Origin of the sequence: Streptomyces rhizosphaerihabitans (assembly GCF_025399795.1) — a bacterium.
Taxonomy (GTDB): domain Bacteria; phylum Actinomycetota; class Actinomycetes; order Streptomycetales; family Streptomycetaceae; genus Streptomyces; species Streptomyces rhizosphaerihabitans.
This window is the reverse complement of sequence record NZ_JAODTZ010000010.1, coordinates 167,738-223,797: the sequence shown is the minus strand read 5'-3', so window position 1 is coordinate 223,797 and position 56,060 is coordinate 167,738. Positions and strand designations below refer to the sequence as shown.

General features: G+C 71.6%; 54 protein-coding genes and 1 pseudogene (2 of these 55 running past the window's edge). 32 read left to right on the top strand and 23 right to left on the bottom strand.

Features of this window, described 5'->3' with window-relative positions; all coding sequences use genetic code 11:
* The 3 genes in view from N4G66_RS13425 to N4G66_RS13415 are tightly spaced (at most 10 nt apart) and all read right to left on the bottom strand, a layout consistent with a single transcriptional unit that may run on beyond the window.
* Window positions 1-1,862 carry the 5' portion of a LodA/GoxA family CTQ-dependent oxidase gene (locus N4G66_RS13425; RefSeq protein ID WP_261704286.1) on the bottom strand. Its footprint begins 4 nt before the window's first position, so 1,862 of the gene's 1,866 nt are visible here — the first part of the coding sequence; it begins with the start codon at window positions 1,860-1,862; the stop codon falls past the left edge of the window.
* Window positions 1,863-1,872: 10 nt separating this feature from the next.
* A complete protein-coding gene (locus tag N4G66_RS13420) occupies window positions 1,873-3,309 on the bottom strand; it encodes a radical SAM/SPASM domain-containing protein (protein ID WP_261704285.1) in 1,437 nt (478 codons plus the stop codon).
* Window positions 3,306-4,649 carry a hypothetical protein gene (locus N4G66_RS13415; RefSeq protein WP_261704284.1) on the bottom strand — a complete coding sequence of 448 codons (1,344 nt, stop codon included), beginning with the start codon at window positions 4,647-4,649 and terminating at the stop codon, window positions 3,306-3,308. Before N4G66_RS13415 ends, N4G66_RS13420 begins: the two co-directional genes overlap by 4 nt.
* A gap of 352 nt (window positions 4,650-5,001) precedes the next feature.
* Here N4G66_RS13415 and N4G66_RS13410 point away from each other — a divergent pair, with 352 nt between their 5' ends.
* From N4G66_RS13410 to N4G66_RS45875, 8 genes and pseudogenes are all read left to right on the top strand, one after another.
* Complete coding sequence (locus N4G66_RS13410) at window positions 5,002-6,084, top strand: NADH-quinone oxidoreductase subunit B family protein (RefSeq protein WP_261704283.1); 1,083 nt, start codon at window positions 5,002-5,004, stop codon at window positions 6,082-6,084.
* Window positions 6,085-6,134: 50 nt separating this feature from the next.
* Window positions 6,135-7,916 (top strand): nickel-dependent hydrogenase large subunit, encoded by a 1,782-nt coding sequence (locus tag N4G66_RS13405; protein WP_261704282.1) that lies wholly within the window; start codon window positions 6,135-6,137, stop codon window positions 7,914-7,916.
* Between the two features lie 93 nt (window positions 7,917-8,009).
* Window positions 8,010-8,921, top strand: a complete 912-nt coding sequence (locus N4G66_RS13400) for a NifU family protein (RefSeq protein WP_261704281.1) — start codon at window positions 8,010-8,012, stop codon at window positions 8,919-8,921.
* Window positions 8,918-9,538 (top strand): annotated as a pseudogene (locus N4G66_RS13395) (DUF5947 family protein); the annotation flags it as partial. The gene N4G66_RS13400 and the pseudogene N4G66_RS13395, both read left to right, overlap by 4 nt.
* 218 nt (window positions 9,539-9,756) lie before the next feature.
* Window positions 9,757-10,401: a DUF6084 family protein gene (locus N4G66_RS13390; RefSeq protein WP_261704280.1), complete on the top strand. Its 645-nt coding sequence runs from the start codon at window positions 9,757-9,759 to the stop codon at window positions 10,399-10,401.
* 1 nt (window position 10,402) lies between these two features.
* The gene (locus tag N4G66_RS13385; RefSeq protein WP_261704279.1) at window positions 10,403-11,833 is read left to right on the top strand and encodes a hypothetical protein; all 1,431 of its coding nucleotides are present in this window, start codon (window positions 10,403-10,405) and stop codon (window positions 11,831-11,833) included.
* Entirely contained in the window at window positions 11,830-12,390 is a 561-nt protein-coding gene (locus N4G66_RS13380; protein ID WP_261704278.1) for a hydrogenase maturation protease, read from the top strand. Before N4G66_RS13385 ends, N4G66_RS13380 begins: the two co-directional genes overlap by 4 nt.
* A 17-nt stretch (window positions 12,391-12,407) precedes the next feature.
* Window positions 12,408-12,512, top strand: a complete 105-nt coding sequence (locus N4G66_RS45875) for a DUF6893 family small protein (RefSeq protein ID WP_376453418.1) — start codon at window positions 12,408-12,410, stop codon at window positions 12,510-12,512.
* Here the strand turns inward: N4G66_RS45875 and N4G66_RS13375 are convergent.
* Entirely contained in the window at window positions 12,488-12,925 is a 438-nt protein-coding gene (locus tag N4G66_RS13375; RefSeq protein WP_261704277.1) for a helix-turn-helix transcriptional regulator, read from the bottom strand. The genes N4G66_RS45875 and N4G66_RS13375 overlap by 25 nt on opposite strands.
* 88 nt (window positions 12,926-13,013) lie before the next feature.
* On the opposite strand from N4G66_RS13375, the gene N4G66_RS13370 reads away from it, so the two are divergent.
* From N4G66_RS13370 to N4G66_RS13335, 8 genes are all read left to right on the top strand, one after another.
* Window positions 13,014-13,451, top strand: a complete 438-nt coding sequence (locus N4G66_RS13370) for a hydrogenase maturation nickel metallochaperone HypA/HybF (protein WP_261704276.1) — start codon at window positions 13,014-13,016, stop codon at window positions 13,449-13,451.
* Window positions 13,435-14,322, top strand: coding sequence for a hydrogenase nickel incorporation protein HypB (gene hypB, locus N4G66_RS13365; protein ID WP_261704275.1), 888 nt, complete (start codon window positions 13,435-13,437; stop codon window positions 14,320-14,322). The genes N4G66_RS13370 and hypB overlap by 17 nt, the downstream gene beginning before the upstream one ends.
* Entirely contained in the window at window positions 14,319-16,679 is a 2,361-nt protein-coding gene (gene hypF / locus N4G66_RS13360; protein ID WP_261704274.1) for a carbamoyltransferase HypF, read from the top strand. The genes hypB and hypF overlap by 4 nt, the downstream gene beginning before the upstream one ends.
* Window positions 16,680-16,715: 36 nt before the next feature.
* A complete protein-coding gene (locus N4G66_RS13355; RefSeq protein WP_261704273.1) occupies window positions 16,716-17,054 on the top strand; it encodes a HypC/HybG/HupF family hydrogenase formation chaperone in 339 nt (112 codons plus the stop codon).
* The gene (gene hypD / locus N4G66_RS13350; protein WP_261704272.1) at window positions 17,051-18,169 is read left to right on the top strand and encodes a hydrogenase formation protein HypD; all 1,119 of its coding nucleotides are present in this window, start codon (window positions 17,051-17,053) and stop codon (window positions 18,167-18,169) included. The genes N4G66_RS13355 and hypD overlap by 4 nt, the downstream gene beginning before the upstream one ends.
* Before the next feature lie 73 nt (window positions 18,170-18,242).
* On the top strand, window positions 18,243-19,232 hold the full coding sequence (gene hypE, locus N4G66_RS13345) for a hydrogenase expression/formation protein HypE (protein WP_261704301.1): 990 nt from the start codon (window positions 18,243-18,245) through the stop codon (window positions 19,230-19,232).
* A gap of 256 nt (window positions 19,233-19,488) precedes the next feature.
* On the top strand, window positions 19,489-19,845 hold the full coding sequence (locus tag N4G66_RS13340; RefSeq protein WP_261704271.1) for a DUF779 domain-containing protein: 357 nt from the start codon (window positions 19,489-19,491) through the stop codon (window positions 19,843-19,845).
* Window positions 19,846-19,920: 75 nt separating this feature from the next.
* A complete protein-coding gene (locus N4G66_RS13335) occupies window positions 19,921-21,150 on the top strand; it encodes a phosphodiester glycosidase family protein (RefSeq protein ID WP_261704270.1) in 1,230 nt (409 codons plus the stop codon).
* A gap of 12 nt (window positions 21,151-21,162) precedes the next feature.
* On the opposite strand, the gene N4G66_RS13330 is transcribed toward N4G66_RS13335, so the two are convergent.
* The 6 genes from N4G66_RS13330 to N4G66_RS13305 form a co-directional block, all read right to left on the bottom strand.
* Window positions 21,163-21,357: a hypothetical protein gene (locus N4G66_RS13330; protein WP_261704269.1), complete on the bottom strand. Its 195-nt coding sequence runs from the start codon at window positions 21,355-21,357 to the stop codon at window positions 21,163-21,165.
* 105 nt (window positions 21,358-21,462) lie between these two features.
* Window positions 21,463-22,326 (bottom strand): phosphatidylinositol-specific phospholipase C/glycerophosphodiester phosphodiesterase family protein, encoded by an 864-nt coding sequence (locus tag N4G66_RS13325; protein WP_261704268.1) that lies wholly within the window; start codon window positions 22,324-22,326, stop codon window positions 21,463-21,465.
* Between the two features lie 219 nt (window positions 22,327-22,545).
* Window positions 22,546-23,652 carry an acyl-CoA dehydrogenase family protein gene (locus N4G66_RS13320; RefSeq protein WP_261704267.1) on the bottom strand — a complete coding sequence of 369 codons (1,107 nt, stop codon included), beginning with the start codon at window positions 23,650-23,652 and terminating at the stop codon, window positions 22,546-22,548.
* Window positions 23,649-24,851: an acyl-CoA dehydrogenase family protein gene (locus N4G66_RS13315; protein ID WP_261704266.1), complete on the bottom strand. Its 1,203-nt coding sequence runs from the start codon at window positions 24,849-24,851 to the stop codon at window positions 23,649-23,651. Before N4G66_RS13315 ends, N4G66_RS13320 begins: the two co-directional genes overlap by 4 nt.
* Window positions 24,848-25,825, bottom strand: coding sequence for an NADPH:quinone oxidoreductase family protein (locus N4G66_RS13310; protein WP_261704265.1), 978 nt, complete (start codon window positions 25,823-25,825; stop codon window positions 24,848-24,850). Before N4G66_RS13310 ends, N4G66_RS13315 begins: the two co-directional genes overlap by 4 nt.
* Before the next feature lie 130 nt (window positions 25,826-25,955).
* Window positions 25,956-26,600: a helix-turn-helix domain-containing protein gene (locus N4G66_RS13305; protein ID WP_261704300.1), complete on the bottom strand. Its 645-nt coding sequence runs from the start codon at window positions 26,598-26,600 to the stop codon at window positions 25,956-25,958.
* Window positions 26,601-26,713: 113 nt separating this feature from the next.
* Here N4G66_RS13305 and N4G66_RS13300 point away from each other — a divergent pair, with 113 nt between their 5' ends.
* From N4G66_RS13300 to N4G66_RS13280, 5 genes are all read left to right on the top strand, one after another.
* The gene (locus N4G66_RS13300; protein WP_261704264.1) at window positions 26,714-27,658 is read left to right on the top strand and encodes an NAD(P)/FAD-dependent oxidoreductase; all 945 of its coding nucleotides are present in this window, start codon (window positions 26,714-26,716) and stop codon (window positions 27,656-27,658) included.
* A gap of 95 nt (window positions 27,659-27,753) precedes the next feature.
* Window positions 27,754-29,289: an ATP-dependent DNA ligase gene (locus tag N4G66_RS13295; protein ID WP_261704263.1), complete on the top strand. Its 1,536-nt coding sequence runs from the start codon at window positions 27,754-27,756 to the stop codon at window positions 29,287-29,289.
* A complete protein-coding gene (locus N4G66_RS13290) occupies window positions 29,286-29,762 on the top strand; it encodes an NUDIX domain-containing protein (protein ID WP_261704262.1) in 477 nt (158 codons plus the stop codon). Before N4G66_RS13295 ends, N4G66_RS13290 begins: the two co-directional genes overlap by 4 nt.
* Window positions 29,763-29,871: 109 nt before the next feature.
* Window positions 29,872-31,263: an NADP-dependent succinic semialdehyde dehydrogenase gene (locus N4G66_RS13285; RefSeq protein ID WP_261704261.1), complete on the top strand. Its 1,392-nt coding sequence runs from the start codon at window positions 29,872-29,874 to the stop codon at window positions 31,261-31,263.
* A gap of 25 nt (window positions 31,264-31,288) precedes the next feature.
* Window positions 31,289-31,528 (top strand): DUF6213 family protein, encoded by a 240-nt coding sequence (locus N4G66_RS13280; RefSeq protein WP_261704260.1) that lies wholly within the window; start codon window positions 31,289-31,291, stop codon window positions 31,526-31,528.
* A gap of 88 nt (window positions 31,529-31,616) precedes the next feature.
* Here the strand turns inward: N4G66_RS13280 and N4G66_RS13275 are convergent, their stop codons facing one another.
* Both N4G66_RS13275 and N4G66_RS13270 read right to left on the bottom strand, forming a co-directional pair.
* Window positions 31,617-32,312, bottom strand: a complete 696-nt coding sequence (locus tag N4G66_RS13275; protein ID WP_261704259.1) for a transcriptional regulator — start codon at window positions 32,310-32,312, stop codon at window positions 31,617-31,619.
* A gap of 285 nt (window positions 32,313-32,597) precedes the next feature.
* Complete coding sequence (locus N4G66_RS13270; protein WP_261704258.1) at window positions 32,598-33,827, bottom strand: acyl-CoA dehydrogenase family protein; 1,230 nt, start codon at window positions 33,825-33,827, stop codon at window positions 32,598-32,600.
* Between the two features lie 169 nt (window positions 33,828-33,996).
* On the opposite strand from N4G66_RS13270, the gene N4G66_RS13265 reads away from it, so the two are divergent.
* Complete coding sequence (locus N4G66_RS13265; RefSeq protein WP_261704257.1) at window positions 33,997-34,641, top strand: TetR/AcrR family transcriptional regulator; 645 nt, start codon at window positions 33,997-33,999, stop codon at window positions 34,639-34,641.
* Between the two features lie 83 nt (window positions 34,642-34,724).
* Here the strand turns inward: N4G66_RS13265 and def are convergent, their stop codons facing one another.
* Window positions 34,725-35,264 carry a peptide deformylase gene (gene def, locus N4G66_RS13260; protein ID WP_261704256.1) on the bottom strand — a complete coding sequence of 180 codons (540 nt, stop codon included), beginning with the start codon at window positions 35,262-35,264 and terminating at the stop codon, window positions 34,725-34,727.
* A gap of 154 nt (window positions 35,265-35,418) precedes the next feature.
* On the opposite strand from def, the gene N4G66_RS13255 reads away from it, so the two are divergent.
* The 5 genes from N4G66_RS13255 to N4G66_RS13235 all read left to right on the top strand — a co-directional run bounded on the left by N4G66_RS13255 (window position 35,419) and on the right by N4G66_RS13235 (window position 40,288).
* Window positions 35,419-36,657: a MurT ligase domain-containing protein gene (locus N4G66_RS13255; RefSeq protein WP_261704255.1), complete on the top strand. Its 1,239-nt coding sequence runs from the start codon at window positions 35,419-35,421 to the stop codon at window positions 36,655-36,657.
* A 19-nt stretch (window positions 36,658-36,676) separates the two neighbouring features.
* Entirely contained in the window at window positions 36,677-37,405 is a 729-nt protein-coding gene (locus N4G66_RS13250; RefSeq protein WP_261704254.1) for a type 1 glutamine amidotransferase, read from the top strand.
* A gap of 270 nt (window positions 37,406-37,675) precedes the next feature.
* Window positions 37,676-38,701 carry a 6-phosphofructokinase gene (locus N4G66_RS13245; RefSeq protein ID WP_261704253.1) on the top strand — a complete coding sequence of 342 codons (1,026 nt, stop codon included), beginning with the start codon at window positions 37,676-37,678 and terminating at the stop codon, window positions 38,699-38,701.
* Between the two features lie 136 nt (window positions 38,702-38,837).
* Window positions 38,838-39,791 carry a cytochrome c oxidase assembly protein gene (locus N4G66_RS13240; RefSeq protein WP_261704252.1) on the top strand — a complete coding sequence of 318 codons (954 nt, stop codon included), beginning with the start codon at window positions 38,838-38,840 and terminating at the stop codon, window positions 39,789-39,791.
* 338 nt (window positions 39,792-40,129) lie between these two features.
* Complete coding sequence (locus tag N4G66_RS13235) at window positions 40,130-40,288, top strand: hypothetical protein (RefSeq protein WP_261704251.1); 159 nt, start codon at window positions 40,130-40,132, stop codon at window positions 40,286-40,288.
* 162 nt (window positions 40,289-40,450) lie between these two features.
* Here N4G66_RS13235 and N4G66_RS13230 read toward each other — a convergent pair whose 3' ends face one another.
* The 4 genes from N4G66_RS13230 to N4G66_RS13215 form a co-directional block, all read right to left on the bottom strand.
* Complete coding sequence (locus tag N4G66_RS13230) at window positions 40,451-41,656, bottom strand: sensor histidine kinase (RefSeq protein ID WP_261704250.1); 1,206 nt, start codon at window positions 41,654-41,656, stop codon at window positions 40,451-40,453.
* A gap of 199 nt (window positions 41,657-41,855) precedes the next feature.
* Complete coding sequence (locus N4G66_RS13225; protein ID WP_261704249.1) at window positions 41,856-43,625, bottom strand: sodium/solute symporter; 1,770 nt, start codon at window positions 43,623-43,625, stop codon at window positions 41,856-41,858.
* A gap of 3 nt (window positions 43,626-43,628) precedes the next feature.
* Complete coding sequence (locus N4G66_RS13220; protein WP_261704248.1) at window positions 43,629-44,024, bottom strand: hypothetical protein; 396 nt, start codon at window positions 44,022-44,024, stop codon at window positions 43,629-43,631.
* 10 nt (window positions 44,025-44,034) lie between these two features.
* Window positions 44,035-44,790, bottom strand: a complete 756-nt coding sequence (locus N4G66_RS13215; RefSeq protein ID WP_261704247.1) for a LytR/AlgR family response regulator transcription factor — start codon at window positions 44,788-44,790, stop codon at window positions 44,035-44,037.
* A 98-nt stretch (window positions 44,791-44,888) separates the two neighbouring features.
* On the opposite strand from N4G66_RS13215, the gene N4G66_RS13210 reads away from it, so the two are divergent.
* The 5 genes from N4G66_RS13210 to N4G66_RS13190 all read left to right on the top strand — a co-directional run bounded on the left by N4G66_RS13210 (window position 44,889) and on the right by N4G66_RS13190 (window position 49,633).
* Window positions 44,889-45,392: an Lrp/AsnC family transcriptional regulator gene (locus tag N4G66_RS13210; protein ID WP_261704246.1), complete on the top strand. Its 504-nt coding sequence runs from the start codon at window positions 44,889-44,891 to the stop codon at window positions 45,390-45,392.
* A 125-nt stretch (window positions 45,393-45,517) separates the two neighbouring features.
* Window positions 45,518-46,330 (top strand): dimethylargininase, encoded by an 813-nt coding sequence (gene ddaH / locus N4G66_RS13205; protein WP_261704245.1) that lies wholly within the window; start codon window positions 45,518-45,520, stop codon window positions 46,328-46,330.
* Entirely contained in the window at window positions 46,327-47,577 is a 1,251-nt protein-coding gene (rocD, locus tag N4G66_RS13200) for an ornithine--oxo-acid transaminase (RefSeq protein WP_261704244.1), read from the top strand. Before ddaH ends, rocD begins: the two co-directional genes overlap by 4 nt.
* Before the next feature lie 261 nt (window positions 47,578-47,838).
* On the top strand, window positions 47,839-48,564 hold the full coding sequence (locus tag N4G66_RS13195; RefSeq protein ID WP_261704243.1) for a lysophospholipid acyltransferase family protein: 726 nt from the start codon (window positions 47,839-47,841) through the stop codon (window positions 48,562-48,564).
* A gap of 55 nt (window positions 48,565-48,619) precedes the next feature.
* Complete coding sequence (locus N4G66_RS13190) at window positions 48,620-49,633, top strand: NAD-dependent epimerase/dehydratase family protein (protein ID WP_261704299.1); 1,014 nt, start codon at window positions 48,620-48,622, stop codon at window positions 49,631-49,633.
* Between the two features lie 69 nt (window positions 49,634-49,702).
* Here N4G66_RS13190 and N4G66_RS13185 read toward each other — a convergent pair whose 3' ends face one another.
* The 6 genes from N4G66_RS13185 to N4G66_RS13160 form a co-directional block, all read right to left on the bottom strand.
* Window positions 49,703-51,313, bottom strand: coding sequence for an alpha/beta hydrolase (locus N4G66_RS13185; protein WP_261704242.1), 1,611 nt, complete (start codon window positions 51,311-51,313; stop codon window positions 49,703-49,705).
* Window positions 51,314-51,481: 168 nt separating this feature from the next.
* Complete coding sequence (locus tag N4G66_RS13180) at window positions 51,482-52,240, bottom strand: urease accessory protein UreD (protein WP_261704298.1); 759 nt, start codon at window positions 52,238-52,240, stop codon at window positions 51,482-51,484.
* Entirely contained in the window at window positions 52,237-52,914 is a 678-nt protein-coding gene (gene ureG / locus N4G66_RS13175; protein WP_261704241.1) for an urease accessory protein UreG, read from the bottom strand. The genes N4G66_RS13180 and ureG overlap by 4 nt, the downstream gene beginning before the upstream one ends.
* A gap of 693 nt (window positions 52,915-53,607) precedes the next feature.
* The gene (locus N4G66_RS13170; RefSeq protein ID WP_261704240.1) at window positions 53,608-54,282 is read right to left on the bottom strand and encodes an urease accessory protein UreF; all 675 of its coding nucleotides are present in this window, start codon (window positions 54,280-54,282) and stop codon (window positions 53,608-53,610) included.
* Window positions 54,282-56,003, bottom strand: coding sequence for an urease subunit alpha (locus N4G66_RS13165; protein ID WP_261704239.1), 1,722 nt, complete (start codon window positions 56,001-56,003; stop codon window positions 54,282-54,284). The genes N4G66_RS13170 and N4G66_RS13165 overlap by 1 nt, the downstream gene beginning before the upstream one ends.
* Window positions 55,996-56,060, bottom strand: the end of a protein-coding gene (locus tag N4G66_RS13160; protein WP_261704238.1) for an urease subunit beta. 247 nt of this gene lie beyond the right edge of the window; 65 of the gene's 312 nt are visible here — the last part of the coding sequence; its start codon lies off the right edge, out of view; its stop codon occupies window positions 55,996-55,998. Before N4G66_RS13160 ends, N4G66_RS13165 begins: the two co-directional genes overlap by 8 nt.

Sequence of the window (56,060 nt, the reverse complement as noted above, 5' to 3'; positions counted from 1 at the left end):
GCGTCGAGCAGGGCGAGCAGGGCCTCGGTCTGCGGCTGTTGTGCGTTCACCAGGGCTCGCGCCGCCGGGTCGCCGAGGGGCCGGATGGCCTCGTGGGCGCGGATCGCGGCGAGCGCTGCCTGCCGGGTGAGCTGGCCGTCGGCCAGTGGACCGGCCGCGGCCCCGAGCTCGGCGGGCAGCGTGAAGCGGGGGCCCACGCCGCGGGAGGCGAGCAGGTGGTTCGTCTGGTGCAGGAACTCCATCACGGTGCGGGACTGGCCGATCAGCACCCCGCCCGCCCGGTCGCCGAGCGCGAACGAGCTGCGCAGCAGCCCGAGCAGGATCGCGTAGTACTGGTCGCTCAGATCGAGGAGCTGCGTCTGGAGCGGGGACCCGTCGCCCGCCCCGAGATCGCGCAGGTACTGGGACTCGGTGAAGGGCGACAGGTGGAACTTGACGGCGGTGAAGCGCTTGAAGTGGTCCGCGCCCTCGTCGATGATCAGCTTGACCAGGTGGGCCAGCCGGTCGGCCTCCGGGAACGGCGGCGGCTCCTTGATGAGGGTCTGGTGCAGCTGGACGTACATGCCGTCCACGCCGGTGCCCGAGACCTGGCTTGGCGCCTCGACGTTGATGAACCAGTCCAGCTGCGCGGCGGTCATCAGCCGCCGCTCGACGGTGTGCGGCCCGTCCCGCTCGATCGTCGCCGCCCGATCGACCACGGGCGCCTCGCCGAGGGTGCCGAGCGCCTCGTTGACCCAGCGCAGGTGCCGCATCTCGTCGACGGCGACCTGGAAGACCTCGTTGGCGGCCGCGTGGGTCTTCGCGAGGAGCGATTCGGGGGCAGTGCCCGAGGGCAGCACCCGGGGCGCCTTGAGCGAGTAGTGGGCGAAGAGGTACTCCATGCACAGCGCGTGCTCGACGGCGGCCAGCTTCTTCAGCTGCTCGATCACCTGCGCCCGGCTGAGCTCCGCGCCGGCCGGCGGCACCGGGTTGCCGATGCTGTCGTCCTCTCGGTCGTTGAGGACCACGGGGAGCACGTTCCAGTCGGCGATCACGTCCGGGTAGTCCATCTCCAGGGACCGCCGGGCGTCGTCGACGTCGTCGTCGCGGTCGGCCGCCGGGGTGCGGTCGGCGCGCAGGAAGTTCATCTGCGGGACGGCGCCGTCCGAGCTGCTGGAGACGTCCGGCTTGGACGCGGCCCAGTAGAAGCACATGCAGTCCCGGAAGTCGTACTGCCAGGGGGCGCACATGCTGCGGGTGAGGTCCCCGGGCTCGTAGACCTCCGGATCGATCACCCCTTCCTCGTCCAGGAAGCGGGCCCGGTCGGTGACCAGGACGGCGAGCCTGACCCGCCCGTTCGGGCCCCGGTCGACGAAGCTGCCGTCGGCCGTCCGGATCTGGTTGAGGTCGCCGACGGAGCCGAGCCCGGGCGAGTCGCTGCCGCGGCCCGGTCCCAGCACGATGGCGATCCGCCCGGGCAGCAGATCGTGCACGTGCCGCCAGACGTCCAGGCCGTCCTTGCCCCGGGCGTCGACGGCCGGAGCGGCCGTCTCGGGCTGGTCCACGGTCGTACGCCCGCACAGGCCCCGCAGGTAGAGAGGCTGTCCGGGGACCGTGAGGTCCGCGTCGGTGAGGCCCTGAGCCGCGGCCACGCCGCCGGTGACGGCGATGACCCGGGCACCCTCCTGGCGGTGGAAGTCCACCATCAGGCCCGGGAAGAACCTCTTGTCCATGTTGCGCTGGTCGAACTCCAGCCCCGGGAAGCAGTTGTCGACGCCGCTCTCGGGGCGGGTGTTCGCCGGGTTGCCGTGGACGACGTGGTCGGCGCGGGCGGTCAGGTTGCGCGGGAAGATCTTCCCGGCGGGGGTCGGCAGATCGGGCACGGCGGCTCCTTCAGACGGTGCTGGCACTGGCGGCGGCGGCAGCCCCGGGTGAGGCGCGGAAGAACTCGGGCGCGGCCTGGGAGAGTTCGACGTAGGCGCGCAGGCAGAAGGCCAGCCAGCCGCGGATGTAGTCGCAGCCGGGCCGCCCCCGGCGGCTCACCTCGTGGTAGCAGCCGCCGCCGCACAGGTAGCGGGCCCAGCAGGACCGGCAGGGCTCGGCGCGGTCCACGTGACGGTCGTTCAGATGTGCCTGCCGGGCTGCCCGGTCGCTGCCGCCGGCGACCGATCCCATGGCGAACGCGGGGTCGTCCACCAGCCGGTGGCAGGCGTACAGCCCGCCCTCGGCGGAGGCGCTCAGGTATCCGGCACCGGCGCCGCAGGGATACGGCCGGTGGGAGCCCCGGTGCAGCTGGCGCATGGCGGTCTGGAAGTTGCCGAAGGGGTAGTGCCGCCCCGCGGACAGCTCGCGCAGCGCGCTCTCGCCGCACTCCAACATCCGCTCCAGGAAGCCGCCGAAGGTCTCGGCGGTGATCTCGTACGCGGGGTCGGGCGCGCTCACCACGGCGGCGAAGCCCACCTCGTCGAAGCCCAGTTCGATGCCGTGCTCGAGTACGTCGCGCAGCCGCCCCGTGTACGGGGTGACGCTGACCCGCGCGCTGAGCTGCCGCGGCCGTCCGTGCCGGGCGAGGACCGCGAGGCCGGTGCGCAGTCGGTCGTAGGCGCTCGCCCCGCCCGGCGCCCGGCGCAGCGCGTCGTGCCCGGCCCGGTCGCCGTCCAGGCTCACGGTCACGGTGAAGGGGTGCTCGGCGAACAGCCGGGCGTCCTCGGGGCGGACGGTGGTCAGGTTGGTGGTGAGGGCGAAGCGGACGGGGTGCCCGGCGGCGGCCCCCGCACGCTCGGCGTACCGGACCGTTTCGTGGACCAGGTCCCTGGCCAGCAGCGGCTCCCCGCCCATGAACCCGACGACCACGTCCGCGCCCGGCGCCGCCTCCGCGAGCAGCCGGTCCACGGCGGCGAAGGCCGTGGACCGGGGCATCGCCCGGGCGGAGCCGCCGAAGCGGCCCTCGTCCGCGTAGCAGTGGCCGCAGCTGAGGTTGCAGGCCTGCATCACGTTGAGGGAGATCGAGGAGAGGGGCGGGGGCGCGGCAGGCGTCCCGTCGATACGGCGCTCCGGCCACAGGGGCAGTGCCAGCTCCTCCGCCAGGCCGGCGAGGCTGCCCTCGGGGGCCGCCGTCCACCGCTCCAGGCGGGCCGCCGTCTCCTCCGGCAGGTCGTAGACGCGGCTGCCGTCGGCGACGAACAGGTGGGCGCCGTGCGCGCTGCGGAACACACGCAGTTCGGTGGCGGGGCCGGGCGGCCCGCCACCGGGGCCGGGGGGCACACCGCCGGGGCCGCGGGGCCGGGCGGGCTCGGGGGGTCGTCGGCCGATCTGGAGCAGCACGCTCATGTGCCCGCCTCCGTGTTCTCGCGCAGCGCAGCGGCCCACCGTACGAGCAGGTCGTACTGGCGGCGCGTCAGGTGCAGGGCGTTGCCGTCCGCGCCGCGCATGTCGGGGGGCATCCGGCCGTTGTACGCCCCGGCCGTCCGCGGGTCGGCGACGGGCTCCCGGACGATCTCCCGGATCAGCCCGGGGCGTTCACGGAACAGGTCCTCCAGCATCTCCAGCGCCACGAACCGGCGGTGCCGGCGGCGCGCCTGTTCAGTGAGGCCGAGCAGCACGCCGGTCAGGGTCTCCGCCGGGGGCAGGGCCCCGAAGAAGCCGTTCTGCACGTCCAGGTTGATGTTGCCCACCGTCTCCAGGATCCGCTCGAACAGGTCTCTGATCTCCTGAGTGGTCTGCCCCTTGTCCGCGAGGTAGGCGGGCGTGCGCACATCGCCCCGCCGGACCCGGTCGGCGAGCCCGTCCGCCACGGAGACGAAGGGCCTGCGGTCGGGGGAGAACACCGGCGGGCAGGCCACCACCCGGGCGGAGGCGGTGAGCCCGCCCGGCAGCCCGACCGTGACCAGCCCGTCGCACACGTCGTCGACCAGGCCCAAGGACAGCTGGCCCTCGGCGCCCGCGAAGAGGCCCCGCGGCGCGGTCCGGACGTCGTCGCTGGGGAGCCGGAAACCGACCCACTCCGCGCCGGGGTTGAGGATCCGCCGCTCCGCCGGGATGCGGTACCGGCCGGCGTCCGTGAGGGTGGTCGGCCCGTAGACGGCGCCGGTCGCGGGGGTGAACCGCAGCCGCAGCTCGGGCAGTGCGGCGTTGGGCACGGGCACCTGCACCGCACCGAGCGGGAGGTCCCGGCCCGCCGGGACCAGCGGCTGGGCGGCGCCCTGCGGAGAGGTGCCCGCCAGCCGGTGCTGCTGGTGGTCGTCGCCCCGGACCCCGACGGTCGCCTCGATCCGGTCGTCGTCGCTCCGGGTGAGGTGGTGCGCCTTGAGGTTGGCCACGCTGACCTGCCAGCGCACGTCCCCGAGTCCGAGCCCGAACCGGGCGAGGACCTCCTCGGTCAGCGGCCCGGTGTGGCGTTCGCCGTCCACCGTCCAGCTGCCGTGCACCTCGAAGTACGGGCAGACGGGCCGCCAGCCGGCCTCGTCCTTGAAGCGGACCTCCTGCGGCATCCGCTCGCTCAGGGTGCCGTCCGCGGCCAGGTCGAGGGTGGGCTGCGGCTCCACCGTGGTCTTGCCGGTACCGCGCGGAGTGAGGTCGCTCCTCCCCCACCGGTAGTTGTCGCAGGGTTTCGGGGAGGGGCCCAGCCGGGCGAAGGCGAGCGGGGGCTGGATCCAGAGCTGGTCGATCACCGGCATCTCCTAGCGGTTGGCGACAAGATGACGGGGCGTGATCAAAAAATACAGCAATCGTCACGTTGCGTCATGATCGACACGACGGGGCCCGCGCCCGCCCGGTGAGGCTCCCCGCCCGGTTCACCTCACGGCGCCCCGCCCCGTCACCCCTGCGGAAGCGGCTGGGCCAGGGGGCGGAACACCTTGCGCAGGCCCTCCGGGGTCCGGGCGCCGCCGCGGGACACGGCGGCGATAGTGCGCGGGGGCGATAGGGCCGGTTCGCACTTACCGTCACCCCTCCTGGGCGGTAACCATGGGAAAGGCTGTTTGGCCAGTTATGACCTGAATGAGCTGATTCCCAGGAGGGCTCATGAACGCCCCGACCGCGACGACGGCCGATCCCGCCGCGCAGGACGACGCGCAGGAGGACCCGACCGTCCACATTCTCTGGATCAACGCGGGGCTGAGCTGCGACGGGGATTCGGTCTCGTTGACCGCCGCGACCCAGCCGAGCATCGAGGAGCTGGCGCTCGGTGCCCTGCCAGGACTGCCCAAGGTGGCGGTCCACTGGCCCCTGATCGACTTCGAGTGCGGGCCCGTGCAGGGCGCGGACAATTTCGTCGAGTGGTTCTTCAAGGCCGACCGGGGCGAGCTGGAGCCCTTCGTGCTGGTCGTCGAGGGATCCATACCGAACGAGCGGGTCAAGCCGGAGGGCTACTGGTGCGGCTTCGGGGACGATCCGGAGACGGGTCAGCCGATCACGACCAGTGAGTGGCTGGACCGGCTCACCCCCAAGGCGCTCGCCGTCGTCGCCATCGGCACCTGTGCGACGTACGGCGGCATCCACGCGATGGCCGGCAACCCGACCGGCGCGATGGGGGTGCCGGACTATCTGGGCTGGGAGTGGAAGTCCAAGGCGGGCATTCCGATCGTCTGCATCCCGGGCTGCCCCGTACACCCGGACAACGCCTCCGAGACCCTGCTCTACCTGCTGTACCAGGCGGCGGGCGCTGCTCCCATGATCCCGCTGGACGAGGAACTGCGGCCTACCTGGCTGTTCGGCGCCACGGTGCACGAGGGCTGCGATCGCGCCGGCTACTACGAGCAGGGGCAGTTCGCGAGCGAGTACGGATCGCCGGAGTGCCTGGTCAAGCTCGGCTGCTGGGGCCCGGTGGTCAAGTGCAATGTGCCCAAGCGCGGCTGGATCAACGGCGTGGGCGGCTGCCCGAACGTCGGCGGGATCTGCATCGCCTGCACCATGCCGGGCTTCCCCGACAAGTTCATGCCGTTCATGGACGAGCCGCCGGGCGGCCATGTGTCCGCGACGGCGAGCGGTATCTACGGATCCGTCATACGACGCCTGCGGAACATCACCGCGAAGACCGTCGACAAGGAACCGAAGTGGCGCGGCAAGGGCGAGGAGCTCACGACCGGCTACAAGGCCCCGTGGTGACCACGGTTACCCGCTGAGCAGGACACTCGACAGGAAGGTGGCGCGGCACCATGGCGACGGCGACGAACAAGCCGGCCGGTGACGGCCTCACGGAGATGTCGTGGGACCCGATCACCCGCATCGTGGGCAGTCTCGGCATCCACACCAAGATCGACTTCAAGGCGAAGCGGGTCGCGGAGTGCTACAGCACCTCGTCCGTCTTCCGCGGGTACAGCGTGTTCATGCGCGGCAAGGACCCGCGCGACGCGCACTTCATTACCAGCCGCATCTGCGGCATCTGCGGGGACAACCACGCCACCTGCTCGGTCTACGCCCAGAACATGGCGTACGGCGTGGCACCCCCGCACCTCGGCGAGTGGATCATCAACCTCGGCGAGGCCGCGGAGTACATGTTCGACCACAACATCTTCCAGGAGAACCTGGTCGGCGTGGACTACTGCGAGCGGATGGTCCGCGAGACCAACCCCGGCGTGCTCGAACTCGCCGAGCGCACCGAGGCCCCGCACGCGGCCGACCACGGCTATCGCACGATCGCCGACATCATGCGCTCGCTCAACCCGCTGGAGGGCGAGTTCTACCGTGAGGCGCTCCAAGTGAGCCGCTACACACGGGAGATGTTCTGTCTGATGGAGGGCCGCCATGTGCACCCCTCCACGCTCTACCCGGGCGGGGTCGGCACGGTCGCGACCATCCAGCTCTTCACCGACTACCTGACCCGGCTCACCCGCTACGTGGAGTTCATGAAGCGGGTCGTCCCGCTCCACGACGACCTCTTCGACTTCTTCTACGAGGCACTGCCCGGGTACGAGGAAGTGGGCAGGCGCCGGGTGCTGCTGGGCTGCTGGGGCGCGCTGAACGACCCGGAGTACTGCGACTTCCAGTACGCCAACATGGAGAACTGGGGCCGGCGGATGTTCGTCACCCCCGGTGTCATCGTGGACGGCAAGCTGGTCACCAACAGCCTCGTCGACATCAACCTCGGCATCCGCATCCTGCTCGGCAGTTCGTACTACGAGGACTGGTCGGGCATGGAGAAGTTCGTCGAACGGGACCCGCTCGGGAACCCCATCGACGAACGGCACCCCTGGAACCAGCACACCATCCCGGCCCCGCAGAAGCGGGACTTCGACGACAAGTACAGCTGGGTGATGTCGCCGCGCTGGTTCGACGGCACCGACCATCTGGCGCTGGACACCGGCGGCGGTCCGATCGCCCGGCTGTGGTCCACGGCGCTGTCCGGGCTCGTCGACATCGGCTACATCAAGGCCACCGGGCACAGCGTGCAGATCAACCTGCCGCGCACGATGACCAAGCCGGAGATGGCGCTGGAGTGGAAGATCCCGCAGTGGAGCAACGCCCTCGAACGCAACCGGGCCCGCACCTACTTCCAGGCCTACGCCGCCGCGGCCGCCCTCCACTTCGCCGAGCAGGCGATGGAGGAGGTTCGCGCCGGACGCACCCAGACCTGGGAGAAGTTCGACGTGCCGGACGAGTCGATCGGCTGCGGCTTCACCGAGGCGGTCCGGGGCGTGCTCTCCCACCACATGGTGATCAGGGACGGCAAGATCGCCAACTACCACCCGTACCCGCCGACCCCGTGGAACGGCAGCGTGCGCGACAGCTACGGCACACCGGGCCCGTACGAGGACGCGGTGCAGAACACCCCCATCTTCGAGGAGAACCCGCCCGAGAACTTCAAGGGCATCGACATCATGCGGGCCGTCCGAAGCTTCGACCCGTGTCTGCCGTGCGGCGTGCACATGTACGTCGGCGGCGGGAAGACCGTCCAGCAGACGCACATGCCGACGGGGCTGAGCGGACTTGCGGTCTGACCTTCCCCAGGATCCGACCTTCCCCAGGATCCGACCTCCCGCAGGATCCGGTCTTTCCCAGGATCCGACCTTCCTCAGAAGAGGGGCTTGCCGATGGCCGGACAGGAGACGGGCGAGCGGATAGGCGCACTGCTCGACGAGCTGGCGCAGCAGGCGGGACCGGAGGCGCGCGACACCGCGGACGAACTGGTGCGCTGCCTCATGGAGTTCTACGGCGAGGGCCTGGCCCGGACCGTACGCCTGCTGCGCTCCGCCCCGGACGGCGCGGATCCCCTCGCCGTCCTCACCGCCGACGAACTCGTCAGTGATCTGCTGATCCTGCACGATCTGCATCCGGAGGACACCGCGACCCGGGTGGGCCGCGCCCTCGACAAGGTCCGTCCCTACCTCGGCTCGCACGCGGGCGACGTCGAGGTGGCCGGGCTCGACCTGGAGGCGGCCGACGGCCCGACGCTGCACCTCAGACTGCGCGGCAGCTGCGACGGCTGTCTCTCCTCCACCCAGACCGTGCGCTGGACCATCGAGGAGGCGGTCGCCCGGATCGCTCCCGAGGTCGAGCACATCGAGGTCGAGGGAATGGCCGCGGAGAGCCCGCAGCCGGCGCTGCTCCAGATCCTGCCGCACCGCCCGGACGACGCTCCGGGCGACCCCGTGGCGTCCGAAGAAGCGGGCGACCCGGCGCGCTGGTACACCCTCGGCCCCCGTGCACTGCCCATGGGCGACCGGGCCACCGGCGTCACCGAGGTCGCCGGCCGCACCCTGCTGCTCGTGCGCCTGCCCGGACAGTTGTACGCCTACCGCGACCGCTGCCCGGTCTGTGCCGCGAGCCTCGCTCCGGCCTCCCTGGACGGCGAGTTGCTGCGGTGCGCGGGCTGCGCCGCCGAGTTCGACGTGCACCGGGCGGGCCGGGGCGAGAAGGGCCACCTGGAGCCCGTACCACTGCTGGAGGAGGACGGGTCGGTGCGGGTGGCGCTGCCCGGCGAGCTGCTGGGGGCGGGGCCATGACCACCGACGTGCTCAAGCAGTTCACCCGGCGGCCGCCGCCCAGGGGCGAGCGCTGCGATCTGTGCGGGGAGCCGCTGCCCGACGCGCACCGGCATCTCGTCGACACCACCCGACGGTCCCTCAAATGCGCCTGCCCGCCCTGCCACTTGCTCTTCACCCGGCCGGGCGCGGGGCAGGGCCGCTTCCGGGCCGTCCCGGACCGGTATCTCACCGATCCCGGGTTCGCCCTGGACGAGTCGGACTGGAACCGGCTGCAGATCCCGGTCGCGCTGGCCTTCTTCTTCCGCAACTCCGAACTCGACCGGCTCGCGGCCTTCTATCCGAGCCCGGCGGGCGCCACCGAGAGCGAGCTCGATCCGGGGACCTGGAACGCGGTCCTCGGGCGCAGTCGGCTCGCGGAGCTGCTGGAACCCGATGTGGAGGCGCTGCTGCTGCACCGCGGACGCGGCGGCTCGGTGACGTGCACGCTCGTCCCGGTCGACGTCTGCTACGAGCTGGTCGGCCGGATGCGGCTGCACTGGAAGGGCTTCGACGGCGGTGCGGAGGCCCGCGCGGACATCGCGGAGTTCTTCGAGCGGATCACGGCGGCCGCCCGTCCGCTGGCCCCGGAACCCGCGCCCACAGGCGCGTCGGCGCACCCCGGAACTCCCACCCAAACGGCGGAACCCGAGAACTCCACCGCGTCGGCGGAAGCCGGGCCCTCCCCCGCATGGGCGGAACCCGAGGCCCCCGCCGCAGCTGCGGAACCCGAGAACTCCGCCGCGTCGGCGGAAGCCGGTGCCTCCGTGACTCCGCGGGGATCCGCCGGACCGGCCAGGCACCCCGGGGGCGCCCCGTGACCGATCTCCAGTTCACCTGCACCGGTGTGCGTCCCGAGCCGTACGGAGCCGGGCCCACGCTGTTGTTCGGGCTGCGCATCGAGGAGACCGATCACCAGCCGGTGCACGCCGTCGCGCTGCGCTGCCAGATCCGTATCGAGCCCGCCGGACGGTCCTACGATCCGGAGGAGGTCGGCATGCTGGGCGACCTGTTCGGCGAGCCGAGCCGTTGGAGCAGCACGCTCAAGCCGCTGCAGTTCGCCCACGCCTCCATCACGGTCCCGGGGTTCACCGGTTCGACGGAGGTCGATCTCCCGGTGCCCTGCACCTACGACACGGAGGTCGCGTCCGCGTCGTACTTCCGGGCGCTGTCCCGCGGCGAGGTCCCGCTGCTCCTGCTCTTCTCCGGCACGGTGTTCACCGGCCGGGACGGCTTCCGGGCCGAGCCGGTGCCCTGGCACAAGGAGACGGCGTACCGGATGCCGGTGGACGTGTGGCGGAACATGATCGAGCAGTACTTCCCCAACTCGGGCTGGCTGCGCGTCCGGCTGGACGTGCTGGACGCCCTGCGCCGCTACCGCTCCTCGCGCGCCCTGCCGTCCTGGGAGCGGGTCTTCGACGAACTCCTCGCCACCGCCGACGCGAAGAAGGGGGCCGACTGAGATGAGCAATCCCCTGGAGAACCGCTTCGAGCAGGCCCGCACCATTGCGGACGCCGTCCTGTTCGAGGGATACGTCCTCTACCCCTACCGCGCCTCGGCCGCGAAGAACCAACTGCGCTGGCAGTTCGGCGTCCTGGTGCCGCCCGCCTGGACCGCCACGACCGGAGAACACTCCGTCCAGCGCACCGAGTGTCTGCTGGAGCCCCGCGACGGCGACCGGCTCCACGCCGAACTGCGCTTCCTGCACGTGCGCCGACGCACGGTCGAACGGCTCGACGCCGACGGCGGCTACACGGAGGTACCCGAACTCGACCTTCCCGACCGGGTGTTGGTGCCGTGGGACGAGGGACACGAGGAACGCGTCCTGATCCATGAGACCTTCGCCGAGCTGATGGGTGATCAGGCCGCCTCCCACGCCGTACGGTTCGACCTTCCGGACGCCGTCGAGTACGAGCCGGTGACCGACGCCGAGGGCCGGACACTGGGCCGTCTGGTGCGGCGCAGGCGGCGGCTGACGGGCGAACTGCGCCCGCGTGTCGAGGAGTTGCCTGGTCCCTACCGGGTGCTGCGGCTCACGGTGAGTGTGCACAACACCACCGCCGCCCCGGAGCAGGCCGGCACCGACCGCGAGACCGCCCTGGCCCACAGCCTGATCGGCACGCATCTGCTGCTCGGTGTGCCCGGGGGACGGTTCCTGTCGCTGACCGACCCGCCCGAATGGGCCCGGCCGGCCGCCGCGAGCTGCCAGAACGAGCACACCTGGCCGGTACTCGCGGGAGCGCCCGGCGCGGACGACGTCATGCTGTCCTCGCCGATCATCCTGGAGGATCACCCCGCCGTCGCCGAGGAGAGCCCGGGGCCCCTCTACGACGCCACCGAGATCGACGAGATCCTCTCGCTGCGCACGGCAGCGCTCACCGAACGGGAGAAGCGCGAGGCGCGCGGCACGGACGCCCGCGCCGCCGGGGTCATCGACCTGGTCGACGACATGCCGGAGGCGGTCCGCGAACGGCTGCACGGGGCGATCCGGGGGCTGCGCGAGATCACCGGCGACGACCCCGCGGGCGAGCCGCTCCCCCCTGCTCCCGACACCGGGCTGAGCCTGCCCGAGGGCCCCGGCCACCCCTGGTGGGATCCGGCGCAGGACGCCGGGGCCACCGAGGTGCCGGGCGTCGTCGTCATCGACGGCGAGACCGTACGGGCCGGCAGCCGGGTCCGACTCACGCCCGGCGCCCGCCGCTCCGACGCCCAGGACGCCTTCCTCTACGGCCGGCACGCCACCGTCGAGGCCGTGGTCGGCGACCTCGACGGCGAGACGCATCTCGCCGTCGTCGTGGACGACGATCCCGGCACCGACGTACGCCGCGCGCAGGGCCGTTTCCTGTACTTCAAGCCCGACGAGGTGGCCCCGCTGAAGGAGGAGGCGACATGAGCGGACCTGATCGCACCGAGCCGTCCGGTACGGCCGAACGGGACGGGACCCGCCGAGTTCTGGTCGCCGGAGTCGGCAACGTGTTCCTCCAGGACGACGGGTTCGGGGTGGAGGCCGTACGGCGGCTCTCCGTCCGCACGCCCGAACTGCCGCCCACCGTGGAGCTGATGGACGCCGGCATCCGCGGGGTGCATCTGGCCTACCGATTGCTGGAGGGCTACCAGACCCTCGTGCTGGTGGACACCGTCAGCCGCGGGGGCCCGCCGGGCACGCTCTACACGATCGACGTCGGCCCCGAACCCCCCGGGGCACAGCCCCGGCCGGGACCACTGGACACGCATGCCATGGACCCCGCCACCGTGCTGGCCCTGCTGCACGATCTGCACGCCGGCGCGGGCGGCACCCTCCCCGAGGAGGTGTACGTCATCGGCTGCGAACCCCGCGACACCGACGAGGGGATGGGGCTGTCACCCCCGGTGGCCGATGCCGTGGGGGCCGCCGTCGACCTGGTGCTCGACCTGGTACGCCGCGCTACCTCTGTACCCCAGAGGAGCTGACAACGTTGGAGGCAAGGATGGAATGGCAATGGGTGGGCCTGGCCGCGGGCCTCGTAGTGGCCTACGGAGTCGCGAGGAACCTGTCGGACATCCGCCGCTACTTGCGCATGCGGCGCATGTGATCCGGCCTGTGCGCGTGATCCGGCGGACGCGCGCCGCCGCGCGGACCCCCGCCGTCGCGCCCCGCGCGGCCACCGACGTCCTCGAGCTGCACGTACCGCTCGAGGAAGAGGTGCAGCGTGCTGTGGAGTTCGCCCAGGCGGACGAACCACAGGGCGAGGTTCATGGCGCCCTGCTGGGTGATCGCGTAGACGCGGCGCGCGGGACCGCTCTCCGAGGCGTGCCAGTGCGAGGTGACCTCACCGCTGCTCTCCATGCCCCGCAGCAGCCGGTACACATGCGCCTGATCCGCGTCGCCGCAGCCGAAGGCGCCCAGGCGCTGCACCAGTTCATAGCCATGACCTTGGCGTTCGGCCAGCAACAGGAGCAGCACCGGGGTGAGCAGAGCGCGTCGCTCGACCTCATGCCCAGTCATCGTGTTCTCAGAGTAACCAGCCCCGCGCGCGCCCCACATCCCGGCGGCGCGCGGGGGCCCGGCGGCTCGGCAGCGGGAGGTGAGGGCCGTGCATGAGCTGTCCATCGCCGTGGCGGTCGTCGAACAGGTCGAGGAGGCCGTGCGGGAACAGGGCCGCGGGGTCGCGTCGCTGACCCTGCGGATCGGCGAGCTCGCGGGGGTGGTGCCCGAGGCGCTGGACTTCTCGTTCGGCCTGGCGACCGAGGGCACCGCGCTGGCGGGGGCCCGTCTGCTGATCGAGACTGTCGATGCACGGGGCCGCTGCGACGGCTGCCGCCGCGAGGCGCCGACCGGGATGCCGCCGGTGCTGTGGTGCGCCGTGTGCGGGGCCACGCTGACCCTGCTCAGCGGCCGGGAACTGGAGATCGTCCGGGTGACGCTGACCGACGGACCCCAGGACCCGAAGAGCGCGGACGGCGGGCCACGGGCCGCGCCGTCCGGGCTGCCGGTACGCGACGAGGAGGCGAGCCATGTGCCGCACCGTTGACCTGCATCAGGCCGTGCTCGCCAAGAACGACGAGAACGCGCTGGCCCTGCGGAGCTATCTGGGTGAGCGCGGCACGGTGGCGGTGAACCTGCTGTCCAGTCCGGGCAGCGGCAAGACGGCCCTGCTCGAACAGCTGCTCGCGCGCGCCGTCGAGGGCGGCACCCCGGCCGCCGCCGTCACCGCCGACCTGGCGACCGAGAACGACGCGACCCGGCTGGCCCGCTCCGGCGCACCGGTGCAGCAGATCCTCACCGACGGGCTGTGCCATCTGGAGGCGGGCATGCTCCGGCGGCGGCTCGAGGGCTGGCTGCCCGAGGGCACCCGGCTGCTGTTCGTCGAGAACGTCGGCAATCTCGTCTGCCCCGCCTCCTACGACCTCGGGGAGACCCTGCGCATCGCGCTCGCGTCGGTGACCGAGGGCGAGGACAAGCCGGTCAAGTACCCGACGGCCTTCGGACTCGCGCATCTGGTCGTGATCACCAAGACCGACATCGCGGACGCCGTCGGCTTCGACCGGGAGGCGTTCCTGCGAGGTGTCCAGCAGGTCAATCCCGGCGTGCCGGTCCTCGAGACCTCGGCCCGCACCGGCCAGGGGGTCGACGCCCTGCTGACGCACGTCCTGCGCTGCGCGGCCGGCGACGAGACGCACGTACCCGTCCTGGCACGGCAGCACGAGCGGTACCTGCACAGCCACGAGAACGGCCACGGACAGCCACAGGGGGACGGTCACGCGCACGGCGACGGGAACGGGATCGGACACATTCACGCCGCCGGGCACCCGCACGGCGACGGGCACGAACACGCCGCCGGGCACCCGCACGAGCGCGAGTCCGGGGCCGAGCGGAGCCCGGCGCCGGGGCACACGCTGTGACACCGGCCCCGGGGCGCGAGCGCCGGCACATCACCGTCACGGGCGTCGTCCAGGGAGTGGGCTTCCGGCCCTTCGTGTACACCCTCGCGGAGGAACTCGGACTGACGGGCTGGGTCACCAACAACGCACAAGGCGTCGAGGCCGAGGTGGAGGGCCCGGCCGCCGACGTGGCCGTGTTCTGTTCGCGGATCGGGACACGGCCGCCGCCGCTCGCGGTCGTCGAGTCGGTCGAGCACCGTGCCGTACCGCTGGAGAACGACGGCTCGGTGTTCACCATCCGCCCTTCGTCCGGCGGGCCGGGCCGCACGCTGGTCTCCCCGGACACCGCGACGTGCGACGCCTGTCTGGGCGAACTCGCGGACCCCGCCGACCGGCGGTACCGGCACCCGTTCATCACCTGCACCCACTGCGGTCCGCGGTTCACCATCGTGACCGCGCTGCCGTACGACCGGGACAGCACCACCATGGCGGGCTTCCCGATGTGCGCGGACTGCGCCCGTGAGTACGCGGACCCCGCCGACCGGCGCTTCCACGCCCAGCCGATCGCCTGCCCCGCCTGCGGTCCCCGGCTCACGCTGCGCACCGGGCCGGACGATCCCGGCGAGCTGCGCGACGGGCAGGCGCTCGCCGAGGCCCGCCGGCTGCTGGCCGAGGGCGCCGTGGTGGCGGTCAAGGGGATCGGCGGCTACCACCTGGCGTGCGACGCGGGCGATCCCGCGGCCGTCCGCACCCTGCGCAAGCGCAAGAACCGCGGCGGCAAGCCCTTCGCGGTGCTGGCCGGCTCGCTGGAGACCGTCCGGCGGCTGGCCCATGCCGGCCCGGCGGAAGAGGAGTTGCTGCTCGGTCCGCGCAAGCCTGTGGTCCTGCTGCGGCGGCGGGCCGGGGCGGGCGGCGAGATCGCGGCGGGGGTCGCGCCCGGCAGCCCCGACCTCGGCTTCATGCTCCCGTACACACCGGTGCACCGGCTGCTGCTCGGGCTGCCCGGTGATCCGCCGGGTCCGGCCGTCCTCGTCATGACCAGCGGAAACCGCTCGGGCGAGCCCATCGTCACCGACGACGCCGAGGCGCTGACCCGGCTGGCGGGGCTCGCCGACGCCTGGCTCGCCCACGACCGGCCCATCCATGTGCCCTGCGACGACTCGGTGGTCCGGGTGTGCGCGGGCGCCGAGCTTCCGGTACGCCGGTCGCGCGGCTACGCCCCCCTCCCGATCGCGCTGCCGGTGCCGGTGGTCCCGGCGCTGGCCGTGGGCGGGGACCTCAAGAACACCTTCTGCGCCGGGGACGGCCGCTACGCCTGGCTGTCCGCGCACGTCGGGGACATGGACGACCTGGCCACCCTGACCGCCTTCGAGCGGGCGACCGGCCATCTGACGGACCTCACCGCCGTCGCACCGCGCCTGCTGGTAGCCGACCGGCATCCCGGCTACCGCGCCACCCAGTGGGCGCGGCGCGCCGCCGAGGAGCGCGGCCTGACGCTGCGCCAGGTGCAGCACCATCACGCCCACGTCGCCTCGGCGATGGCCGAGCACGGTCTGGACGGTTCGGCGCCGGTGATCGGGGTCGCCTTCGACGGGACCGGTTACGGCGACGACGGGGCCGTGTGGGGCGGCGAGGTACTGCTCGCCGACTACGACGGGTACCGGCGGTTCGCTCATCTGGGCTATGTGCCGCTGCCGGGCGGCGACGCGGCCGTACGCAACCCCTACCGGATGGCGCTGTCACATCTGCGGGCGGCGCGACTGCCCTGGCGGTACGAGCTGCCGTGCGCCGCGGCCGCCACCCCCGAGGAGCGGCGGCTGCTCGAACGGCAGCTGGAACGGGGGCTCAACTGCGTTCCCACGTCCAGCATGGGACGCCTTTTCGACGCGGTGTCCTCGCTCGCGGGGGTCTGCCACCGGGTGGAGTACGAGGCGCAGGCGGCGATGGAACTGGAGAACGCGGCGCTGGACGATCTGGCGGGCCCGCTCGCCGACGACGAGCGGAACGACGCCTACCGGTTCATGCTGAGAGCGGTCCGTCAGGACCCCGAGGCGCCGCTGATCGCCGATCCGGCGCCGGTCCTGGCCGCCGCCGTCGCGGACGTCCGGGCCGGTGTCACGGCCGGGCCGGTGGCACGTCGGTTCCATCGGGCCGTGGTCGACCTGGTCCTGGAGGTGTGCACGGTGGCGCGAGCAAGGACCGGCATCCGCACGGTCGCCCTCAGCGGCGGGGTGTTCTGCAACGCCCTGCTCACCGAGGGCTGCGGCGCCGTCCTGGAACGGGACGGTTTCACCGTGCTGAGGCACCACAGGGTTCCCCCCAACGACGGCGGTCTGGCCCTCGGGCAGTTGATCGTCGCCGCCCGAGCACAGGATTAGCGCGACAGAAGCGCTGGAGCGAGTCAGGAGCGAATCATGTGTCTGGCCGTACCCGGCCGAGTGCTGGAGATCGAGGAACGCGACGCGACGCGGATGGCCAAGGTGGACTTCGGCGGTGTCGTCAAGGACGTGTGTCTGGAGTACGTGCCGGACATGAAGGTCGGTGACTACGCCATCGTCCATGTGGGATTCGCGTTGCAGCGGCTGGACGAGGAGTCGGCGAAGCAGACCCTGGAGCTCTTCGAGAACCTCGGAGTGCTGGAGGAGGAGTTCGGCGACGCCTGGGGCAAGGCCGCCCGGGACGCGGGCGCCGAACGCCCCGCCGGAACCGGACTCCCGCCCCTGGAGGGCATCGAGAAGGAGGCGCGGTCATGAAGTACCTGGACGAGTTCAGCGACCCGGTCCTCGCCAAGCGGCTCTTCGACGACATCAGGGCGGTCACCACCCGGCCCTGGTCTCTCATGGAGGTCTGCGGCGGACAGACGCACTCGATCATCCGCCACGGCATCGACCAACTCCTCCCTGAGGAGATCGAGTTGATCCACGGGCCGGGCTGTCCGGTCTGTGTGACCCCGCTGGAGATCATCGACAAGGCGCTGGAGATCGCCTCCCGCCCGGACGTGATCTTCTGCTCCTTCGGCGACATGCTGCGCGTGCCCGGCAGCGGACGCGACCTGTTCAAGGTCAAGAGCGAGGGCGCGGACGTACGCGTCGTGTACTCGCCGCTGGACGCGCTGAGGATCGCGCAGGAGAACCCCGACCGGCAGGTCGTGTTCTTCGGCATCGGCTTCGAGACCACGGCGCCGCCCAACGCGATGACCGTCTATCAGGCCAAGAAGCTGGGCATCCCCAACTTCAGCCTGCTGGTCTCGCACGTCAAGGTGCCCCCGGCCATCGACGCGATCATGAACTCGCCGGACTGCCGGGTGCAGGCCTTCCTCGCCGCCGGGCACGTCTGCACGGTGATGGGCATGGCCGAGTATCCCGAACTCGCCGAGCGGCACCGGGTGCCGATCGTGGTGACGGGCTTCGAGCCGCTCGACATCCTGGAGGGCATCCGCCGTGCGGTACGGCAGCTGGAGGCCGGGCAGCACACCGTGGAGAACGCCTATCCGCGCGCGGTGCAGGCCGAGGGAAGCCCCGCGGCCCGCGCCATGCTCTCCGATGTCTTCGAGGTGACCGACCGGGCCTGGCGCGGGATCGGCGTGATTCCGCAGAGCGGCTGGCGGCTGTCGCCCAAGTACCGCGAGTTCGACGCCGAGCACCGCTTCTCGGTGACCGGCATCGAGACCGAGGAGTCGACCGTCTGCCGCAGCGGCGAGGTGCTCCAGGGCCTCATCAAGCCGCACGAGTGCGCCGCGTTCGGCAAGGAGTGCACCCCGCGCAATCCGCTGGGCGCGACCATGGTCTCCAGCGAGGGCGCGTGCGCCGCCTACTACCTCTACCGGCGGCTTGAGACCCCGGACAAGGAGGCGAGTTCCGTTGGCTGACTCGGCATACGCTCCCGTCGACTTCTCCTCCTGGACCTGCCCGGCGCCGCTGCGCGACCACGACAGGATCGTGATGGGGCACGGTGGTGGCGGCACGCTCTCCGCCGAACTGGTGGAGCACCTGTTCGCGCCCGCCTTCGGCAGTGACGTGCTCGCCGAGCTCGGCGACTCCGCCCATCTGCTGCTGGGCGGGGCCCGGCTCGCCTTCTCCACCGACTCCTTCGTCGTACGGCCGCTGTTCTTCCCCGGCGGCAGCATCGGGGACCTCGCCGTCAACGGCACGGTCAACGACCTGGCCATGGCGGGGGCCGTACCGGCCTACCTCTCCTGCGGGTTCATCCTGGAGGAGGGCGTCGAGCTCTCCGTCGTGGGGCGCGTGGCCGAGGCGCTCGGCGAGGCGGCCCGGACGGCCGGGGTGGTGGTCGCGACCGGTGACACCAAGGTCGTCGACGCCGGTCACGGCGACGGCATCTTCATCAACACCGCCGGGATCGGCCTGATCCCGGACGGCGTCGACATCCGTCCGCAGCGCGCGGCCCCCGGTGACGTGGTGCTGGTCAGCGGGCCGATCGGCGTGCACGGGGTGGCCATCATGAGCGTGCGGGAGGGACTGGAGTTCGGTGTCGAGATCCAGAGCGACACCGCGTCGCTGGCCGGTCTGGTCGCGGACATGCTGGCCGTCTGCCCCGACCTCCATGTGCTGCGCGATCCGACCCGCGGCGGTCTGGCCACCTCCCTGAACGAGATCGCCGCGGCGGCACGGGTCGGCATCACGCTCGACGAGCGTTCCCTGCCCGTCCCGGAGACGGTCGCCAACGCCTGCGCCTTCCTCGGCCTCGACCCGCTCTACGTGGCCAACGAGGGCAAGCTGGTGGCGTTCGTCGCGGCCGAGCACGCCGACGCCGTGCTCGCGGCGATGCGCGCCCACCCGCTGGGCAAGGAGTCCGTGGCGATCGGCCGCTGCGTCGCCGACCACCCCGGCATGGTGGTAGCGGCCACCGGTCTGGGCGGCACCCGGGTGGTGGACATGCCGCTCGGCGAGCAGCTCCCGCGCATCTGCTGACGCGGCGCGCCCGCGGCCACATCGGTCGACTCCCACCCGCGCAACGGCTGACACCTCGTCCGCCGGCATCCAGCACTCCCGAGGCCGGTCCTCGGTGACGACCCGCAGTACGCGGGCGCCACCGGGGGCCGGTCTCTTGTACGTCCGGGGCGTGCAACCCTCTCGCAACGTCCGGGATGGTCGGCTGAGTCGTGCTCCGTGCCGGAGGTCCGCGCGCAGGAGCCGTGAGAGCCGTGACACCGGAGGGGGAGAGCCGATGGACGTCGTCCCGCGCGTGGAGCTGACGCCCGCGGCCGCCGAGCTGCTGCGGCGACTGCGCACCCAGCACGGACCGCTGATGTTCCATCAGTCGGGCGGCTGCTGCGACGGCAGCGCGCCCATGTGCTACCCGGAGGGCGAGTTCCGCACCGGCGGCTCCGACGTGCTGCTGGCCGAGTTGGAGGTCGAGGGCGTCGACGAGCCCATCACCTTCTGGATCTCGAAGAGCCAGTACGAACTGTGGCGCCACACGCGCCTGATCGTGGACGTCGTGCCGGGCCGGGGCAGCGGCTTCTCCCTCGAAGCACCCGAAGGAGTGCGTTTTCTGATCCGTTCCCGCGTCGTCGGCGTCTAGCCACCGGCCCGGGTACCGACCTCTGGTGCAATTCCCCTGAGTCCTGGGAAAGTTGACGAGACATCAGGGGGCACGGTGACACGTCGCGGCAGACGGTTCAGAACGGCACTGACGGTCTTCACGGCAAGCGGAGCGCTGGCCGGTGCGGCCCTGACAGGGGCGGCACCGGCCAGCGGCGCGGAGGGCGCGACCGACATCGCGCCCGGCGTCGAGTACACACAGCTGGACATCCCGGCGGCCAGGGGAGTCGCTCACGCGCACGTATTGAACGTCGATCTGCGCAATCCCCATGTGCGCGTCGACCTCCTCTACCCCGGCGCCGTGGCGTCCCGGGAGCCCGTGTCCGAGCTGGCCGACTCCCGGGGCGCGGTCGCCGGGGTCAACGGCGACTTCTTCGACATCACGGAGACCCAGCATCCGGGTGTCGAGGCGACGGGCGCGACCGTGGGTCCGGCGATCGCGAGCGGCCATGGACTCAAGGCCGCGGTCCCCGACGGCCAGCGATTCGGACCGGCGCTGCCGCCCGGCACGACCACCGAGGACGTGTTCGGTGTGGGCGTCGACCGCCGGGCCCGGCTGGACGGCGTGGCCCTGGACGGGTCCGTCCGCAGCCCCGAAGGCACCTGGCCGCTCGGCGGGTTCAACCAGTACGCGCTCCCGGTCGGCTCCGTCGGCGCGTTCACCGCGGACTGGGGCAGTGTCTCGCGGGTGCGCGCGACCTGTGGCACGGACACGAACCGGGCCGCGCCGTGCAGCACCGACACCTACGAGGTGACGGTCCGCCGCGGCCGGGTCGTGTCCGCCGCCGAAACTCCGGGCAGCGGACCCATCGCACCCGGCACCACCGTGCTGGTCGGCCGCGAGGCGGGCGCCCAGGAGCTGCGGAAACTGTCCGTGGGCGAGTGGGTCGGGGTGCGGCACCGGCTGGTGGCGAAGTCCTCCCGGGTGCCGTACCGGTTCGCGGTCGGGGGCTATCCGATGATGACCGACGGTGTGCCGCTGCCGGGTCTGGACGACAAGACCTCCGCGGTACGGACCGCGGTGGGCTTCTCCGACCATGGGCGCCGGATGCAGCTCCTGGCCCTGGACGGCGCCCCGGAGTTCCGCAACGGACTCACCATCGCCGAAGTGACGGCGGCGATGGAGCAGTTGGGGTCGCAGGACGCCTTCAGCCTGGACGGCGGCGGATCCACCACGATGGTCGCCCGGCAGGCAGGGGCGGACGCGGTCAGTGTCCTCAACCACCCGAGCGGCGGCGCCGAGCGTCCCGTCCCGAACGGTATCGGGGTGTTCACTCGCCCGTGACGCGGCGGCACGTCATGGCGTCAGGCTGCCCACGATGTCCGCCGTCGCGGTGAGACCGCTGTGGATGGTCGGGGCCATGCTCGTGCTGGCCAGCAGGAAACCCAGCAGGGCGCAGACCAGCGCGTGGGAGATCTTCAGCCCTCCGTTGCGCAGGAAGATCACTGCCAGCACCAGGAGCAGCAGCACCACAGAGATGGAAATGGCCATCGTCAACCTCCTCCGCCACGTCCACTTCGCGGCGTTCGGCCGTAAGTGTGGCGTAGCGGAGGGATCGTCCGGGCGGCTGACGTGTCCCCCGAACGGGTGGTCTTCCTACTGTCGGTCGTGGGCGTCGAGGAACTCTTCGAGACCGCCCAGGTCATCGGTGTTGAGGTAGTCGACGTCGGCGGCGAGAAGTTCGCGCCAGAGCGCCTCGCGTGTCGGACCCGCGAGGTCGGGGGTGGCCCAGAACCGGACCTTCTGCCGGCGCGCGTGCGCGGCCGCCATGATGCCCCGCAGCTTCTCGCGCTCGGCGTCCGGGAACGGGCCCTCGCCCAGCCAGCTGAAGTTGAGTGTCCAGTTGTCGCTGATCAGCGGGATGAAGGAGGCGGGGGCGGTGCCGCCGAGGTCGGCGAGCCGGCCGTCGTAGAAGGCGAGCCGCTCGGTCTGCGCCTCCATGGGCGTCCGCGCGGCGCGGTCCCCGGAGATGACGGCGGTGATCGGGCCGGGGTGCACCCGGCCGTGCGCGTACCTCGTGAACAGGTGCCGGTGGCGGCGCAGATGACGGTCGAGTTCGAGGTACGTCGAGGAGCCCTCGGTCTTGATGTCGATGAGCAGTTGCAGCGGCTTGTGGTAACCCCGGTACACCGAGCCGTGGTTGGCCCTGACACGGGCGGCCAGCGGTTCGAGGTAGAGGGTTTCGAGCGTGCGGGTGGGGTCGAGCTCCACCGGGTCGTGGGCGACGAGGAGTTGGTCGCCCACGAGGTAGATGTCGGCCTCGACGCTGCCGAAGCGGTGGTCGAGGGCGTCGAAGAGGGGGCGTGGGTGCTCGTAGTCGTTGTGCGCGTGGGCGCGCCACAGCGGGCGCGTGCGGGGCTTCGCCTCGGCCGCGAGAGCCCGCGACGCGGGTAGGGCGAACGAGCCCGCGAGGGCGGCGCCGAGGGTGGTGAGGGCTCTGCGACGGGTGGTAAGGGCCATGCTCTGCCTCCCTTGAGGATGCCGTACGGAACCTCAGGGAGTATGCGGCCGGTGGGGCCCAGGAAACCCTGCCTTGAAGGGAGTTGGCCGGACCGACGCGACGCGTTCACTTCACCGGATCCGGGCGCGATCCGGCGTTCCCCCCGTTCCCTCCCCGCGTGTCGTGGGCGCACGAAAAAAAGCCCGCCCCAGGTGGGGCGGGCTTCACTCGGAACGGTGTCAGGGCGCCTGGAGATCGACCAGTTCGGCCAGGGCCACGCGGTGCGCGCCCGCCGTGCCGTAGGCGATCGAGTCGGCCTTGGCGCGCTTCAGATACAGATGCGCCGGATGCTCCCACGTCATGCCGATGCCGCCGTGCAGCTGGACCGCCTCCTCGGCGGCGTGCACCGCGACGAGTGCCGCGTACGCCTGGGCGACGGCGACCGCCACGTCGCTGTCCGGGCTGCCGGTGGCCAGCGCGTCGGCCGCGTTCCGGGCGGCGGCGCGGGTGCCCACGACCTCCAGCCACACCTGGGCCAGCCGGTGCTTGAGCGCCTGGAATCCGCCGACCGGCCGGTTGAACTGCTTGCGCTCCTTGAGGTAGCGGACCGTCTCCGTCAACGACCAGTCGGCAATGCCGAGTTGCTCGGACGCGAGCAGTCCGGCGCCGGCCCGAAGGGCGCGCCGTACGGCCACGGGCGCATCCTCGGTGAGCAGCCGTGCGGGCGCCCCCTCGAAGGTGATGCGGGCGAGCGGCCGGGTCTGGTCGAGACAGACCTGCGGGACGATCGTGACGGCGTCCGCGTCGACGGCGTACAGCCCGCCGTCCTCGGCCGGAACCAGCAGGACGTCGGCGGCCACCGCGTCCGCGATGCCCGTCAGCTCACCGTGCAGGGAACCGTTCTCCAGCCGTACGGCTTGGTGGGCGGCGCCCGGTCCGACGTTCAGCGGGACGGCGAGGGCGCCCACCGTCCGGCCGGAGGCGAGCGCGGCCAGCAGTTCGGCCGCCGCCTGTCCCTCGCAGGCCAGCAGCGCCTCGGTCGCGACCACGGCGCTCGTCAGGTACGGCACGGGTGCGACCGCGCGGCCCAACTCCTCCAGAACCACGGCGGCTTCGCGGTGCGTGGCACCCTGGCCGCCCTGCTCCTCGGGCACCAGCAGGCCGGCGAGGCCCATGCCCTCCGAGAGGGCCTTCCACAGCTCGGGGTCGTGCGGAGTGCCCGACTCGGTGCGGGTGATGACGTCCGCCGCGGCACAGCGGTCGGCGAGGAGGTCACGGACGGCGGCGCGCAGCGCCTCCTCCTCCTCGGTGTAGAGCAGATCGGGTTCGGTGCTCACCTGGCTCATCGGGCGAGGTCCTTCCATGCGACGTCCTTGTCGGTGCGCGGCTCGGACGGCAGGCCCAGGACGCGTTCGGCGACGATGTTCAGCAGGACCTCGCTGGTCCCGCCCTCGATGCTGTTGCCCTTGGAGCGCAGATAGCGGTATCCGGCGTCGCGGCCGGTGAAGTCGACCAGTTCCGGCCGCCGCATCGTCCAGTCCTCGTACAACAGGCCTTCCTCGCCGAGGAGTTCGACCTCCAGTCCGCTGATCTCCTGGTTGAGCCGGGCGAAGCCGAGCTTCATGCCGGAGCCCTCGTGGCCGGGCTGGCCCTGGGCGAGCTGCTGGCGCAGCCGCTCGCCGGAGAGCCGGGCGACCTCGGACTCGACCCACAGCTTCAGCAGCCGCTGGTGCGTGTCGTGGGTGCGCAGTTCGGGCCGCTCGCGCCAGGTCTTCGAGACGGGGCCGATCATGCCGCCCTCGCGCGGGATGCGCATGCCGCCGATGGAGACGCGCTCGTTCATCAGCGTGGTCTGCGCGACCCGCCAGCCGTCGCCGACCTCGCCGAGTCGGTGCGCGTCGGGGATGCGGACGTCGGTGAGGAAGACCTCGTTGAACTCGGCCTCGCCGGTGATCTGGCGCAGCGGCCGTACGTCGACACCCGGGTCGGTCATGTCGCAGATGAAGTAGGTGATACCGCGGTGCTTGGGCACGTCCGGGTCGGTGCGGGCGATGAGGATGGCCCAGCGGGCGAGGTGGGCGCTGGAGGTCCACACCTTCTGTCCGTTGACCACCCACTCTCCCCCGCTCCCGGCCTCGTCGCCGTCGGAGCGGACGGCGCGGGTGCCGAGGGCGGCGAGGTCCGAGCCCGCGCCGGGCTCGCTGAAGAGCTGGCACCACACCTCCTCGCCGACCCACAGGGGCCGCAGGAAGCGCCGCTTCTGCTCCTCGGTGCCGAAGCCGAGGATGGTCGGGGCGGCCATGCCGAGGCCGATGCCGATCCGCCGCGGGTCGTTGTCGGGCGCGCCCGCGGCCGCCAGCTCGGCGTCCACGACGGCCTGGAGGCTGCGCGGGGCACCGAGTCCGCCGAGGCCCTCCGGGTAGTGAACCCAGGCGAGTCCGGCGTCGAAGCGTGCCTTCAGGAAGTCCAGGCGGTCGGTTTCCTGGGGAGGATGCTCGGCCAGCAACTCCTGGGTGCGGCGGCGCAGTTCGGCTGCGTCGGTCATGCGGCGGCTCCGTTCTGAAGTGCGGGCATCACGGCGATCCGTCCGGTGGTGACTCCGTCGGCGACCCGCTGCACGGCGGCGGCGGCCCCGCTCAGCGGCACCCGCTCGCTCACCAGCGGCTTGATCGCGCCCCGTGCGGCCAGCCCGGTGAGCTGCTCGTGGCAGTGCAGGACCAGCTTCGGGTTCTTGGTGTTGTACAGGCCCCAGTGCAGACCGAGGATCCCGTAGTTCTTGACGAGGGCGTGGTTCAGGGCGGCGCTCGGGATCGAACCGCTCGCGAAGCCGACGACCACGATCCGGCCCTCGAAGGCGACGACCTTCGTGGACTGGGTGTAGGCCTCGCCGCCGACGGGATCGTAGATCACGTCCGCGCCGCGTCCGCCGGTCGCCTCCTTGACCGCGCCTATGACGTCCTCGGACCGCCGGTCGATGACGACGTCGCAGCCCAGTCCGCGCGCCACAGCGGCCTTGTCGGCGTCGCCCACGACACCGATGACGGTCGCGCCCGCCGCCTTCCCGAGCTGCACGGCCGCGCTGCCGACCCCTCCGGCGGCCGCGTGGACGAGCAGGGTCTCGCCGGCCTCCAGGCGGGCCCTGCGGTGCAGGCCGAACCAGCCGGTCTGGTAGCCGATGTGCAGGGCCGCGGCCTCGGCGTCGTCGAGGGCGTCGGGCGCGGGCAGCAGGGCGGCGGCGTCCGCGACCGCGTACTCGGCGAATCCGCCGTACGGCAGCGCGGGGGTGGCGATCACCCGGCGTCCGTCCTCGGTCTCGCCGCAGATCTCCACCCCGGGCGTGAAGGGCAGCGGCGGCCTGACCTGGTAGTGGCCGCGGCACATCAGCGCGTCCGGGAAGTTGATGTTCGCGGCGCGCACCTTGAGCAGGACCTGGCCGTCACCGGGCGTCGGCCGATCCACCTCCTGGAGGCGCATCGCCGTTACGGGCTCGCCGTTCTGGTGCACTTGCCATGCCTGCATGCGGGGCCTCCAGGGGACTGCGTCGTCTGACCGGGGTCGATCGCATACTAAGCGGTCGCTTGCCTACCTGGGAACAGTCGGCGGCCGTCGTCTTCGCCACGCACGGCGCGAGCCGCCCCGCCGCCCGCTCTCACAGCTCCTTGCCCCGCACCTTGGGCCGCGCCCGTACGTGCATCCGCTCACCCTGCGGCCCGAACAGGCTGAGGAACTCCACTGGCCCCTCCCCCGTCGAACCGAACCAGTGCGGGACCCGGGTGTCGAACTCCGCCGCCTCCCCCGCCCCGAGCACGACGTCGTGCTCGCCGAGCACCAGCCGCAGCCGCCCGGACAGCACATACAGCCACTCGTAGCCCTCGTGCGTCCGCGGGTCGGGTTCCATGGTCCGCCGGGGTTCGAGCACCTTGTAGGCCTGGAGTCCACCGGGCTGGCGGGTCAGCGGCCAGTGCGTCCGGCCGCCCCGCACGATCGGCTCGGCACGCACCCGGGGGTCACCGACCGGCGGGGCCCCGACCAGTTCGTCCAGCGGGACCTGATGGGCCCGCGCGATGGGCAGCAGCAGCTCCAGGCTGGGCTTGCGCAGCCCGGATTCCAGGCGCGAGAGCGTGCTCACCGAGATGCCGGTCGCCTCGGACAGCCCGGCCAGCGTCGCGCCGCGCTCCTTCCTGATCCGCCGCAGCCGTGGACCGACCTCGGCGAGAACCTCGTCCGTCGCCGCGTCACCGGTCGCCCGCTGCCCGACTCCGTCACTGACACCCGCAGGGGCCGCGCCCCTCATCCCGTCACTCATCCCGCCACTCATCCCATCCTTCATCACCTCATTGCAGAATCGGCAAAGCCATTTGTCAATCCGGCCGCATCGGGGCGACCTTCTGCGTGGAGGTGGTCACCATGACCGAGACATACGAAGTGGTCGTCGTCGGCGGCGGCACGGCGGGACTCTCCGCGGCGCTGGTCCTCGGCCGGGCGCGGCGCCGCACGCTCGTCGTCGACGCGGGCGAGCCGCGCAACGCGCCCGCCGCTCACCTGCAGGGCTATCTGACCCGCGACGGCATGCCGCCCGCCGAGTTCCTCGCCGAGGGCCGGCGGGAGGTCGAGGGGTACGGCGTGGAGATCGTCCGGGGCCTGGCGGTGGACGTCGTCCGGGACGGCGCCGGCGAGTTCGACGTCACGCTCGGGTCCGGGGACACCGTCCACGCGCGCCGGCTGATCGTCACGACGGGTCTGGCCGACGAGCTGCCGTCGGTACCCGGCGTCGCCGAACGCTTCGGGCGCGATGTGCTGCACTGCCCGTACTGCCACGGCTGGGAGGTCCGCGACGAGGCCTTCGGCGTGCTGGCCAGTACGCCGATGAGCGTGCACCAGGCGCTGATGGTCGGCCAGTGGTCGAAGGACGTCACCCTGTTCCTGCACACGGTGGCCGAGGACGAGCTCTCGGACGAGGACCTGCGCCGGCTCGCCGCCGCCGGCGTCGCCGTGGTGCCGGGCGAGGTCGCCGGGCTGGTGGTCACCGGCGACCGGCTCACCGGGGTGCGGCTCGCGGACGGGACCACGTACGACCGCTCGGTGCTGTTCGTGGCGCCGCGCCCCGTGCCGCAGACCGGCCTGCTCGACCGGCTGGGCGCGGAGCTGCGGGAGACGCCGTTCGGCACCTACCCGGTCGTCGACCCGACCGGGCTGACGAGCGTGCCCGGCGTCTGGGCCGCGGGCAACGCCGCCGGCTTCGCGGAGCAGGTCGTGAACGCGGCGAGCGGCGGATACCGCGCGGCGGCCACGCTCAACGGCGAACTCCTCTTCGCCGACCTCGACGCGGCCGTCGCGGGAGGACGGGGCTAGCCCCGGCGCCCACCCGATGGCCGCAGGGGTGCCTACGACCGCGCGTCCGCTCCCGTACGGGTGTGAACCCGGCGCCCGCGTTGCACCATGGCTGCATGCTGCTGAGCCGGCTCGCCCATGTGTCGCAGGAGGTCGCCGCCACCTCCGCGCGGTCCCGGAAGACCGCTCTGCTCGCGGAACTGTTCCGCGACGCCGGGGCGGACGACGTGCCGATCGTGATCCCTTATCTCGCGGGTCGGCTGCCGCAGGGCCGGCTCGGCATCGGCTGGAAGGTGCTCGGCGGCCGGGTCGCCCCGGCCGCCGAACCCACCCTCACCGTGCGCGAGGTGGACGCCCGGCTCACCGCGCTCGGCAAGGTCTCCGGCACCGGCTCGCAGGCAGAACGAGCGCGTCTGGTGGGCGAGTTGATGGCGTCGGCCACCGAGGACGAACAGCGTTTCCTGTTCGGGCTGCTCACCGGTGAGGTGCGCCAGGGTGCTCTGGACGCGGTCGCGGTGGAGGGGCTCGCCGAGGCGACCGGCGCGCCCGCGGGGGACGTACGGCGGGCGGTGATGCTCGCCGGTTCGCTGCAGACGGTGGCGCGGGCCCTCCTGGCGGACGGCCCGGGGGCCTTGGACGGCTTCCGGCTCACCGTCGGCCGCCCGGTGCTGCCGATGCTCGCGCACACCGCCGCCTCCGTGTCCGAGGCGGTCGGCAAGCTCGGCGCCTGTGCGGTCGAGGAGAAGCTCGACGGCATCCGGGTACAGCTGCACCGCGACGGCGAGAACGTCCGTGTCTACACCCGCACCCTCGACGACATCACCGACCGGCTCCCCGAACTCACGGCCGCGGCAATGGAGTTGCGGGGCGAGCGGTTCATCCTGGACGGCGAGGTGATCGCGCTGGACGACCACGGTCGGCCGCGTTCCTTCCAGGAGACGGCCGGCCGGGTGGGGTCCCGGGTGGATGTGGCGGCGGCCGCGGAGACCGTGCCCGTCTCCCCCGTCTTCTTCGACGCCCTCTCCGTCGGCGGGCGGGAGCTGCTGGACCTGCCGTTCACCGAGCGGCACGTGGAACTGGCACGGCTGGTGCCCGAGCCGATGCGGGTGCGGCGAACGCTGGTGTCGGGGCCGGACGATGCCGCCGAGGCCGAGTCGTTCCTCGCCGACACACTGGCGCGGGGGCACGAGGGGGTCGTGGTGAAGGCCCTCGACGCCCCGTACAGCGCGGGCCGGCGCGGTGCCTCCTGGCTGAAGGTCAAACCCGTGCACACCCTCGACCTGGTGGTCCTCGCGGCCGAGTGGGGCCACGGGCGGCGGACCGGCAAGCTCTCCAACCTGCACTTGGGCGCCCGCACCGGCGACGGCTTCGCCATGCTCGGCAAGACGTTCAAGGGCATGACCGACGCGATGCTCACCTGGCAGACCGAGCGGCTCCGGGAGCTGGCCGTCGAGGACGACGGCCACGTGGTGACCGTACGGCCCGAGCTGATCGTCGAGATCGCGTACGACGGTCTGCAGCGGTCCACCCGCTACCCGGCCGGTGTCACCCTCCGCTTCGCCCGGGTCGTGCGCTATCGCGAGGACAAGACACCGGCCGAGACCGACACGGTCGACGCCCTGCTGGCCGCCCACCCGGAGGTGACGCGATGAGCGGAGAGCAGCACGGAAAGAGGAGCGCGGGACTGCTGTTGTTCCGGCACACCGACAACGGCGTGGAGGTATTGGTCGGCCATATGGGCGGCCCGTTCTTCGCGCGACGGGACGCCGGGGCCTGGACCCTTCCCAAGGGCGAGTACGAGCCCGACGAGACGGCCTGGGACGCCGCCCGCCGGGAGTTCCGGGAGGAACTCGGGCTGCCGCCGCCCGACGGGGAGGCGGTACCGCTCGGCGAGGTCACCCAGACGAACGGCAAGGTCGTCACGGCCTGGGCGATCGAGGCGGATCTCGACCCGGCGGCCATGGTCCCCGGCACGTTCACGATGGAGTGGCCACCGAAGTCGGGACAGCGGCAGGAGTTCCCCGAGCTGGACCGGGTGGAGTGGATGACCCCGGAACGGGCCCGGACGCTGCTGGTGAAGGCGCAGACCGTGTTTCTCGACCGGCTGGCGGAGCACTCGGGCTGAGAGTCGGCGTTCGGCCAGCAGCGCCGGCTCACCCCGGGAGCCCTCCGCGTTGCGCCGCACGGCATCGCGCGGGAGGGTCGGGGAACAGCCCGCTTTCAGGAGGTCGGCCATGCCCATCGCGACGGTGAACCCGGCGAACGGCGAGACACTCAAGACGTACGACGCCCTCGGCACCGAGGAGATCGAGCGCAGGCTCGCTGCCGCCGAGACCACGTTCCGCACGTATCGCACCACCTCGTTCGCCGAGCGGGCACGGCTCATGCACCGCGCGGCCGATCTTCTGGACGAGGATCTGCAGGACATCGGCCGGGTGATGACCCTCGAAATGGGCAAGCCCGTCAAGCAGGCCCGCGCGGAGGCCGCCAAGTGCGCCAAGGCGATGCGCTGGTACGCCGACCACGCCGAGGAACTGCTCGCCGACGAGGTGGCCGACACGGCCGACGCCAAGGACTCCGGCGCCTCCCGCGTTCTCGCGCGCTACCGGCCGCTCGGCCCCGTGCTCGCCGTGATGCCGTGGAACTTCCCGCTCTGGCAGGTGGTCCGGTTCGCCGCGCCCGCACTGATGGCGGGCAACGTGGGCCTGCTCAAGCACGCCTCGAACGTGCCGCAGACCGCCCTGTACCTGGAGGACCTGTTCCGCCGGGCGGGCTTCCCCGAGGGCTGCTTCCAGACGCTGCTGATCGGCTCGGGGGCGGTCGAGGGCATCCTGCGCGACCCGCGGGTCAAGGCGGCCACCCTCACCGGCAGTGAACCGGCCGGCCGGGCCGTCGCCTCGGTCGCCGGGGACGAGGTGAAGAAGACGGTGCTGGAGCTGGGCGGCAGCGACCCGTACGTCGTGATGCCGTCCGCCGACATCGACCGCGCCGCGCGGATCGCCGTGACGGCACGGGCGCAGAACAACGGGCAGTCGTGCATCGCCGCCAAGCGGTTCATCGTGCACACGGACGTGTTCGACGCCTTCGCGGAGCGGTTCGCGGCGGGCATGCGGGCCCTCAGGGTCGGCGACCCGCTCGAGGAGGAGACCGAGGTCGGGCCGCTCTCCACCGAGCAGGGCCGCGCCGACCTGGAGGAGCTGGTCGACGACGCCGTGGGGAACGGCGCGACGGTGCTGTGCGGCGGCGAACGCCCCGACGGCTTCAGGAGCGGCTGGTACTACGCGCCGACGGTGCTCACGGACATCACCCCCGCGATGCGCATCCACCAGGAGGAGACCTTCGGTCCCGTCGCCACGCTCTACCGGGCCGCCGGCCTGGCCGAGGCGGTGGCCCTCGCCAACGACACCCCGTTCGGGCTGAGCTCGAACGTATGGACGCATGACGAGGCCGAGGTGGAGCGGTTCGTCCGTGATCTGGAGGCGGGCGGGGTGTTCGTCAACGGGATGACGGCCTCGCACCCGGCATTCCCCTTCGGCGGGGAGAAGCGGTCGGGCTACGGACGTGAACTGTCGGGGCACGGAATCCGCGAGTTCTGCAACATCACCACCGTATGGCACGGAGCGTGAGCGTTCCGCAGTTACGATCCCCTGTGTGAACCGCGAAGTGACCCTCCCCCTGATCGTCGACGACCGCGGCACGTTGCAGGTGGCCGCCGCCGATGTCAGCAAACTGCTGCGCACGGTGGGCGGCCGATGGCTGCATCTGGTGGAGGCCGGCCAGGACGGCCTCGACGAGGACACGGTGGCCGCGCTCACGATCGAACTGGCCAAGCTGGCCGACCGGATCGACGTCGCCTGCATCGCGCACAGCAGCGGGACGAGCGGTCGCTGACCGAGGGCGCAACGGGGCCCGGCGCCGCCCCTGTCGGGCGACGGGCGGGTCGCCGGCCCCGTTGCGGGCGCCTCGCCGGGCCCCGGCCTCAGACGACCCGCTGGTCCAGCTCCCACAGGGCGTGCCAGAACTTCGCCTCGTAGGCCTGGAGCAGCCGCCCGTGGCGGTGGACGTCGTCCGGTGAGATCCGTCCGGTGTCGAGCCCGGCCTGCACGGCGGCCAGCGCCCTGTTCTCCAGTTCGGGAGCGGGCGCGGCGAAGAGGTCGAAGAAGCCACAGGCCTCGTCGTCGAAGCCGTAGTGGCGGCGCAGGGCCTCGGCGATCGTCTCGCAGTAGCCGCCCCACGCCGCGAAGTCGGCGCCGAGGGCGAGGACCACGTCGATCGGCTCCCCGTTCAGGGCGAGCCAGGCGACGTACGCGGGATAGGCCTGGCAGTCGGCGAGCGGTTCGTACGCCGCCGCCCGGGCCTCGTCGGCTCCCACCGCGGTGGCGAACGCGGCGAGCCGGTCCCCGGCCAGAGCCTCACCCTCCGCGAGCATCTCGAAGAAGGCGGCGCTCGCCGGGTCTGCGGCCGACGTCCCGGTGCCCGCGGCCGAGCGTTCGGCCAGATGAAGGAACGCGCGGTGGTCCGCGGCGATCACATGGCGCTGTTCGAGGGCGAGGGCCGCGAGCGTGGTGCGCTGGGCGGCGCCCCGGGCGATCAGGGGCAGCAGCCGGTTGGCATGGGGGTCCGGGGCGAGTTTTCCGGTGATGTCCTCCAGTACTTCCCTGGCTGTCGGCGTCATCGCGCGCTCCTTCGGTCCGGCAGACTCCGAGCCCCTTCGACCAGGGTGCCATGCCCGGCCCCGGCACCCCGGTTCCGAGCGGTCCGACGCGATGTCCCAGGTCCGGCGGGTGACGGTCGTCCTCGAAGGCGAGGCCGACGTGCTCGCCTCCGAGCCGCGCGTGTGCTCCCCGCGACGCCCGGAGCACCGGTGCTGCGCGGCTTCCCGTCCTCGGGTGCGGGGAACACGAAACCGGGTGCGGGGAACACGAAGGGGCCGTGACCGGCCCCCGCCCGCGCGAAGGCCTCAGCGGATCGGCATCCCGGACAGGGTCCGGGCGATCACCAGCCGCTGGATCTCGCTGGTGCCCTCGAAGATCGTGTAGATGGCCGCGTCGCGGTGCATCCGCTCCACCGGGTACTCGCGCGTGTAGCCGTTGCCCCCCAGGATCTGGATCGCCTGGCCGGTGACCTTCTTCGCCGTCTCGCTGGCGAACAGCTTCGACATCGATCCCTCGGCGGCCGTGAACGGCTTGCCGTTGACCGCCATCCAGGACGCCCGCCACACCAGCAACCGCGCCGCGTCGATCGACGTGCGCATGTCGACGAGCTGAAAGGCGACACCCTGGTTGTCGATGATCGGGCGCCCGAACTGCTCACGCGTCTTCGCGTAGTCGAGGGCGACCTCGTACGCGGCCCGCGCGGTGCCCACCGCCATGGCGCCGACGGCCGGACGGGACGCCTCGAAGGTGGCCATCGCGGCGTTCTTCACCCGCTCGCCGCCACCCGCCCTGACCCGTTCACGGGCACGGGCGAGGCGCTCGTCGAGCTTCTCCTTGCCGCCGAGCAGGCAGGAGCCGGGGATGCGGACGTTCTCCAGCACGACCTCGGCGGTGTGCGAGGCGCGGATGCCGTGCTTCTTGAACTTCTGGCCCTGGGACAGGCCAGGCGTGTTCGGCGGCACGATGAAGGAGGCGTGGCCCTTGGAGCCGAGGTCGGCGTCGACGACCGCGACCACGACGTGGACATTGGCGATGCCGCCGTTGGTCGCCCAGGTCTTCGTGCCGTTCAGGACCCACTCGCCCGTGGCCTCGTCGTAGACGGCACGCGTGCGCATCGAGGCGACGTCGGAGCCGGCGTCGGGCTCGGAGGAACAGAAGGCGGCGACCTTGACATCGTTGGCATCGCCGTACATCTGCGGGATCCAGGTGCCGATCTGCTCCTCGGTGCCGTTGGCGAGGACGCCCACGGCGGCGAGGCCGGTGCCGACGATGGAGAGCGCGATCCCCGCGTCGCCCCAGAACAGCTCCTCCATGGCCATCGGTATACCGAGGCCGGTGGAGTCGAAATACTGCTGGGCGTAGAAGTCCAGGGAATAGATGCCGACCTTCGCGGCTTCCTGGATGACCGGCCAGGGAGTCTCTTCACGCTCGTCCCATTCGGCGGCCGCGGGGCGGATGACGTCGGCGGCGAAGCCGTGCAGCCAGTCCCGGACCTCCTTCTGTTCGTCGTTGAGCTCCATGGTGAACTCGGCCATGTCCCCTCCAGCGCTGCACTAAACTGTTACTTGCGGTAACTGGAGTCTGTTACTGGCTAGTAGAAAAAGTCAACTCCCGGGCCGTGCTCGGCAGCCCGTTCGATACCCATACGACGATCAGTGTTAGTTTGCGCAGGCGTCACCGAATCACCACGGGTGGGGAGAGCACATGGACACCACACAGCGGACCGATCAGCAGAGGTCCGCCGACCGCCGCCGGCGCGAACTGCTGGAAGCAGCCGACAGAGTGGTGCTCCGCGACGGCCCCGGGGCCTCCATGAACGCCATCGCCGCCGAGGCCGGCATCACGAAGCCCATTCTGTACCGGCACTTCGGCGACAAGGGCGGCCTGTACGCCGCACTCGCCAAGCGGCACACCGACGCACTCCTCGAAGCGCTGCGGGCGGCACTGGACGCCCCGGCCGAGCGGCGTGAGCGCGTCGAGGCGACGCTCGATACGTATTTGGCCGCCATCGAGGCGCGACCCCAGGTCTACCGGTTCCTGATGCATCCGGCGGAGGGCGGCCAGCCGGGCGACGCCGGCTTCGACGTGGGCAAGGCCTCGGCGCCGGTGCTGCGCCGCATGGGCGAGGAACTGGCCGAGGTCATCGAGGAGCGGGTGGATCTCGGACCGGGCAGCCAGCAGCTGGCACGGGTGTGGGGCCACGGCATCGTCGGCATGATGCACGCCGCCGGGGACTGGTGGCTCGGCGAACGGCCGTGCACGCGCGCCGAGTTGGTGCGAAGCCTGGCCGACCTGCTGTGGGGCCGGCTGGCAGCGGCGGGCGACCGTGTCGGCGGACCGGGTTTCTGACCCGGGCCCACGCGGACACCCCGCCAGGGGCGGGCACGGCGCTGTCGGCCGAGACGGCCGGCAGGTGGCACGACCGCGCGCGCTCAGTCGCTCCAGGCGGCCCGTGCCACCTGCCGAAGCAGCCGCCTTCGGCGCCACCCGGTGAGCCTGTCCGCGTACACGCCTCCGTCGAGGTGGTCGCACTCGTGCTGGAGGCACCGCGCGAACCAGCCGGTGCCGTGCACGGTGACCGGCTCACCGGTGACCGTGCGTCCCTCGACGACCGCGTGGTCGTACCGCTCGGTGCCGGCCTCCAGACCGGGCAGCGAGAGACAGCCTTCCGGTCCGCGCAGGACCACACCGTCCGCCTCGACAAGACGGGGGTTCACCACATGTCCGACATGACGGACATCGTCATCGTCCGGGCAGTCGTACACGAAGACCCTGAGGCCGACGCCGACCTGGTTCGCGGCGAGGCCGACGCCCTCGGCCGCGTACATCGTCGCGAACATGTCCTCGACGAGCTCCGCGAGTTGGGGGCCGAAGTCGGTGACGTCCTCGCAGGCCCCGCGCAGGACGGGGTCGCCGAGCAGGGTGAGGGGCCGGACGCGCCCGTGGGTGCCCGGGATGGAACCGTGTCGCATGGCGGCAAGGGTACGGTCCTGGTAGGCGCGCGCATGCCGCGCCGGCACCGAGGTGGTGCCGCGATTCGGGCCCGTGAGTGGATCTCGATAGGCTGAGCCCCCAACGGTGCCGGGGGCAGGGGCGCGGCGCGTACGCAAGGAGGATCGAGAAACGATGTCAGGCAACTCGGACCCGCTGTCGCCGCGGGCCAAGCTGGCCGTGACGGCGGGCAAGGCGGCTGCGGCCGTCTCGCGGGCCGCCGGACGCGGCAGCGGATCGGTGATCGGCGGCCGGGTGGCGCTCAAGCTCGACCCCGACCTGCTGGCGAGGCTCGCCACGCACCTGGACGTGATCCTGGTGTCGGCGACCAACGGCAAGACCACGACGACCCGGCTGATCGCGGAGGCCCTGGGCGCCGCGGGCCCGGTCGTGTCCAACGCGCTCGGCGCCAACATGCCCGCGGGCATCACCTCGGCGCTGGCCGGGGGGTCGGACGCCAAGTTCGCGGTCATCGAGGTCGACGAGAAGTACCTCGCCGGTGTGGCACGTGACACCGACCCGAAGTGCATCGCGCTGCTGAACCTCTCGCGCGACCAGCTCGACCGGGCCGCCGAGACGCGGATGATGGCCGAGCACTGGCGTGAGGGGCTGGCCGGTTCCAAGGCTGTCGTGGTCGCCAACGCGGACGACCCGCTGGTCGTCTGGGCGGCGTCCTCCTCGCCGAACGTCATGTGGGTGGCCGCCGGACAGATGTGGAAGGAAGACGCCTGGTCCTGCCCGTCCTGCGGCGGTGTGATGCAGCGCCCCGGCGACGACTGGTTCTGCGGCGACTGCGGCTTCCGCCGTCCGAGCCCGACCTGGGCCCTGTCCGGGGACCACGTCCTCGACCCGCACGGTTCCGCGTGGCCGATCCACCTCCAGCTGCCGGGCCGCGCCAACAAGGCGAACGCCGCCTCGTCGGCCGCCGTGGCCGCCGTGTTCGGTGTGCCGCCGCAGGTGGCCCTGGAGCGCATGTACCAGGTGCAGGCGGTGGCCGGACGCTACGACGTGGTGCAGTTCATGCAGCGCGACCTGCGTCTGCTGCTCGCCAAGAACCCCGCGGGCTGGCTGGAGACCTTCTCCCTGATCGACCCGCCGCCGACCCCGGTCATCCTGTCGGTGAACGCGCGCGGCGCCGACGGCACGGACACCTCCTGGCTGTGGGACGTCGACTACACCCGCCTGACCGGACACCCGATCTTCGTTCTCGGCGACCGCAAGCTGGACCTCGCCGTGCGCCTCGAAGTGGCCAACCAGCAGTTCCAGGTCTGCGACACCCTCGACCAGGCCGTGCAGATGGCACCGCCCGGGCGTATCGAGGTCATCGCGAACTACACCGCTTTCCAGGACTTGAGGCGTCGTGTCGGCAACTGAGCCACGGAGGACGAAGAGAATGAGTGACAACAGCCTGCGTCTGGTGTGGATCTATCCAGACCTGCTGAGCACCTACGGCGACCAGGGCAACGCCCTGGTCGTGGAGCGCCGGGCGCGTCAGCGCGGCCTCGACGTGGCCCGTGTCGACGTGCGCAGCGACCAGCCGGTCCCGACCTCCGGTGACATCTACCTCATCGGGGGCGGCGAGGACCGGCCGCAGCGGCTCGCCGCGGAGCGGCTGCGCCGCGACGGCGGTCTGGAGCGCGCGGTCGGCAACGGCGCGATCGTGTTCTCCGTCTGCGCCGGCTACCAGATCCTCGGGCACGAGTTCATCAACGACCTCGGCCAGCGCGAGCCGGGCCTCGGCCTGCTCGACGTGGTCTCGGTGCGCGGCGAGGGCGAGCGGTGCGTCGGTGACGTCCTCGGGGACATCGACCCGCGGCTCGGTCTGCCCCCGCTGACCGGTTTCGAGAACCACCAGGGCGTCACCCACCTCGGGCCCACCGCCCGAGCGTTCGCGAACGTGCGGCTCGGCAAGGGCAACGGCACGGGCGACGGTACGGAGGGCGCGTACAACGACACCGTGTTCGGTACGTACATGCACGGTCCCGTCCTCGCCCGCAATCCGCAGATCGCGGACCTGCTGCTGAAGCTGGCCCTCGACGTCAACGCGCTGCCGCCGACCGACGACCGCTGGTACGAGGCGCTGCGCTCCGAGCGCATCGCGTCCGCCCAGCAGCCCGCGTAGGGCCGGCCCGCCCGGCGGGCCAGAGGAACCGTTCCTCAAGGAGGAACGGTTCCTCTTCGCGTTTCCGGGAGGAACCCTTTCCGCTTCGGACGACGGTCCGTCCAGCCCCCTGCGGGGCCCGTCTGAAACCGCATCCGCACAGGTGAGCGGGTGCGTCCAGCAGGCGGACGCACAGTGCGGCCGGGCCCCCTCCCGCCGGTAGGGTGGCAGAAATCCTTGCCGGACAACGTGGTCCGGTCCCCGGACCACGTTGAGAAGGTATTTCGGGCTATGCGCATTGGTGTCCTCACGTCCGGCGGCGACTGCCCCGGCCTGAACGCCGTCATCCGGTCGGTCGTACACCGTGCCGTCGTCGACCACGGCGACGAGGTCATCGGCTTCCGGGACGGCTGGAAGGGCCTCCTGGAGTGCGACTACCTCAAGCTCGACCTCGACGCGGTGAGCGGCATCCTGGCTCGCGGCGGCACCATGCTCGGCTCCTCCCGGGTCCAGCCCGCGCACCTGCGCGACGGTGTGGAGCGGGCGAAGGGCCACGTCGCGGAACTCGGGCTCGACGCGATCATCCCGATCGGCGGCGAGGGCACCCTGAAGGCGGCCCGCCTGCTGTCGGACGGCGGCCTGCCCATCGTCGGCGTGCCGAAGACCATCGACAACGACATCGCGGTCACGGACGTCACCTTCGGCTTCGACACGGCCGTCGGTGTCGCGACCGAGGCCCTCGACCGGCTGAAGACCACCGCCGAGTCCCACCAGCGCGTGCTGATCGTGGAGGTCATGGGCCGCCACACCGGCTGGATCGCGCTGCACTCCGGCATGGCCGCGGGCGCCCACGCCATCGTCGTACCGGAGCGGCCCTTCGACATCGAGGAGCTGGCCGCGCGGGTCGGCGCGCGGTTCGAGGCGGGCAAGCGGTTCGCCATCGTCGTCGCCGCCGAGGGCGCGAAGCCCCGCACGGGCTCGATGGAGTACGACGAGGGCGGCAAGGACATCTACGGCCACGAGCGCTTCGCGGGCATCGCCCGGCAGCTCTCCATCGAGCTGGAGGAACGGCTCGGCAAGGAGGCCCGGCCGGTGATCCTCGGGCACGTGCAGCGCGGCGGTACGCCGACGGCGTACGACCGGGTGCTCGCGACCCGCTTCGGGTGGCATGCCGTGGAGGCCGTGCACCGCGGCGAGTTCGGGAAGATGACGGCGCTGCGCGGGACCGACATCGTGATGGTGTCGCTCGCGGAGGCGGTGGAGACCCTGAAGACGGTTCCGGACGAGCGGTACGCCGAGGCGGAGTGCGTGCTCTGAGCCGTGGGCAGTCGGAACCGCCCCCGGCCGCAGCGGCGGCCGGGGGCGGTTCTACTCTGGTGCGGACAGACAGCGCACAACCTCCCCCAGTGCCTTAAAAGGGCCTGGGAGGTACCCCAGAAACAGGAGCCGGCGGATGGATCACAGCGGGCACGGCATGACCATGGATCTGCCGCCGTTCACGCTGGGGCGGGGGCTCGAGTGGTCCGCGGACCCGTTCTTCCTCGTCGCGTGCCTTCTCGGGCTCGGGCTGTACGGCTGGGGAGCCGTGCGGCTCGCTCGGCGCGGCGACACGTGGCCATGGGGCCGTACGGCCTCCTTCGTCGTCGGCGTACTGACCGTACTGCTCATCACCTGCACCCGGCTGAACGACTACGGCATGGTCATGTTCAGCGTGCACATGGTCCAGCACATGGTGATCAGCATGTTGTCGCCGATCCTGATCCTGCTGGGGGCGCCGATCACGCTGGCGCTGCGCGCGCTGCCGGTGGCGGCGAAGCGGGGCAGCAAGGGGCCGCGTGAACTGCTGCTGATGTTCCTGCACAGCCGGTACATGCGGATCATCACCCACCCGGCGTTCACCATCCCGCTGTTCATCGCGAGCCTGTACGCGCTGTACTTCTCCCCCGTCTTCGACTTCCTGATGGGCTCCACCACGGGCCACATCGTGATGATGTGCCACTTCCTCGCCGTCGGCCTGGTCTTCTTCTGGCCGATCATGGGCGTGGACCCGGGCCCGCACCGACCGGGTTATCTGATGCGGATGCTGGAGCTGTTCGCGGGCATGCCGTTCCACGCGTTCTTCGGCATCGCTCTGATGATGGCCTCGCAGCCGATGGTCGAGTCGTACAAGAATCCGTCGGCCTCCCTCGGCATCGACGCGCTCGCCGACCAGACCGCCGCGGGCGGTATCGCCTGGGCGTTCAGCGAGATCCCCTCCGTACTCGTCCTGCTCGCGCTGCTCTTCCAGTGGTACAGCTCCGAGCAGCGGCAGGCCAAGCGCCAGGACCGGGCAGCGGACCGGGACGGCGACAAGGAACTCGAGGCCTACAACGCCTATCTGGCCTCACTCAACGCACGCGGTCACTGAATCGACCACGCCGTTCGCGCTTGCGCGAACGGCGTTTCCATTCAGCGGCATGGAAGCGAAGCCCGGCGTCCGTCCTTCGCACCCTTCGACCGGGACACCGGTCTCGCGGCGATCACTGGAGGAGGCCCCGCCCACGCGGCGGCGGGTCTCCGGGTGTGCCCGGCGCGAGACCGGAGCCGGGCCCTGCCGGGCGCGTACCCGGCGGCGGCGGGCGCCCCCCTGACCTCCGGGGCGGCGACGGCGGGCGCGCGGCCCTGGCGAACCGCCCCCCTCCGGGTGAAAATGGGCTCCAAAGGCCACGGCCCGCGTCGCGGACCCGCCTGGAGGAGGGTGCTGCGATGCCCGGTTCGACGAAGACGATGGGGGTGCTCACCGTGGGAGGGCTCGTCGTGGTGACGGCCTACACGGTGGCTCTGGGCAGCAACGGCTGGCTGTGGTTCGGCTGGGTCGTGCTCGGTCTGATCACTGTGGGGATGGTGGCCTCCCGCAGCACCTGACCTCGGCCCGCCGCCGCGGACGCGCACGCTTCGGGGCACCGCCCGCCGCTCCGGGCACGCACGCTTTCAGGGCACCTTCCGCCGCCGCGGACGCGCGCTCGGGACACCGTCCGCCGCCGCGGCCACGTCTCTCCCCCTGTCCCGGCACATCGGCCGCCCGGGTCACTGTCGGGGGCGCCGTGCCGCCGAGTGCACGCCCGGCTGGTATTTGGGGAGCCGGGCGGTGATCTTCATTCCCGCTCCCACCGCGGTCTCGATGACGAGGCCGTGATCGTCGCCGTACACCTGGCGCAGCCGTTCGTCGACGTTGGAGAGCCCGATACCGCCGGAGGGGCTGACCTCTCCGGACAGGATGCGGCGCAGCCGGTCGGGGTCCATGCCGATGCCGTTGTCCTCGATGACGACGAGCGCCTCGGCGCCCGCGTCCTGTGCCGTGATGCTGATGTGGCTCTTGTCGGTCTTGCCCTCGAGTCCGTGTTTGACGGCGTTCTCCACCAGGGGCTGGAGACAGAGGAAGGGCAACGCGACCGGTAGTACCTCGGGCGCGATCTGCAGGGTGACGGACAGCCGTTCGCCGAAGCGGGCCCGGACGAGTGCCAAGTAGTGGTCGATGGCGTGGAGTTCATCGGCGAGGGTGGTGAAGTCGCCGTGCCTGCGGAACGAGTAGCGGGTGAAGTCGGCGAATTCCAGCAGGAGTTCACGGGCACGCTCCGGGTCGGTGCGCACGAACGAGGCGATCACGGCGAGCGAGTTGAAGATGAAGTGCGGGGATATCTGGGCGCGAAGTGCTTTGATCTCGGCCTCGATCAGCCGCGTTCGGGACTGGTCGAGTTCGGCCAGCTCCAGCTGGACGGAGACCCAGCGCGCGACCTCGCCGGCGGCGCGTACGAGGACCGCGGACTCACGGGGTGCGCAGGCGACGAGCGCTCCGTGCACCCGTTCGTCGACGGTGAGGGGTGCGACGACGGCCCAGCGCAGGGGGCAGTCGGGCTCGTCGCAGGTCAGCCGGAAGGCCTCGCCGCGGCCGGTTTCCAGCGGGCCGCCGAGGCGTTCCGTGATCTCGGTGCGGTGGTGGGCCCCGACGCCGTCCCAGGCGAGGACCGTCTCCTGGTCGGTGAGGCACAGCGCGTCCGTGCCGAGCAGGGTGCGCAGCCGCCGCGCGGACCGGCGGGCCGTCTCCTCGGTGAGTCCGGCGCGCAGCGGGGGCGCGGCCAGCGAGGCGGTGTGCAGGGTCTGGAAGGTGGCGTGCTCGACCGGGGTGCCGAGCCCGCCGAGGTTCTCGGGCCGCGCAGTGCGCCTGCCGAGCCAGAATCCGGCCGCCAGCAGGGGCAGCACGGCCACGCACAGCCCGGCGATGAACCCGCTCACCCGCCCGCCACCCCGCCTGCGGGGCCGCACCCGTGCGACCGTACCGACGGCCACCGAACCGGCAGCACCCCCACCAAGACCCCCTCACCCCGCACCCCGACCATCACCCCACCCGCGAAACCGCACCCGTACGGCCGTACCGGCGACCGCCGCGCCCCCGGCGAAAACCCCTCACCGCGCGCCCCGTCGGCCGAGATCCTCACAGTTCGGACTCCTTCGCGCCCGCTGCCGCGCCCGATGTCCCGCTGACCGCCGCGCGGACCTGGCCGTCCGTGAGTTCCTCCGGGAGGTGGAAGCGGGCGAGGATCGCCGCCGTCCCGGCGGGTACTCGGGTGGCGGTGGCCAGGGACACCAGCACCATGGTCACGAAGCCGAGCGGCACCGACCAGAGTGCCGGCCAGGCGAGCAGCGCGTGCAGGGACCCCGTCGTGCCCGGATAGCCGGCCATGGTCGCGCCGACGGCGACGAGTGCCGCGCCACCGCCGCCGAGCATCCCTGCCGCCGCCCCCGGCGGGGTGAGCCGCCGCCACCAGATGCCGAGCACCAGCAGCGGGCAGAAGGAGGACGCGGACACGGCGAACGCGAGCCCCACCGCGTCGGCGACGGGCAGCCCGCCCACCAGCACGCTCGCGGCGAGCGGCACGGCCATCGCCAGTACGGTGCCGAGCCGGAAGTGCCGTACACCGCGGGAGGGCAGCACGTCCTGGGTGAGCACACCCGCGACGGCCATGGTCAGTCCGGATGCCGTGGACAGGAACGCGGCGAACGCGCCGCCCGCGACGAGCGCTCCGAGGAGGTCCGCGCCGGCTCCGCCGATCATCCGGTCGGGCAGCAGGAGTACGGCGGCGTCCGCGTCGCCGGTGAGGCTGAGTTCGGGGGCGTACATCCGGCCCAGCGCTCCGTAGACGGGCGGGAGGAGGTAGAAGGCGCCGATCAGGCCGAGGACGGCGACGGTGGTGCGGCGGGCGGCGACGCCGTGCGGGCTGGTGTAGAAGCGGACGACGACGTGGGGCAGGCCCATCGTGCCGAGGAAGGTGGCGAGGATCAGTCCGTAGGTGGCATAGAGCGGACGTTCCTCGCGCCCGGCGGCCAGGGAGGTCGACATGGCACTGCTGCTGCCGCGGTCGGCAGCCGGGACCGGGTCGCCCCGGCCGAAGGTCAGCCGGGTGCCGCTCTCGATGTGGTGGGCGCCCTGCGGGAGTCGGACGCGCGCGTCCTCGTACCGGCGGCCGTCGACGGTGCCCGTCGCGGTGACGGTGAGCGGCCGGGACAGCCTCAGGTCGAGCGTGGAGTCGACCTGGACGAGGCGCTGTTCGCGGAAGGTCGGCGGTTCGTCGAAGGCGTCGCGGGGGGCGCCGTGGGACTGCCAGGCGAGGACCAGGAAGACCGCGGGGACGAGCAGGGCGGTGAGCTTGAGCCCGTACTGGAAGGCCTGTACGAAGGTGATGCTGCGCATGCCGCCCGCGGCGACCGTCGCCACCACGACGACGGCGACGAGCACCCCGCCGAACCAGTCGGGTGCGTCGGTCAGTACCGCCAACGTCAGCCCCGCACCCTGGAGTTGAGGCAGCAGATAGAGCCAGCCGACGCCCACGACGAATGCCCCGGCGAGCCGTCTGACGGCCTGGGAGCCGAGCCGCGCCTCCGCGAAGTCGGGCAGCGTGTAGGCGCCGGAGCGGCGCAGCGGTGCCGCGACGAAGAGGAGCAGGACGAGATAGCCGGCGGTGTAACCGACCGGGTACCAGAGCATGTCGGGCCCCTGGACGAGCACCAGTCCCGCGATGCCGAGGAAGGAGGCGGCGGAGAGGTATTCGCCGCTGATCGCGGCCGCGTTGAGCCGGGGTCCGACGGTACGTGAGGCGACGTAGAAGTCGGAGGTGGTCCGGGAGATGCGCAGCCCGAACGCGCCGACCAGGACGGTCGCGACGACGACGAGGGCGACGGCGGGAACTGAGTAGTTCTCGTTCACGGTTCAGCGGTCCTCGACCAGGCGCACGAAGTCCTTCTCGTTGCGCTCCGCCCGCCGTACGTACCAGCGGGCGAGCAGCACCAGCGGCGGGTACAGGCAGAAGCCGAGGACGGCCCATTCCAGGGTGGCGCCGTCCGGCGTCGCGGCGAAGACCAGCGGCAGCGGGCCGACGAGCAGGACCAGAACGGCGAACACGACCAGTGCCACGCGGAGTTGACTGCGCATCAGTGAGCGCACGTAGGTGTGGCCGAGTGTGGTCTGTTCGTCGATCTCGGTTCTCGGCCGGTAGTAGCCGGACGTCTGGGGGTACCGTCCGCGCGAGCGAAGCCGAGTGTGGGGGAGGGTGCGCCGGGGCACTCCGGTGACGACCACGCGGCGTTCGGTGGGGTCCTGCGGCACGCGGCGCTCCTCAGCTCGTGGTCCGGCGCAGCAGCAGATCGCGCAGTTGGCGGGCGTGCCGGCGGCTGACCTGGAGTTCGACCGAGTCGACGAGGACACTCACCGTGCCCGCGTCCAGGCGGAGTTCGCCGATGTGGCGCAGCGCGACGAGGTGGCGCCGGTGGATGCGGACGAAGCCGCGGGGACGCCAGCGTTCTTCGAGGGTGGACAGCGGGATGCGCACCAGGTGGCTGCCCTGCGCGGTGTGCAGCCGGGCGTAGTCGCCGTGGGCCTCGACGTGGGTGATGTCCTCGACGGCCACGAAACGGGTCACCCCGCCGAGTTCGACGGATATGTGGTCGGGGTCGGGCTCGTGGACGGGGATCAGGGGTGTGGTGTCCCGGAGCTGGACGGCCCTCCGTACCGCCTCGGCGAGCCGTTCGCGGCGTACGGGCTTCAGGACGTAGTCCACGGCCTTGAGGTCGAAGGCCTGCACGGCGAAGCCCTCGTGGGCGGTCACGAACACGACGAGCGGCGGCTGCGCGAACCCGCCGAGCAGCCGGGCCAGGTCGAGTCCGTCCAGGCCGGGCATGTGGATGTCGAGGAAGACGACGTCGATCGCCTCGGGTCCGCCGGGTCCGGACTCCAGGGCCCGGTTGATCCTGCGCAGCGCCTCGGTCGCGTCGCTCGCGCCCTCGGCGCTGCCGACCCGGGGATCGGCGTTCAGCAGATACAGGAGTTCCTCGAGGGACGGTTGTTCGTCGTCGACGGCGAGCACGCGCAGCATGACAGTGGAGTGTATGAGCGATCGGCATCGCTGGACATGTGCGGGACATGGCCGTTGTCCCCGGCCGGTCGGCGGTTGCCGCTGGATACAGTGCGGCCATGAACAGCAAGCCCGCGATGTTCGACGAGCTCGACCGCAAGATCGTCACGGCCTTGATGGCCAATGCCAGGACATCCTTCGCGGAGATCGGCGCGGCGATCGGACTGTCCGCGACGGCCGTCAAGCGCCGCGTCGACCGGCTGCGCGAGACGGGCGTGATCACCGGCTTCACGGCCACGGTGAAACCCGCGGCGCTCGGCTGGCGCACGGAGGCGTACGTGGAGGTGTACTGCGAGGGCGCGGCGCCGCCCCGGCGGCTCGCGGAGGTGGTGCGCAACCATCCGGAGATCACCGCGGCGATGACGGTGACCGGGGGCGCGGACGCGCTCCTTCATGTGCGCGCCGTCGACGTGGAGCACTTCGAGGAGGTCCTGGAGCGCATCCGGGTGGAGCCGTTCATCCGGAAGACGATCAGCTACATGGTCCTGTCCCATCTGCTGCCCGAGGCTCCGGAGGCCGGGGCGACCCACGCGGCTCCGCACGACGCAGGAAACGTGCGCTGACCCTGCCGATCACGCAGCAGTCCTGCGTATACGCGCAGCTCTCGTCGCTTGTCGCCCGTATCCCCCGCTTCTTACCGTGGAGGTATCCCACCAGCCGACACCGCAGGAAGCGGAGGAACCTCTTCGTGCCCGACAGCCGTGTGCCGCGCCTCCGGCGCTTTCTCGTCTGCGAACCCAGACACTTCGCCGTGCAGTACGCGATCAACCCCTGGATGCGTCCCGACACCCCCGTGGACGTCGATCTCGCGCGCGACCAGTGGCAGGCGCTGATCAGCGCCTATCGCGCGCACGGTCATACCGTCGACTCCGTCGAACCGGTGGCCGGCCTTCCCGACATGGTCTTCGCCGCGAACTGCGCGCTCGTCCTGGAGGGCCGTGTCTTCGGCTCGTCCTTCCACGCACCCGAGCGCCGCCCCGAGTCCACCGCCTACGAGACCTGGTTCAAGACAGCCGGTTTCGACGTCTACCGGCCCGAAGCGGTGTGCGAGGGCGAGGGCGATCTCGTCCCGACGCGCCGCTATGTCCTCGCCGGTACCGGATTCCGTACCACGCCCGAGGCCCATCGCGAGGTCCAGGAGTTCTTCGGCGTCCCGGTGATCAGCCTTCATCTGGTGGACCCGCACTTCTACCATCTGGACACCGCGCTCTTCGTCCTCGACGACGACAACATCGCGTACTACCCGGAGGCGTTCTCGCCGGGCAGCCGCGAGGTGCTGAGCCGGCTGTTCCCGGACGCGGTGCTCGCGACCCGCGAGGACGCCCTCGCCTTCGGCCTCAACTCCGTCTCCGACGGCCGTCACGTCTTCATCGCGCCGCGCGCCGAGGCACTCGCCGACCAGCTCGTCCGCCACGGCTACGTCCCTGTCCCCGTCGACCTGTCGGAGTTCCACAAGGCAGGCGGCGGCATCAAGTGCTGCACTCAGGAGATCCGTTCATGAACGCTCCCGCCCGTACGACCGCGTCCGCCGACGCCGGTACGCGCAGTTCCGCCGAACTGATCCGAGCCGAGGAACCCGTCCTGGCGCACAACTACCACCCGCTGCCCGTGGTCGTCGCGCACGCCGAGGGCACCTGGGTCGAGGACGTCGAGGGCCGCCGCTACCTCGACATGCTGGCGGGCTACTCGGCCCTGAACTTCGGCCACCGCAACCCGGTGCTGATCGAGGCGGCGCACCGCCAGCTGGACCGGCTCACCCTCACCTCGCGGGCGTTCCACAACGACCGGCTGGCCGGATTCGCCGAGTCGCTGGCCGCGTTGACGGGCCTGGACATGGTCCTGCCGATGAACACGGGCGCCGAGGCGGTGGAGAGCGCCGTCAAGGTGGCCCGTAAATGGGCGTACGAGGTGAAGGGCGTCGAGCCCGGCCGGGCCACCATCGTGGTGGCGGCCGGCAACTTCCACGGCCGTACGACCACGATCGTCAGCTTCTCCACCGACGAGAGCGCCCGCTCCGGCTTCGGACCCTTCACGCCCGGCTTCCGGGTCGTGCCGTACAACGACCTGGCCGCGCTCGAAGCGGCGATCGACGAGACCACGGCCGCCGTCCTCCTCGAACCCATCCAGGGCGAGGCGGGCGTGATCATCCCGGACGACGGCTATCTCGCCGGCGTCCGCGAGCTCACCCGCCGGGCCGGCTGCCTGTTCGTCGCGGACGAGATCCAGTCCGGTCTCGGCCGCACCGGCACCACGCTGGCGGTGGAGCACGAGTCGGTCGTCCCCGACCTGCTGCTGCTCGGCAAGGCGCTCGGCGGCGGCATCGTCCCGGTCTCCGCGGTGGTCGGACGCCGGGACGTGCTGGAGGTGCTGCGTCCGGGTGAGCACGGCTCGACCTTCGGCGGCAATCCGCTGGCCGCGGCGGTCGGCTCGGCGGTCGTCGGCCTGCTGGAGACCGGCGAGTACCAGCGCCGGGCGGCCGAGCTGGGCGTCCTGCTGCGAGACGGGCTGACGGCCCTGGTGGGCCGGGGCGTCGAGGGCTTCCGCTCGCGCGGGCTGTGGGCGGGCGTCGACATCGACCCGTCCATCGGCACGGGCCGCGAGATCAGCCGGGGCCTGATGGACGAGGGAATTCTGGTCAAGGACACGCACGGCTCGACCATCCGGCTGGCGCCGCCGCTCACCATCACGGCCGAGGAACTCAAGTCGGCTCTCGGGTCCCTGGAGAAGGTGCTGACGCAAGGGGTCTGAGCACATCGGTCCGTGGCCGCCGACGCGTCGTCCTGCACCCCGCGCTGTCGGCGCCACGGAACGGCTCCGCCGCCCGTTCGGCGCCGCCGCTCACGACCACGGCCGAAGAACTCCGGTCACCTCTCGGGGCTCGGGAGAAAATCGTGACGCAAGGGGTTCGATACCGGCCAAGTGGCCACAGAGGGTGACACCGCGCTGGTTACGCCCGGCGACGGCCGCGCCTACACTGATCGCTCCCCGGGGGAAACGAGGAGCGCCCCAGTGTTTTATTACGTACTCAAATATGTGCTTCTGGGTCCACTGTTGAGACTGGTCTTCCGGCCTCGGATCGAGGGCCTTGAGCACGTACCGTCGTCGGGCCCGGCCATCGTGGCAGGCAATCACCTGTCCTTCGCGGACCACTTCCTGATGCCGGCGATCCTGAAGCGCCGGATCACCTTCCTCGCGAAGGCCGAGTACTTCACCGGGCCCGGTATCAAGGGGCGGCTGACGGCGGCCTTCTTCCGCAGCATCGGACAGATTCCGGTGGACCGTTCCGGCAAGGAGGCGGGGCAGGCCGCGATCCGCGAGGGGCTCGGCGTGCTGCGCAAGGACGAGTTGCTCGGCATCTACCCCGAAGGCACCCGCTCGCACGACGGACGGCTCTACAAGGGCAAGGTCGGCGTCGCGGTGATGGCCCTGCGGGCCCAGGCCCCGGTCATCCCCTGCGCGATGATCGGCACCTTCGAGGCCCAGCCCCCGGGCAGGAAACTCCCGCGGATCCATCCCGTGGTGATCCGCTTCGGCAAGCCTCTCGACTTCTCGCGCTATGCCGGGATGGAGGGCGAGAAGGCCATCCTGCGCGCCATCACCGACGAGATCATGTACGCCATCCTCACTCTCTCCGAGCAGGAGTACGTCGACCGGTACGCGGCCGTCGTCAAGGCCGAGGAGGCCGCCGAGAAGGCTGAGGCGGGCCGCAAGTTCCCCCGGATGCCGCTGAGTTGACCAAACCGGGAACTCATGCGTACGTCCTGTACGTTTCTTACGTATGAGACGTGCTGTGGTGATCGGAGCGACAGGACAGATCGGGCGCGCTGCCGTGAAAGCGCTCGCGCGGGACGGCTGGGACGTGACGGCCGTGTCACGCGGCGGCGGCCGCGACGACGGCTGGCCCGCCGAGGTGCGCACGGCCGCGCTGGACCGGGACGACGACACCGCACTGGCCACGGTGGTCGGTGACGGCTGCGACGCGCTGGTGGACATCGTGGCGTACGGAGCCGGCCACGCGCGGCAGTTGACGGCGCTCGCCGGCCGGGTCGGCTCGGCGGTCGTCATCTCCAGCGTGTCGGTGTACGAGGACGACAAGGGGCGCGGTTTCGACACCCAGTCCGAGCCGGACGGCTTTCCCGCGTATCCGGTGCCGATCCCGGAGAGCCAACGGACCGTCCCGCCCGGCGAGTCCACGTACAGCACGCGCAAAGTGGCCCTGGAGCGTGAACTCCTCGCGGCGGGCGACCGGTTGCCGACGACGCTGCTGCGGGCGGGCGCCGTCCACGGCCCGCACGGCCGCACCCCCCGCGAGCTGTACGTCGTCAAGCGCAATCTCGACGGCCGCCGCAGGCGGATCCTCGCGTTCGGCGGCGCGAGCCGTTTCCACCCGGTGAGCGTCCACACCCTCGCCGAACTGATCCGCCTGGCCTCCGCGCGACCGGGCTCGCGCGTCCTCAACGCGTGCGACCCCGAGGCGCCGACCGTGGCGGAGATCGCGCGGGCCATCGACGCGGTGATGGGCGCCCGGACGGAGGACGTCCTCGTGGACGGGCCTCCCCCGTCCCCCACGGTGGGCGACACCCCTTGGTCGGTCCCCCAGCCCGTGATCTGCGACATGAGCGCCGCCGAGCGGGAGTTGGGCCATCGCCCCGTGATCCGGTACGCCGACACGCTCCCGGAGACGATCGCCTCGATCGAGCGGCAGCTCGCGGGACGGGACTGGCGTGGGGCGTATCCCGCGATGTCCAAGAACTACGGGGATCTGTTCGACTACGCGGCGGAGGACGCCTGGCTCGCGTCCTGAGGCGGCGATGCGACACGTACGACCGAGGGGGCGGCCGGTCGGACCGGCCGCCCCCTCATGCAGCAAGGACTACGGCTGCGGAGTGGCGTGCGGGGTGCACGTCACATCGGCGGCGTCCGTCTTGCCGGTGAGCAGGTAGGAGTCCACCCGCCCGTTGATGCACGGGTTGACCAGACCTGTCACACCGTGCGAGCCCGCGCCCTGCTCGGTGATCAGGCGGGAGCCCTTGAACCGCTTGTGCAGTTCGACGGCACCGGGGTACGGAGTGGCGGCGTCATTCGTGGACTGCACGATGAGGACGGCCGGCAGACCCTTGCCGGTCTTCACCTCCACCGGGGACTGCTGCTTGACCGGCCAGCTCGCGCACGGCAGGTTCATCCACGCATTCGCCCATGTCATGAACGGATATTGCGTGTTGAGTCGCGTGTTGTCCCTGTCCCACCGGCGCCAGCTGGTGGGCCACTGGGCGTCGGTGCACTCGACGGCCGTGTACACGGCGTTGCTGTTCTCCGAGGAGATGTTGCCCGCCGTGTCGGTCAGGTCAGGGGCCGCGGCGTCGACGAGCGCCTGGGTGTCACCGGCGACGTACTTGCTGAACACCGAGGCGGTAGGCACCCACGAGGAGTCGTAGTACGGGGCGCTCTGGAAGAAGGAGATCAGCTCGGCGGGGCCGACGACGCCACCCAGCGGGCTCTTCTTCGCGGTGGCACGCAGCTTCAGCCACTGGTCCTGCACCTTGGCGCGGGTGTCACCGAGGTGGAAGGCCGCGTCGTTCTTGGCGACCCAGTCCTCCCAGTCCTTCCAGCGGCCCTCGAAGGCGATGTCCTGCTCCAGGTTGGCCTGGTACCAGATGTTCTCGCGCGAGGGGTTGACGACGCTGTCGACGACCATACGGCGCACATGCCCCGGGAAGAGCGTGCCGTAGACGGCGCCGAGGTACGTTCCGTACGAGACGCCCAGGTAGTTGAGCTTCTTCTCGCCGAGCCCGGCCCGGATGACATCGAGGTCGCGTGCCGTGTTGGGCGTGGTCATCTGCTCCAGCACGGCCTTGCCGCTGCGCTCGGCACAGCCGTCCGCGTACTCCGCGGCGAGCTTGCGCTGGACGCGCTTGTCCGCCTCGGAGTCCGGGACCGGGTCGGCCTTGGGCGCCTTGACGAACTCCTGCGGGTCAATGCAGGAGATGGGCGCCGAGTGGCCGACACCGCGCGGGTCGAAGCCCACGAAGTCGTACGCCTTCGAGGTGTTCACCCACAGGGGGCTCTTGGTGGTGACACGGCGCGGGAAGCGCATGCCCGAGGCGCCGGGGCCGCCCGGGTTGTAGACGAGCGCGCCCTGGCGCTCCTCCTTCGTGCCGGTGTTCCCGATGCGGTCCACGGCCAGCTTGATCTGCTTGCCGTAGGGGTGGGCGTAGTCCAGCGGCACGCTGACCCAGCCGCACTGGATCGGCTTCTCGAAGCCCCAGTCCGCGGGGCAGTCCTGCCAGTCGATCCCGGCCTTGGCGGCCCGTTCGGCGGCGATGGCCGCTCCGCGCTGCTCGCGGCTCTGCCCGTAACTCCGGCCGTGCCGCGAGTCGGCGGTGGCCGACGGGGCCGCGACGGCTCCGGCTATCAGGGTCGCGGTGACGAGCGCTCCGGCCGAACCGAGCGCTGCCACCCGATTCGTCGGTCTCTTGGACCTCAAGTGTGACCTCCCCGTACATCGTTGCGATGGATACGGGGATCCTTTCTGCTGTGAGGTACCTGGCAACAGACGTGACCGGTGTTCTTTACCAATCCGATAGCCGGTATGCCGTGTTCCGTTGAGCGGTGAATGTGGCGCGAACCTGCCCTCTGTCGAAGACAATTGACGTTACGTGAGGTCGCGGAGAGCCTCGTCCAGCACTCGCCGAAGCAGCAGCGCGTCGGGGGCGAGCACCGTCACGAGCACGGCAGGCCCGGCGAGCGGGGTGAGCGCGGCGTACTCGCCCAGCAGGCGTGCCGCCGGCATCTCCTTCTCGAACTCCGGTCGTACGACGACAAGTTGCCCGAGCGCCCGATGCCCCGCAAGGACAGCGGGCCCGTCCCAGCCGCCGGGAGCACCGGGACCGCACGCCAACTCCTGGTCGAGCAGGGTCCGTCCGTCCCGTCGCACGGTGAGACGGCTGGTGAGCCGTCCGGGTTGCTCACCGACACGGCCGAGCACCTGCTCCTCCCGGAAGACGAGACGTGCGTCGCCCCGAAGGCCGACGCACGAGGAGACGAACAGTTCACTGCCGCCGGCAGAGATCAACTGCTCCGGCAGCCAGGCCAGTTCACCTCCATCGGCAACGTCGAGGCGCACGTCGTAGCGGGCCTCGCCCTTGGCCTGTCCGGGCAGGGCGATGGTGGCGGCGGCCGAGCCGACCCGCAGCCGCGCGCCCGGACCGACCCGGGTCTCGACGGCGAGGTGATCGCCGCCGAGCGGTCCGCTCATCGCCCCCACCAGCATCACGCGCGCCTCGGACCCGCTGCTCCGGATCCGGCGCAGGGCGAGCGGCCCCTCCCCGTCCAGCACCGGCAGCGAGGTCCCGCCCCGGCCGTCGTCCCTGGCCTCGATCCGCGCGGTGGCGCGCACTCCCGCCGTCGTCATGCCGTCCACGCCGCGAGCCGTTCGCGCACCCAGGCGGCGACCTCCGTGACGCCGCTCTCGGTCCTGAGCGACTGGAAGACCACGGGCAGTTCGGCCCGCTGCGCCTTGGCGTCGGTCGCCATCCGTCCCAGGTCGGAGCCGACGTACGGCGCCAGGTCGGTCTTGTTCACGACGAGCAGGTCGGCCGTCGTGACACCGGGGCCGCCCTTGCGCGGGATGTCGTCCCCGCCCGCGACGTCGATCACGAAGATCTGCGCGTCGACCAGCCCCTTGGAGAAGGTCGCGGTGAGGTTGTCGCCGCCCGACTCCACGAGGATCAGGTCCAGCGGCCCGATCTCGTCCTCCAGGTCCTCGACCGCTTCGAGGTTCGCGGAGATGTCGTCCCGGATCGCGGTGTGCGGGCAGGCGCCCGTCTCGACGGCGGTGATCCGTTCGGGCGGCAGCACCGCTTCCCGGAGCAGGAATTCGGCGTCCTCCCGGGTGTAGATGTCGTTGGTGACGACGGCGAGGGAGAGCTCGTCGCGCAGCGCCCGGCAGAGCGCGGCGACGGTGGCTGTCTTCCCGGAACCGACGGGTCCGCCGAGCCCTATGCGCAGGGCGCGGCGCGTGCCGTCGGGCCGGTGGGCATCGGCGCTGATCGCGGACGGCCCGTCGTGAGTGTGATCGAGGTGCATGGTTCGGCTCCAGCTTCGTTCGGTACGCGCCGGCCCCGAGGCGGCCCGTCCGCCGTTCACGGACCAGGCCTTTCGGGGCAGGCGGCAGGGGTTGGGGGCGGCTGCCCCGGAGGCCATGGATCCCCCGACGGATCGAGCGGGCCCGACACCTCCGGGAACGGTGAGGCAAATGGAGTGACCACGTCCGACGCGGCCACCCCACGGGCTTGCTGTGATGCGGAGTCCCGCGGACTCCGCGGGCAAAGGTCCACGGAACCTCCGCGACGCGTGGGTCCGTGGAGTCTCCGCGACGCGTGGGTCCGTGGACTCCTCGCAACGCGAAGGGCCCGCGGATTCCCCGCGACGCGAGGGAGCATGGACTTCCCACGGCACGGAGGCCGAAGACTCCCCACCACGCAGGAATCCGTGGACTCCCCACCACGCAGGAATCCGCGGACTCCCCACCACGCAGGAATCCGCGGACTCCCCACCACGCAGGGGTCCGTGGACTCCCCGCGAAGGCCGAAGACTCCCTGGGACGCGAAGTCCCGCGGGACCTCCACGCCGCGGAAACCTGTGGACAACCCTGCGCCGTGAAGTCCCACAGACTCCCAGCGCCGTGAAGTCCCGCAGACTGCCAGCAGTCCGAGAGGTCCGAGGTTCCCTGCGGTCTGCGAGCCCGCGGGCTCCCGGCGGTCCGAGAGCCCGCGGCGTCTACGACGCGAAGAGACGTACCGGCCAGGCCGCATGCGCCTCCGCGCTGATCTCCAGCAGCGGCGCCGACGCGGCAGGGAGAGCCTCGACCCCGTCGTCGAGGACCCGCCGCGCCGCACTCGCCGCCGCGTGGGCGACGACATCCAGCTCCGGCGCGAGCCGGGCCAGCGCGGCCGTCGCGTCGAACGGATCAAGACTCAGCAACCTCACCGTCGCCGACGCCGGCCCACTGACGCACTCGTACACGGAGCAGTACGCGGCGCCCTCGGGCCCCAGCCCGGCAGCCCGCGCCGCCACACCCAGCACCACTGGCTGATGGGCACCCTTGGGGAACTCCCTGGCCAGCGCGTCGAGTTCGGCGGAGGGCCAGGTCGCCCTGGCCGCCCGCACGAGCTGCCGTCCCAGCCGACGCGCGGCGACCCGCAGCGCGAGGGAGGGCGTGCGCGCGTCGGCGGCCGCGTCCAGGGCCGACGGATCGACCCCGAGCGCGCCCGCCGCGGCCAGCGCGGCCGAGACAAGTCCCGTCGTGTGCAGCCGGCCCCTGCAGAAGTCCTCCAGCGTCGCCGCTCCGGTGATCCGCCCGGCCTTGACGGCAGCCTCGGCGCCGCCGGAGTGCGCGTGCCCTCCGGCGGGAAAGCGGCCGTCGGCCAGGACGAGAAGTGCTGCCCGGGACATCAGAAGAGGAAGTAACGCTGGGCCATGGGCAGTTCGGCGGCCGGAGTCGCCTCGACGAGCTCCCCGTCGATGTGCACGGCGAAACTGTCGGGGTCGATCCGTACCTCGGGCCGTGCGTCGTTCTCCCGCATGTCGGCCTTGGTCACCGCCCGGGTCGACTCGATGGCGACGAACCGCTTGCCGAGCGAGAGCCGTTCCGGCAGCCCGTCCTCGATGGCCAGCGGTGCCACGAAGTTGAACGAGTTGGCGGCCGGGGCCCGCCCGATCGCCCCGAACATCGGCCGGGGCAGGACGGGTTGGGGTGTCGGAATGGAGGCGTTGGCGTCGCCCATCTGCGCGTACGCGATCATTCCGCCCTTGATGACCAGGTGCGGCTTGACCCCGAAGAACGCGGGCTCCCACAGCACCAGGTCCGCGAGCTTGCCGGTCTCCACGGAGCCGATCTCGCGGGCGAGCCCTTGCGCCAGCGCCGGGTTGATCGTGTATTTGGCGACATAGCGACGTACACGGTGGTTGTCCGCGCGGCCGTCACCCGGCAGCGCGCCCCGGCGCCGCTTCATCACATGGGCCGTCTGCCAGGTCCGCATGATGACCTCGCCGACACGGCCCATGGCCTGGGAGTCGGAGGAGATGATCGAGATGGCGCCGAGGTCGTGGAGTATGTCCTCGGCCCCGATGGTCGAGGGCCGGATACGGGACTCGGCGAAGGCCAGGTCCTCCGGCACCGCCGGGTTCAGGTGGTGGCAGACCATCAGCATGTCGAGGTGTTCCTCGGCGGTGTTGACGGTGTAGGGCCGGGTCGGGTTGGTGGAGCTGGGCAGCACGTACGGCTCGGAGACCACGGACATGATGTCCGGCGCGTGCCCGCCGCCCGCACCCTCCGTGTGGTACGCGTGGATGCCTCGTCCGGCGATGGCGGCGAGGGTGTCGGCGACGAACCCGGCCTCGTTGAGCGTGTCGGTGTGGATGGCGACCTGGATGCCGGTGCGGTCGGCGACGGTGAGCGCGGCGTCGATCGCGGCGGGCGTGGAGCCCCAGTCCTCGTGGATCTTCAGGCCGAGCGCGCCGCCCCGGATCTGCGACAGCATCGCGTCGTGCGAGACGGTGTTGCCCTTGCCGAGCAGACCGAAGTTGAGCGGGTACCCCTCCATCGCCTCCAGCATCCGGGCCAGATGCCAGGGACCGGGCGTGACGGTGGTCGCCTTGGAGCCCTCGGCGGGGCCCGTGCCACCGCCGACGAGCGTCGTGATGCCGGAGGCGAGCGCCTCGTCGGCGATCTGCGGGCAGATCAGATGGACGTGCGCGTCGATGGCACCCGCGGTCATGATCCGCCCGTTGCCCGCGATGATCTCGGTCTCGGGGCCGATCACCAGGTCGGGATGGACACCGTCCATGGTGTCCGGGTTGCCGGCCTTTCCGATGCCGGAGATCCGGCCGTCGCGGATGCCGACGTCGGCCTTGACGATCCCCCAGTGGTCGATGATCACGACGCCGGTGACGACCGTGTCCGGGGTGCCGTCTGCGCGCGTAGCGCGCGCCTGGCCCATGGATTCGCGGATGACCTTGCCTCCGCCGAACACCGCCTCGTCGCCGGCGAGGCCGGGCCCGCCGGAACGGTCCTCCTCGATCTCGATCAGCAGGTCGGTGTCCGCGAGGCGGATACGGTCGCCGGTCGTCGGACCGAACAGGTCGGCGTACGCGCCGCGCGAGATCTCAGGCATCGAGGGGACCTCCGGTCTCACCGCGCAGTCCGGGCACCACGCGGGCGCCGGCGAGCG

Coding starts and splice junctions, on each gene's coding strand:
- hypD (WP_261704272.1), top strand. CDS start 17,051: ATGAAGTACCTGGACGAGTTCAGCGACCCGGTCCTCGCCAAGCGGCTC.
- N4G66_RS13310 (WP_261704265.1), bottom strand. CDS start 25,825: ATGCAGGCATGGCAAGTGCACCAGAACGGCGAGCCCGTAACGGCGATG.
- ureG (WP_261704241.1), bottom strand. CDS start 52,914: ATGCACCTCGATCACACTCACGACGGGCCGTCCGCGATCAGCGCCGAT.
- def (WP_261704256.1), bottom strand. CDS start 35,264: ATGCGACACGGTTCCATCCCGGGCACCCACGGGCGCGTCCGGCCCCTC.
- N4G66_RS13330 (WP_261704269.1), bottom strand. CDS start 21,357: ATGGCCATTTCCATCTCTGTGGTGCTGCTGCTCCTGGTGCTGGCAGTG.
- rocD (WP_261704244.1), top strand. CDS start 46,327: ATGAACGCTCCCGCCCGTACGACCGCGTCCGCCGACGCCGGTACGCGC.
- N4G66_RS13210 (WP_261704246.1), top strand. CDS start 44,889: ATGAACAGCAAGCCCGCGATGTTCGACGAGCTCGACCGCAAGATCGTC.
- N4G66_RS13410 (WP_261704283.1), top strand. CDS start 5,002: ATGAACGCCCCGACCGCGACGACGGCCGATCCCGCCGCGCAGGACGAC.
- N4G66_RS13235 (WP_261704251.1), top strand. CDS start 40,130: ATGCCCGGTTCGACGAAGACGATGGGGGTGCTCACCGTGGGAGGGCTC.
- N4G66_RS13315 (WP_261704266.1), bottom strand. CDS start 24,851: ATGACCGACGCAGCCGAACTGCGCCGCCGCACCCAGGAGTTGCTGGCC.
- N4G66_RS45875 (WP_376453418.1), top strand. CDS start 12,408: ATGGAATGGCAATGGGTGGGCCTGGCCGCGGGCCTCGTAGTGGCCTAC.
- N4G66_RS13320 (WP_261704267.1), bottom strand. CDS start 23,652: ATGAGCCAGGTGAGCACCGAACCCGATCTGCTCTACACCGAGGAGGAG.
- N4G66_RS13180 (WP_261704298.1), bottom strand. CDS start 52,240: ATGACGACGGCGGGAGTGCGCGCCACCGCGCGGATCGAGGCCAGGGAC.
- N4G66_RS13400 (WP_261704281.1), top strand. CDS start 8,010: ATGGCCGGACAGGAGACGGGCGAGCGGATAGGCGCACTGCTCGACGAG.
- N4G66_RS13165 (WP_261704239.1), bottom strand. CDS start 56,003: ATGCCTGAGATCTCGCGCGGCGCGTACGCCGACCTGTTCGGTCCGACG.
- N4G66_RS13290 (WP_261704262.1), top strand. CDS start 29,286: ATGAGCGGAGAGCAGCACGGAAAGAGGAGCGCGGGACTGCTGTTGTTC.
- N4G66_RS13385 (WP_261704279.1), top strand. CDS start 10,403: ATGAGCAATCCCCTGGAGAACCGCTTCGAGCAGGCCCGCACCATTGCG.
- N4G66_RS13285 (WP_261704261.1), top strand. CDS start 29,872: ATGCCCATCGCGACGGTGAACCCGGCGAACGGCGAGACACTCAAGACG.
- hypE (WP_261704301.1), top strand. CDS start 18,243: ATGGGGCACGGTGGTGGCGGCACGCTCTCCGCCGAACTGGTGGAGCAC.
- N4G66_RS13325 (WP_261704268.1), bottom strand. CDS start 22,326: ATGGCCCTTACCACCCGTCGCAGAGCCCTCACCACCCTCGGCGCCGCC.
- N4G66_RS13275 (WP_261704259.1), bottom strand. CDS start 32,312: ATGACGCCGACAGCCAGGGAAGTACTGGAGGACATCACCGGAAAACTC.
- N4G66_RS13405 (WP_261704282.1), top strand. CDS start 6,135: ATGGCGACGGCGACGAACAAGCCGGCCGGTGACGGCCTCACGGAGATG.
- N4G66_RS13270 (WP_261704258.1), bottom strand. CDS start 33,827: ATGGCCGAGTTCACCATGGAGCTCAACGACGAACAGAAGGAGGTCCGG.
- N4G66_RS13255 (WP_261704255.1), top strand. CDS start 35,419: ATGTCAGGCAACTCGGACCCGCTGTCGCCGCGGGCCAAGCTGGCCGTG.
- N4G66_RS13215 (WP_261704247.1), bottom strand. CDS start 44,790: ATGCTGCGCGTGCTCGCCGTCGACGACGAACAACCGTCCCTCGAGGAA.
- N4G66_RS13340 (WP_261704271.1), top strand. CDS start 19,489: ATGGACGTCGTCCCGCGCGTGGAGCTGACGCCCGCGGCCGCCGAGCTG.
- N4G66_RS13355 (WP_261704273.1), top strand. CDS start 16,716: ATGTGTCTGGCCGTACCCGGCCGAGTGCTGGAGATCGAGGAACGCGAC.
- N4G66_RS13380 (WP_261704278.1), top strand. CDS start 11,830: ATGAGCGGACCTGATCGCACCGAGCCGTCCGGTACGGCCGAACGGGAC.
- N4G66_RS13265 (WP_261704257.1), top strand. CDS start 33,997: ATGGACACCACACAGCGGACCGATCAGCAGAGGTCCGCCGACCGCCGC.
- hypB (WP_261704275.1), top strand. CDS start 13,435: ATGTGCCGCACCGTTGACCTGCATCAGGCCGTGCTCGCCAAGAACGAC.
- N4G66_RS13250 (WP_261704254.1), top strand. CDS start 36,677: ATGAGTGACAACAGCCTGCGTCTGGTGTGGATCTATCCAGACCTGCTG.
- N4G66_RS13240 (WP_261704252.1), top strand. CDS start 38,838: ATGGATCACAGCGGGCACGGCATGACCATGGATCTGCCGCCGTTCACG.
- N4G66_RS13420 (WP_261704285.1), bottom strand. CDS start 3,309: ATGAGCGTGCTGCTCCAGATCGGCCGACGACCCCCCGAGCCCGCCCGG.
- N4G66_RS13305 (WP_261704300.1), bottom strand. CDS start 26,600: ATGAGGGGCGCGGCCCCTGCGGGTGTCAGTGACGGAGTCGGGCAGCGG.
- N4G66_RS13300 (WP_261704264.1), top strand. CDS start 26,714: ATGACCGAGACATACGAAGTGGTCGTCGTCGGCGGCGGCACGGCGGGA.
- N4G66_RS13295 (WP_261704263.1), top strand. CDS start 27,754: ATGCTGCTGAGCCGGCTCGCCCATGTGTCGCAGGAGGTCGCCGCCACC.
- N4G66_RS13375 (WP_261704277.1), bottom strand. CDS start 12,925: ATGACTGGGCATGAGGTCGAGCGACGCGCTCTGCTCACCCCGGTGCTG.
- N4G66_RS13245 (WP_261704253.1), top strand. CDS start 37,676: ATGCGCATTGGTGTCCTCACGTCCGGCGGCGACTGCCCCGGCCTGAAC.
- N4G66_RS13170 (WP_261704240.1), bottom strand. CDS start 54,282: ATGTCCCGGGCAGCACTTCTCGTCCTGGCCGACGGCCGCTTTCCCGCC.